Origin of the sequence: Xanthomonas sp. WHRI 8393 (assembly GCF_040203315.1) — a bacterium.
GTDB classification, from domain to species: domain Bacteria; phylum Pseudomonadota; class Gammaproteobacteria; order Xanthomonadales; family Xanthomonadaceae; genus Xanthomonas; species Xanthomonas arboricola.
Map to the genome: position 1 here is coordinate 1 of NZ_JBEGGL010000004.1, position 57,671 is coordinate 57,671.

Here is a 57,671-nt window from a genome sequence, read left to right on the forward strand (position 1 = left end):
GAAGTGAAACGCAGCTGCGCCGATGGTAGTGTGGCTCAAGCCATGCGAGAGTAGGTCATCGCCAGGGGCTTTACCCGGAACCCTCAGTCCAACAGGACTGAGGGTTTCTTTTTGTCCGAAATTTAAGACAACTGGCCAAAGCCAAAGCCAAAGCCAAAGCCAAAGCCAGAGCCAAAGCCAGAGCCAAAGCCAAAGCCAAAGCCAAAGCCAAAGCCAAAGCCAAAGCCAAAGCCAAAGGCAGAGCCGAAGCCAAAGCCAAAGGCAGAGCCGAAGCCAAGTAACGCCACGGCACTCGGACGCTCTAGGCGCGCCGCCCGGCACCTCGCCACGTTGTGATCGGACACGTAACGCAGCACCTGACGCGTCGGTTTACGCATGTCACTGACACGGTCCAAGGTTGAGCTTTTCTTTCTCACCTCTGCCCCCGACTTTCACGTCGATGCCGAGAGGTGGGTGCTGGCAGTGATGCCGTTGTGCGCGGCAATGACCTACCGCTTGCTTCTACGCAATGCAGATGTACGGGCACAGCACCTTACGCGGACATCTGGGCACAACAAAAAACCCCGCGATGCGGGGTTCTTGTTTTCCTCAGCAAGCCAAGAGATGGCCTGAAATGGTTTGGACTGGCTCTCAGTCGCCCAGTGTCAGAAGCGAGGCATTGCCGCCTGCGGCCGTCGTGTTGACGGTGACGACCTTCTCGGTGGCGAAGCGCAGCAGGTAATGCGGCCCGCCGGCTTTCGGGCCAGTGCCTGACAGACCCTGGCCGCCGAAGGGTTGTACGCCGACGACCGCGCCGATCTGATTGCGGTTGACATAGACATTACCGACCGCGACACGTGTGGTGATGCGATCGATGGTCTCGTCGATGCGCGAGTGCACGCCCAGGGTCAGTCCGTAACCGGTGGCATTGATCTGATCGATGACGACGTCGAGTTGGTCGGCTTTCCAGCGGATGACATGCAGGACCGGTCCGAAAATTTCGCGCTGCAGCTGCGCGAGCGAGGCCAGCTCGTACGCACGCGGGGCGAAAAAGCTGCCGTCGGCAGTGGCGGGATCCAGGATGGTGGTGCCGATCAGGCGGGCTTCGCGATCCATGCGCGCCGCATGATCGTCGAGGATCTTGAGTGCATCTGCGTCGATGACGGGGCCAACATCGGTGGACAGCAGCGCAGGATCGCCGATCTTCAGCTCTCCCATTGCGCCGGCCAGCATGGTCATGACCTTGTCGGCGATGTCGTCCTGCACGAACAGCACGCGGGCCGCCGAGCAGCGTTGGCCGGCGGACATGAAGGCGCTGGAGATCGCGTCCTTGACGACTGCTTCCGGCAACGAGGACGAGTCGGCGATGAAGGCGTTCTGGCCACCGGTTTCGGCAATCAGCACACCGATCGCGGCATCGCGAGACGCCAGGGTCCGGTTGATGACGCGTGCGGTCTCCGTGGAGCCGGTGAAGGCGACGCCCGCCACGCGCGGATCATTGGTCAGCGCGGCGCCGACGGTGGCGCCGTCGCCCGGCAGGAACTGCACGACCGCTTCGGGGATACCCGCTTCGTGCAGCAGCTTCACTGCGGCGTAGCCGATCAAGTTGGTTTGCTCTGCAGGCTTGGCGATCACGCTGTTGCCGGCAGCCAATGCGGCGGCGACCTGGCCGAGGAAGATGGCGAGCGGGAAGTTCCAGGGGCTGATGCAGACGAAGACACCGCGGCCATGCAGCTGCAGTTCGTTGGATTCGCCGGTTGGCCCGGGCAGACGCTCGGGTGCGCCGAACTGCGCGCGTGCCTGGGCTGCGTAATAACGCAGGAAGTCGACCGCCTCACGCACTTCGGCCACGGCGTCGGGCAGGGTCTTGCCGGCCTCCTTGACGCAGATCGCCATGAACTCGGGCATGCGTGCTTCGAGCAGGTCGGCGGCATGCTCCAGGATGGTGGCGCGGCTGGCCGCCGGCGTGCGGTTCCAGGCCGGCTGCGCGGCAGCGGCGGTTGCCAGCGAGGTCTGCACGGTGGCCGGATCGGCCGGCTGCCAGTGCCCGACCGTTTCGCGTCGGTCAGCCGGGTTGCGCACCGCCTCGCTCGGCGTGCTGATCACCGCGCCGGGCACCAGCGGACCGGCCTTCCATGGCTTGATGGCGGCATTGAGTTGCTCGGCCAGCTGCCGCAGATCGTTGTCGTTGGCGAGATTGGCGCCCATGGAGTTTTTCCTGTGTTGGTTCTGGCTGCGCAACAGATCGGTGGGCAGCGGAATCTTGGGATGCGGAATGGAGCCGAACGAGGACACCGCTTCGACCGGATCGCGGATCAGGTCTTCGATGGCGACGTCCTCGTCGGTGATGCGATTGACGAAGCTGGAATTGGCGCCGTTCTCGAGCAGGCGACGCACCAGGTACGGCAGCAGATCCTCGTGCGAGCCGACCGGGGCGTACACGCGGCATGGCAGTCCCAGGCGATCGGCCGGAATCACTTCGGCATACAGGTCATCGCCCATGCCGTGCAGTTTCTGGTGTTCGTAATGCTTGGTCGTTGCGATTGCGCGTACCGCCGCGATGGTCTGCGCGTTGTGCGTGGCGAACATCGGATACAGCGCATCGCTGTGCGCGAACATGCGGCGCGCGCAGGCCAGATACGACACGTCGGTATTCTGCTTGCGGGTAAAGACCGGGTAGCCGGGGTGGCCTTCGATCTGTGCGCGCTTGATCTCCGCGTCCCAGTACGCGCCCTTGACCAGACGCACCGGAATGCGACGGCCGACGCGGCGCGCCAGATCGGCGAGAAAATCGATCGTGTACGGCGTGCGCTTCTGATACGCCTGCACCGCCAGGCCATAGCCCTCCCATCCATCCAGCGACGGGTCGGAGAAGGTGGCCTCGATGATGTCCAGCGACAGTTCCAGACGGTCGGCTTCTTCGGCATCGACGGTGTAGCCGATGCCGTAGGACTTGGCCAGTTGCGCCAGCTCGAGCACGCCCGGCACCAGTTCGGCCATCACGCGTGCGCGCTTGGCATGCTCGTAGCGCGGATACAGCGCGGACAATTTGATCGAGATGCTGGGCGCCGCAAAGACATCGGTACCGACGAAGCTGCCGCTGCGGCCGATCGCGTGGATGGCATCGCGGTACGCCTGCAGATAGCGCTGCGCATCCTTCATGGTCAATGCGCCTTCGCCGAGCATGTCGAAGGAATAGCGGTAATCGGCGTTGTCGCCCTTGCGCGAACGCGACAGGGCCTCACCGATGGTGCGGCCCATGACGAACTGGTGGCCCATGATCTTCATCGCCTGGCGCACTGCCAGGCGAATCACCGGCTCGCCGACGCGGCCGATCAGGCGCTTGAACGCACCCGGCACGTCGGCGCGGGTGAGGTCGTTGAGCTGCACCAGCTTGCCGGTGAGCATCAGGCCCCAGGTCGATGCGTTGACCAGCACCGAGTCGCTGCCGCCGACGTGTTTTTTCCAGTCCGCATCGCCGAGCTTGTCGCGGATCAGCTTGTCTGCGGTGTCCTGGTCGGGAATGCGCAACAGCGCTTCGGCCACGCACATCAGCAGCACGCCTTCTTCGCTGCCCAGGTCGTACTGGCGCATGAAGGCTTCGATCGCGCCCTGGTCCTGCGCACGTGCGCGGACGCGGGTGACCAGATCGGCGGCCACCGCCTGCACCTTGGCCTGTTCGGCGGCGGGCAGACGCGCCTGGTCGAGCAATTCGCGGACGTGCTCGGTTTCGTCCTTGAGCCAGGCGGCGGTGATCGCCGCACGCAATGCGCCGGGTGCGGCAGGCAGCTCGGGCGCCAGCAGCGGGCGCGCAACTGAGGGAGAGGCAAGCGGGTCGAGCTGAGCGTTCATGCGAAGGGTGCCTGGGAATCCGTGCTCATTCTAGAGAGCCGCAGCCCCTGCGCACTTGTGTGGAAGCGGCAACTTTTCCGCCGTTTTGTGCACGTGGCCGGTGCAGGCCCAAAACGGATTCGATCCTTGCCGGCCGCAGCCGCGGACATCGGCATATGCACCGGGAAGTGATTGATTTACGCGTGTTTTTAGCTGCACTGCAGCAATCGAATGATTGCCGGAAACGCTTGCCGCATGCGTTCGTGCGGGTCTACCATCGGGCCATTCCCGCAGTGCGCTGCGTGTTGCCAATGATCGAAGTACTGCCGTTGATGTCCGAAGGGGTCGGGACGCAGTTGCGGTTGCGGCCTCCGCGGGCATTGTCGGCCAGGCAATTCGTGCAGCTGTTCGCAGTGTTGGCGGGAACGATGTGGGTATTTGCGGGCCTGGGGTGGTGGACCGGCAATGCATTCGCGCCGGTGTTCGCCCTGTTGCACAGTGGTGTGGTGGCGCTGGCGCTACGGCAGTTGTGGCGAAGTGGCGAGCGCGAAGAAGCGATCCGGGTAGGGGAGACCGTTGTCGAGGTGTTTCCATCCAGACATGCGCCACCAGCGTTTCAGGCACATCCGCATTGGGTGCGGTTATGCATGGAACGCGACGACAGGGTGGTGCTGGTCAGCAGCGGCAAGCAGATCGAGATTGGAAGTTTTCTCGGGCCGGCCGAACGTGTGGAACTGGCAACTACGCTGAAACGCTTGCTCGCGGCCGCCAATGGCCGTCACCGATGACGTAAGGGTCTAGGCAATGACGCAACGCAGCAGCTGGAAGGCGACGTATCCGAAATTGGCTTTGGCGATGCTGGCGCTGTCGAGCGCCTCGGTTGCCTGGGCGCAGTCGGCCGACCCGAAGGAATGGCAGCTCAACATGGGCCGCGGGGTCACCCAGACCGCGCGCATGGCCTACGAGGCGCACATGGTGGCGCTGTGGGTCTGCGTGGTGATCGGCGCGCTGGTGTTCGGTGCGATGGGCTATGCGATCTTCAAGTTCCGCAAGTCCAAGGGGGCGGTGGCCGCGCAATTCAGCCACAACACCACGGCAGAGGTGCTGTGGACGGTGATCCCGGTGCTGGTGCTGATTGCGATGGCCTGGCCGGCAACGGCCAAGCTGATTGCGATGTACGACACCCGCGAGTCGGAAATGACCGTCAAGGTCACCGGCTACCAGTGGATGTGGAAATACGAGTATCTGGGCCAGGGCGTGGAGTTCACCAGCCGGCTGGCGCGCGAATCCGATCGCATCCGCCAGAGTGGCGAGCGTCCGACCGCTGCATCGCAACCGCATTATCTGCTGGACGTGGACAATCGCCTGGTGCTGCCGGTGAACACCAAGATCCGTTTCGTGATCACCGCCGACGACGTAATCCATGCGTGGTGGGTGCCGGCCCTTGGCTGGAAGCAGGACGCAATCCCCGGCATCGTCAACGAGGCATGGACCAATATCGAGCAGCCGGGCGTGTATCGCGGGCAGTGCGCCGAGTTGTGCGGCAAGGATCATGGCTTCATGCCGATCGTGGTGGAAGCGCTGCCCAAGGCCGAATTCCAGCGCTGGCTGGCGGCCCGTCGCAGTGCCAGCGCAGCGCCTGCCGCACCGGCCGGCACCCCGGCGCCGGCGTCCACACCTGCAGCACCGCCTGCCGGTGAGGCCGCTCCAGCCGCAGCGCCTGCTCCGACCGCCGCACCGACCGCCGCTCTTTAATCGCCCGCAACCGCACCGCTTCGTAGAGGTCGTTCCGTCATGGCGCATACCGCAGTCGATCACCACGGACACCACCAGCCCGGTTTCGTCGAGCGCTGGTTTTTCTCGACCAATCACAAGGACATCGGCACGCTGTATCTGCTGTTTTCCTTCGTAATGTTCATCATCGGCGCGGCGATGAGCGTGGTGATCCGCGCTGAACTGATGCAGCCCGGGCTGCAGTTCGTCAAGCCGGAATTCTTCAACCAGATGACCACCGTGCATGCCCTGGTGATGATCTTCGGCGGGGTGATGCCGGCCTTCGTCGGCCTGGCCAACTGGATGATTCCGCTGCAGATCGGCGCGCCGGACATGGCGTTGCCGCGCATGAACAACTGGTCGTTCTGGTTGCTGCCGGTGGCATTTACCTTACTGCTGCTGACGCTGTTCCTGCCCGGCGGTGCGCCGGCCGGCGGCTGGACGCTGTACCCGCCGCTGTCGCTGCAGGGCGGCTACAACGTGGCCTTCAGCGTGTTCGCGATCCATGTGGCCGGCGTCAGTTCGATCATGGGTGCGATCAACATCATCGCCACCGTGCTGAACATGCGCGCGCCGGGCATCGACCTGCTGAAGATGCCGATCTTCTGCTGGGCGTGGCTGATCACCGCCTTCCTGCTGATCGCGGTGATGCCGGTGCTGGCCGGCGCGGTGACCATGCTGCTGACCGACAAGTTCTTCGGTACCAGCTTCTTCAATGCGGCCGGCGGCGGCGACCCGGTGATGTACCAGCACATCTTCTGGTTCTTCGGGCATCCGGAGGTCTACATCATGATCCTGCCGGCGTTCGGCGTAGTCAGTGAGATCATCCCGACCTTCAGCCGCAAGCCGCTGTTCGGCTATCAGGCGATGGTCTATGCGATCGCGGCGATCGCGTTCCTGAGCTTCATCGTGTGGGCGCACCACATGTTCACCGTGGGCATGCCGCTGGGCGGCGAAATCTACTTCATGTTTGCCACGATGCTGATCTCCATCCCGACCGGGGTGAAGGTGTTCAACTGGGTCAGCACGATGTGGAAGGGCTCGCTGACGTTCGAATCGCCGATGCTGTGGGCGGTGGCGTTCGTGATTCTCTTCAGCATCGGTGGATTTTCGGGCCTGATGCTGGCAATCGTGCCGGCGGATTTCCAGTATCACGACACCTATTTTGTGGTTGCGCATTTCCATTATGTGCTGGTCACCGGTGCGGTCTTCGCGCTGATTGCGGCGGTGTACTACTGGTGGCCGAAGTGGACCGGGCGGATGTACAACGAGACCTGGGCCAAGTTCCATTTCTGGTGGACGATGGTGTTCGTCAATCTGCTGTTCTTCCCGCAGCATTTCCTTGGCCTGGCCGGCATGCCGCGGCGGATCCCCGATTACAACGTGGTGTTTGCCGACTGGAACCTGATCAGCTCGATCGGCGCGTTCGGCATGTTCGCCACGCCGTTCCTGATGGCCGGCATCCTGCTCGCCTCGCTGCGCAGCGGCGCCAAGGCCGACGCACGTGCCTGGGAAGGCGCCAAGGGACTGGAGTGGACGGTGCCGTCGCCGGCACCGGCGCATACCTTCACCGTGCCGCCGGTGATCAAGCCTGGAGATCTTGCGCATGAAGACATCGGTCACTGAGTCCGCGCCGCCGGCTGTGGCACGTCTGCTCTCCGCTGCCGAACGGCAGGCGCAACAGCGTCGTGCGGTGCGCCGCACGGCGATCACCGTCGGCGTCATCGCCCTGCTGATCTATGCGGGTTTCATTGCGTCGGGAGTCATCGGGCGGTGAACGCGCGGGCGCCCGCACCTGCACCGACGGCCGGCCTGTTCAAGCTGCTGGGCGTGGTGTTGGGCGTGTTCGTGCTGACCTTTTCGCTGGTGCCGCTGTATCGCATTGCGTGCGAAAAAGTCTTCGGCATCCGCATGGAGCGCGCGCCGGGCAGTACGCGTGGCAATGCCGCCGCGAGTGCAGGGGCTGGCAAACGCACGGTGCGGGTGGAGTTCGATGCCGGGGTCAATTCCAAACTGCCATGGACCTTTCATCCCGAGCAGATGACGATGGATGTGGTGCCGGGCGAACTCAATGAGGCGCTGTACTTCGCACGCAACGACAGTGCGCGGGCAGTGGTCGGCAGTGCGGTGCCATCGGTCGCACCGGCGCGGGCATCCGGATACTTCAACAAGACCGAATGCTTCTGTTTTACCGCGCAGACCTTGCAGGCCGGCGAAACGCGCGACATGCCGCTGCGTTTCATCGTCGACCCGGCGCTGCCGCCAGAAGTCACCACGATCACCCTGTCCTACACGTTCTATCGCAACGACACCCTGACCTCGGAGTTGCAGGGCGGTGGCGCATCCAGCGCGCCGCGCGCGGCGCCTTGATCCTTCATCCACACGCAGCACCGACACGGAAGCAACGCCATGGCCGACCATAGTCCCAACGCCGATGCGTATTTCGTCCCGAGCCAGAGCAAATGGCCCTTTGTCGGGTCGATTGCGATGTTCGTGATGATGATCGGCGTGGCCAGCTGGCTCAACGATGCGGCATGGGGGCGCTGGACGTTCTTCATCGGCATGGCGATGTTGCTGGCGACCTTGTTCATGTGGTTTGGCGATGTCATCCGCGAATCCAACGCCGGGCACTACAACCGCCAGGTGGACGGCTCCTTCCGCATGGGGATGGTGTGGTTCATCTTTTCCGAGGTGATGTTCTTCTGCGCCTTCTTCGGCGCGTTGTTCTACACGCGTGTGCTGACGCTGCCCTGGCTGGGCGGCGAAGGCGATGGCGTGATGACCAACGAGCTGCTGTGGAACGGCTATTCCGCTGCATGGCCGACCAATGGCCCCGGCACGATCGGTGGGCAGTTCCAGACCATTCCCGCCTGGGGCCTGCCGCTGATCAATACGCTGATCCTGCTCAGCTCCGGCGTGACCTTGACCATTGCGCACCACTCGCTCAAGGGCGGCCGTCGCGGCGCGCTATTGCTGTGGCTGGGCCTGACCGTGCTGCTGGGTTGCGTGTTCCTGTTCCTGCAGGCCGAGGAATATATCCACGCCTACACCGAGCTCAATCTGACGCTGGGATCGGGCATCTACGGCTCGACCTTCTTCATGCTCACCGGCTTCCACGGCATGCACGTACTGCTGGGCACGATCATGCTGGCGGTGATGTGGCTGCGGGTGGCGCGCGGGCACTTCACCCGCGACAACCACTTCGCCTTCGAAGCGGCGGCCTGGTACTGGCACTTCGTCGACGTGGTGTGGCTGGCGTTGTTCCTGTTCGTGTATGTACTTTGAGGGCGGGGATTGGGGAGTCGGGATTGGGGATTCGCAAGAGCGATCTGCGTTTGCTGTTACCAATCCCCAATCCCCAATCCCCAATCCATCGGCCGCGTCAGCGGCCGAGCCCATGCGGCTTGATCCAGCCGGTGTAGATGCCGAGGATCACGACGGCGATCAGTGCGACCGATAGACCGATGCGCCAGGTCAGTGCGTTGACTGTGCGCTTGGTTTCGCCACGGTCGGTGAGCAAGTAGTACAGGCCCGCACCCAGGTTCCACAGGATCACGATCAGGAAGGCGACAATCAGCAACGTCTTGAGCGAATCGTTCACAACAGCCCCGGTGGTCGTCGGCGTGGTAGCGGCATTGCACGCCTTTTTGCGTCGCTTGTCATGACGCGCAAGCACACGGCGGTGTTGGGATGGTGTCTGGCCGTGCTGGTCAGTGCGGGGTTTGCGGCGCTTGGTCAGTGGCAGCTGCAGCGCATGCACGACAAACAGGCCTTGCTGGAACGCGCAGCGCATGTGCGGCAGACGCCGTTGACCCTGGTGCAGGCGCTGGCCACGCCGCATGCGCTGGCCTGGGTGAGCGGAGAGGTGCGGTTCCTGCCGCAGCAGGTGCTGCTGGACAACCAGCTGCATGCCGGGCGCGCCGGTGTGCGGATCTATCAACTTGCCGCGCCGCAAGGCAGCCCGGTCACGCTGCTGGTCGATCTGGGCTGGCTGCCATTGCCGGCCAATCGGCAGTTGCCGACGATCACCCCGCTGCAAGGCACCCGGACACTGCAGGGCTTGCTGAGTGCGCCGCCGTCGGCCGGACTTGCGATCGGGCCGGCGTTGGCCGCCGGCAATGCGCCGCAGACCTGGCTGGCCACGCGCCTGGATACCAGCGCCCTGCGCAGCGCGTTGGGCAGGCGCGACATTTCGTCGCAGGTCCTGCGCCTGGATCCCGCCCTGCCGGTCGGGTATGCACGCGACCTGGAGATGCTGCCGAACACGCTGCCACCCGCGCGGCACTTGGGTTATGCGGTGCAATGGTTCGGTCTGGCCGCGGCCGTGCTGGCCACTGCGACGCTGCTGAGCTGGCGTGCGCGTCGCCGCCGTCAACGCGGGCACTGACGCCTGCGGCATGAGAAAATCGCCGGCATGACCTCCTCCACATCGGCCACGCCGCATTCGGTCAAACGCGGCCGCAGGATGCTGATTGCACTGGCGGTGCTGTTCTTCGGCTCGATGTTGCTGGCCGGCGTGCTGCGCTTCTCCGGATGGCAGCCGGCATCGATGCGCAATCACGGCGAACTGCTCAAGCCGCCCGCCGACCTGCGCGGGTTGGTGCCGGTGCGCGCGGACGGGCAGCCGTATGCCTGGACGCCTGCAGAACGTGTGTGGCGGATTGCGCTCGCACCGCCTGCCGGCTGCACGCAGCAGTGCGTGATGTTGGCGGCCGAACTGGACAAGGTATGGCAGCTGCTCGGCCATCGCGCCGACAAGGTGGAGGTGTTGTGGATCGGCGCCCCGCCGGCCGGTCTGCCGCCGATGCCGGCCCTGCGTGTACTGCGCGACGACGCGCGGCTGCGGCAGGGCCTGCCGCGTGCCAACGATGCCGCCGGCGTGCCGGTGTATGTAATCGACCCGAATGGCTTCGTGATCCTGCGGTACGCCCCGGGGTTCGACCCGGCCGGCCTGCGTGCCGATCTGGTCAAGCTGCTGAAACTGATGTGAGCCCGTTTCGATGAATCTGTTTGCGCCACCGGCATTGTTCCGCCACTTCCATCGCATGGCCTGGCTGGCTGCGTTGTTCACTGCGAGCACGATCCTGTTCGGGTCGTTCGTGCGCCTGTCCGATGCCGGCATGAGCTGCCCGGACTGGCCGACCTGCTACGGCCGCGTCACCTGGCCGCAGACCAGCGACGAAGCCAATACGCATGTGGCCAGCAAGATCCGGCCGCTGGAATCGCACAAGGCCTGGCGCGAGCAGGTGCACCGCTTCCTGGCCGGCGCGCTCGGGGTGGAGGTGCTGGTGCTGTCGTTGCTGGCGGTGCGCCGCCGCCGCATGGGCATCGCCCAGGTGGTTTCTGCCGCGGTGCTGGTGGCTTTGTCGATTCCGCTGTACATGTCCGGCTGGCACAGGCTGGCGTTCGGCGTGGCGATCGCGGGCGAGGCCATCCTGCTGCTGGCGGCGCTGCGCTGGAGCAACATCGACCTGGCGCGTGCGGCGGTGTTGACGCTGGCGGTGGTGATCTTCCAGGCGCTGCTGGGCATGTGGACGGTGACGCTGCTGCTCAAACCCATCGTGGTGATGGGCCATCTGCTCGGCGGCATGCTGATGTTCTCGCTGCTGGTGTGGATGGCCTGGCGCGCGACGCATCTGCCGATCACGCTGGCCGATGCCTCGCGGCTCAAGTGGCTGCTGCGTGCGGGTGTGGCGGTGCTGGGCCTGCAGATCGCCCTCGGCGGCTGGGTCAGTGCCAATTACGCGGCGCTGGCCTGTGGCGGCGGTAGCTGGTCGGCCGACAATTTCCCGCGCTGCGTCAGTCAGTGGTGGCCGCCGCATGACTTCCGCGAAGGCTTCACGCTGTGGCGCGGGATCGGGGTGGATTACGAAGGCGGTGTGCTCGATGGCGCAGCGCGTATCGCCATCCAGATGGCGCACCGGTTGTGGGCAATTGCGACGGCGCTGTATCTGTGGTGGCTGGCCTGGCGCCTGTCGCGTTCGCCGGGCATGCGGGTGTGGGCCGGTGCGCTGGCGGTACTGGTGGCGGTGCAGGTGACGCTGGGCATGCTCAACGTCAAGTTGGCGTTACCGCTGGAAGTGTCGGTGCTGCATAACGGCGGCGCGGTCGCATTGTTGTTCGTGCTGGTCTCGCTGCTGGCGCGGCTGCGCGCGCCGGAGTGAGCATGGCTGTCAGCGCACGCGATTACTGGGATCTGACCAAACCCAAGGTGGTGGCACTGATCGTGTTCACCGCCTTGGTGGGCATGTTCCTGGCCATCCCCGATGTGCCGACGTGGGTGCAGGTGCGCACCGGTGCGTTGGGCTTTCTAGGCATCTGGCTGGCGGCGTCGGCGGCGGCGGCGATCAACCAGTTGCTGGACGCCAAGATCGACGCGCAGATGGCGCGGACCTCGTGGCGGCCGCTGGTGGTGGGCAAGGTGCGGCCGTGGCAGGTGCTGCTGTTTGCCGGCGTGTTGATCGTGATCTCCATGACCATCCTGGTGGTCTGGGTGAATGTGATCACCGCGGTGCTGACGTTTGCGTCGCTGATCGGTTACGCGGTGATCTACACCGTGTACCTGAAGCGTGCGACCTCGCAGAACATCGTGATCGGCGGCCTGGCCGGCGCCACGCCGCCGATGCTGGGCTGGGCCGCAGTGACCGGCTTGCCGACCAGCGCCGACTGGATCAACGCCTCGCTGCTGGTGCTGATCATCTTCATCTGGACGCCGCCGCATTTCTGGGCGCTGGCGATCTTCCGCCGTGCCGATTACGCCAAGGCGGCGATCCCGATGCTGCCGGTCACCCATGGCGTGCCGCATACGCGCAAGCAGATCCTGGTGTACACGGTGCTGCTGGCGATCGTGACCCTGCTGCCGGTGGCGGTGGGCATGAGTGGGCTGTTCTACCTGGGCGGCGCGGTGGTGCTCAACGTGGTGTTCCTCTGGTACGCCTGGCGCATGCTCGACCCGCCGGACGAGCTGTTCTCGATGAAGATGTTCGGTTACTCCATCGTCTACCTGATGGCGCTGTTCGCGTTTCTGATGGTGGACCACCTGCTGTTGCCGTGGGTGCGCTAGCGGCAGCGAATGCCAGCTGCTGCCATCAAGGCGATCGATAGGGCTGCGACCGAGGCAGCCGTCAGGCGGATGCGGTCGGTGGCTGGGACCGGCCCATCTCGCTCTTACACACCCGTTGTGCGTGCCGTTGGGCATCCGGCGCGCAATCGCTACTTAATGCACTCAAATTCGCCGCGTAGCGGGCTGCTCGCTCACGCCGGCTCAGCTCAACCAGCTGGCGCAGTCGCTGGTGTTCTTGCTGTCGCAGCTGCTCTGCATCTTCTGCTGCAGGCGCGTCAGCACCGCATTGCCTTCCTGGCGATGCTGCTTGCTCCAGGTCTTCAACGTGGCGCCCAGCGTGGCGAAGCGCTGCCGGGTGCGTTGGCGGTAGCCATCGGGCTGCCCGGCCAGCTCGCCGATCACCTGCGTGGCAGCGGCCTCGATGCCGGCGGTGTCGTCCGGGCTGAGCCGGATCAGGCCATCCACGTACATCACGCCCCATTGCACGCGAGTGGCGGGGCCTTGCGCGCTTTCGTACGCCTTCCTGAGCCAGGACAACGCGGTCTTCTTATCGCCGCGTTGTTCGGCCAGATCGGCCAGCTCGGGCATGTAGTAGTAAGGCGTCTTGCTGCGCGTCAACTCGGCCAGCAGCAACTGTTCGGCGCCGCTGCGGTCGCCCACCTCGCCGAGCAATGCCGCGGCGGTGCTGATGGTGGATTGGCGCTCCTCATCGGTCCTGGCGGTGTCGGTCGCCCATTGCACGCGTTGCTGCACGGTGTCGACCACGGCCTTGGGCAACGGCGGTTGCGGGCCCTTGGCCTCGGTTTCGGTGGGCTGGCCTTGTGCCAGGCGTGCCAGCTGGATGCGCGCATACGCGGTGCCGAGCCGGTCGGCGATCGGCAGTGCGGTGTCGGCGTAGACCTTGTCCAATGCCAGATTCAGCGCATTGGACAAGGCAGTGCGCTCACCGGCATCGCTGCTGGCAGCGGCGACCAGCCGTGCAGGCATGTAGCTCAGCGTGCCGAGATTGGCGCGCACCTCTGCCGGATCGGCCAGCACTGCTTCCAGCAACGTGCGTGACGCCGCGCTGGGTGCAGGCGGTTCCTTGGCTGCGGTAATCGCTGTCAGGGCGAAGCTGCGTTGCAGGGCCGGCTGTGGCGCCGACCTGGACAGGCGCGTGAGCACATCCACGGCCTGCTCCGGCTTGACCAGCCGATCGTCGGTGCCCCAGGCATAGTTGCCGAGCACGGCCCAGTCGTCCGCGCTGAGCTGCTGCGGGGTCTGCAATGCGGTGTCGAGCAGTTGCCTGGCGGTACTGGTGCTCTTGGCCGCGACCCGCAGCACATCGGCCAGACGTGCGTTGTCGGCATCGCCGGCCAGGCGGGTGATCTCGCTGCGATCCGGGCGCAGCACGATGATGGTGGGGTAGCCCTTGATGCCGAAGCGCTCGCCCCAGGCCTGCGCGCCCTCCGAATCGCCGTCCAGATGCACCGCCACGAATTGCTGGGTGCGGGCGATGAAGGTCGGGTCCTTGAACAAGGTGGCCTTCAGGCGATTGCAGGGCGGGCACCAGGCCGCACCCCAGTACAGCAGGATCGGCTTGCCGCTTTCCCTGGCCTCGGCGAAGGCATCTTCGACATCGCCCTCGCGCCAGGCGATGCTGGACGCAGGCGCCGGCGTGGCGGCCGCCTTGGTCTGTGTCGGGGCTGGCGGCGTGGCGGGCTTGTTGCAGGCAGTGAGCGTGGCCAGCACCGCCAGCAGCGCGATCAGGGACGGGGCAGGGCGTCGGAACGATAGCGTCATGGCAATCACCGATGGGGGCGGCAGCAAGGTGGATCGAACACTCTAGCGAGCGGCACTGTGCCAGCGTCGGAGTGCGTCATAACCGTTGTATATCTGCTTACAACCGGCACCGGCACGCAACGCGAACCGGTGTCGCGTCGGGCGTAGCGGGCCGGCGATGGCGCGCAGGCAACGCGCCGGCGGCAAGCAAGCCTTTGCAGGGCACGCCGCGTGGGATGCGCCATGTGTCGTCGATCAGACCACCGCCGTGCAGTGGCCGTTACCTTCAATGACCACCGGGAGTGATCTGCGGCTCGCCCGGCGCGTTGCGCGCATAACGCGCGGCCACGAATGCGCAGACAATGAGCTGTAGCTGGTGATACAGCATGATCGGCAACACGATCGCGCCCAGGCCACCGCCGGCGAACATCACCTTGGCCATCGGTACGCCGGTGGCCAGGCTCTTCTTCGAACCGCAGAACACGATCGCGATCTCGTCGGCGCGGTTGAAGCGCAGGCGCCGCGCGATGAAGGTGATCGAGAGCATCGCCACCGTCAGCAACAACGCGGCGGCACCGAGCACCGCGAGCAAGGCCGGCAACGGCGTCTTCTGCCACAGACCTTCGTTCACCGATGCGCTGAAGGCGGTGTAGACCACCAGCAGGATGGTGCCCTGGTCGGTGTAACGCAGCACGGCGCGATGCCGTTCGACCCAGCCGCCGATCCACGGGCGCATGAAATGGCCAGCCAGGAACGGCACCAGCAACTGCAGCAGGATCTTGCCGATCGCCTCGGCCGGGTGCGCCATCGCGCCCTGGCTGCCGACCAGGGCGCCCATCAGCAACGGTGTGAAAAACACCCCCAGCAGGCTGGAAAGCGAGGCGGCACACACGGCCGCCGGCACGTTGCCGCGCGCCATCGAGGTGAAGGCGATCGACGATTGCACCGTGGATGGCAGCGCGCACAGGAACAGCACGCCGATATACAGCTCCGGTGTCAGCGCAAGATGCGCGAGCGGTTTGAACAACAGCCCGAGCAGCGGGAACAGCACGAAGGTGCAGGCCAGGATCACCAGATGCAGGCGCCAATGCAGCGCGCCGGCCTTGACCGCCTCGCGCGACAGGCGCGCGCCGTGCAGGAAGAACAGCGCGGCGATCGCCACGTCGGTGACATCGTCCATGACCGCCGCGGCGGTGCCGGAGACCGGCAGGAACGAGGCGAGCGTGACCGTGCACAGCAGCGCGAGGGTGAATGGATCAATGCGCAACCGCGCCAGCCAGTGTTTGATCATCGTGCGTATTCAGGGGGAGGGCTGCCTGCAGAGTGCCATTGTAGAGGCCAGCGTGCACCGTGCGAGTCGGCCGCGCAGCGCAGGCCGGGGACGCATGCGTGCTCGCACCGGCTCCGGCAGCAGCGTGCGCTTGCGCCTGCCTGCAGCGCTGCAGACGGCGCCGCGTGGGGTGGTGAGCGATTCGTGCGATGCGTCGAGATTCCGCTGCGCGGGCGCTTCTGGCACGCACATCCTTTGTTAGATTCCGGTTGCACACGCCGCGCGTATCCGTGCCCGAACGGTGTCCGCGCGCTGCGTCCATGTTCGCTCGTGTTTCCACGCAAGGCCTAAGGAAAGGAGCCAGTCCATGCACTACGACCAATATCAACAGACCTTTGCGCTTTCCGCCCTGGCCAACTGGGTGGGCGATCGCAGGGGCAGCCAGCCGGCGTTGCAGGCGGACTACCAGGCCACGTTGCTGCAGACGCTGGCATCGGCCGACACCCAGGACCGGATCGGCGACTGGCAACTGGTGTGGGGGCCGCAGGTCTGGCAGGCGGCCGATTCGTCGCTGTCGGGCAATGCCATGTACGTGGCGCATACCGACGCCATGCCGGGCATCGGCGAGGCGTATGTGGTCGCGTTGAGCGCCACCAACCCGGAGTCGCTCTACGACTGGTTCACCGAAGACTTCGATGTGTCCTCGGTGGTGGATTTTGCGACCTACACGCCGTTGCTCGGCACCGCGCCGGTTGCGGCGAAGAAACCCGTCAAGCCAGGTTCGGCGGTCATCTCGATGGGGGCCGCCACCGGTGTGTGGCATCTGCTCAACATGGTCAGCCCCTCCACCGCACTGGCGCCGAACACGACGCTGCTGGATTTCCTGCAAGCGCTGGATGGCAGCAAGGCGACGGTGATCTTTGCCGGGCACAGCCTGGGCGGTGCGCTGTCGCCGACCTTGGCGACCTGGTTGAAGACCAACGGCAAGCTGGACAATTTCAGCGCCGTGCACTGCTATCCCACCGCCGGCGCCACGCCGGGCAACGGCGGGTTCGCCGCGCTGTATGCGCAGGCATTACCCTCTCCAGCGCCGGGCGCGGCGCCGTATCAGATCTGGAATGCCGACTTGTGGAACACGCTCGATTGCGTGCCGCATGCCTGGACCGTGCCGATGCTCAGCCAGATCAAGACGCTGTACGGGAACGCGCCGATCAAGGAGATCGATGTGCTGGTCGATGTGGCCATCGCCAATGCGGTGGCGTCCACGGTGAACTACCGGCAGATCGCCAACCAGCCGCTGACCGGCACGCTCACCGGCACCCCCACCACGGTCCTGCAATTTCTCGAGCAGATGGCTTCCCAGCACACCACCGCCTATCAGGCCTTGATTGCCCCGTGGCTCACGCCGGTGTCCGGAACGCCGCAGAGCCAGAGTGCCGACGGCGCGCCCGCGCGCGATGCCCTGATCGAGCGGCTGACCGCGCATGCCGGCCAGGCCGCACTGGCCGATGCCGACAAGATCGAAGCGGTCAGCGCGGCGCTCGGCTCGATGGCCAAGACCTTGTTCAAGCAGCTATGAGCGCGCACCTGCATGCGGCGGCCAGGGCTGGCCGGCTGCGTCGGCAACAGCTGGTCTGACAGCATGCGCCGGGTGCTCAGTGCGCGCCCGAACGCAGGCGCGGCAATGCGCAGTGCGTGCTGGTCGACCTCGTCGAGTCCGTGTGCGCGTTGCCTTGTCTGCAGCGCTTCAATGCGCTGCTGCAGCAGTTGCCGGTGCAACTGGGCCATGGCGTCGTGCAGCGTGCGCGCCTGGCCCGCACACGACAGCGTAAGTCGATCCCCTCGCGTTACCCGCACTACAACGCAGCGAGCGCCTTGAACAGCTCGCGCAATTCGTACTTGTCGGTGTCGTCCAGGCCCTGCGCGCGCTGCTTGTCCTGCAGTTCGTCCAGGCGCTGACGCAGCAATTGCTTGTCCAGTTGCGCGACGACGTCATGCAGCTCCATCGCCCAGCTGTGTTCGTCGCCGGGCAATGCCTGTGCGGCCAATTTCTGCAGCGCGGCCTGTTCGTCGCGTTCGGCGAAGTGTTCCAGCAGCGCACCGGTGCTGATTTCCGGGCGTTGCCGCACCAGTGCCAGCAGTTCCATCAACAGGTCGATGCCGGGCAGGCGCAGGCCGGAAAAATCGTGGTCGCCCTCCAGGCTCATCGCCAGCGACGGCCGCTGCAGCAGGATCGCGATCGACGCGCGCACCAGGCTGCGTTTCTGCGCAGGCGCACCCATGCGGGCAGGTGGCCGTACCTGCGATGTGGACGCCTGTGCCGCCTGATTGACGCCCACGCCGGTGAGGCGCGACAGCTCCTGCTTCATCAGGTCGCCGAACGCGCCTTCGGGGATTTGTGCCAGCATCGGCTTTGCGCGTTCGGCCAGCCGCGCCTTGCCATCGAGCGTGTGCAGGTTGATCTCGCGCGACATCTCGTCGAAGAAGAACTGCGACAGCGGCGTGGCCTGCTTCAGGCGCTGATCGAAGGCCTGCGCGCCTTCCTTGCGCACGATGGTGTCCGGGTCCTCGCCATCGGGCAGGAACAGGAAGAACGCCTGGCGGCCGTCCTTCATGCGTGGCAGCACCGATTCCAGTGCACGCCAGCCCGCCTTGCGGCCAGCGTTGTCGCCGTCGAAGCAGAAGTACACATCCGGCGCGTTGCGGAACAACAACTCGGCATGTTCGGGCGTGGTCGCCGTGCCCAGCGTGGCCACCGCCTGGGTGACGCCAAACTGGAACAGCGAGACCACGTCCATATAGCCTTCCACCACGATCAGCCGCTCGATCTTCTGATTGGCCTGGCGTACCTGCCACAGGCCGTACAACTCGCGGCCCTTGTGGAACAGCGCGGTTTCCGGCGAGTTGAGGTATTTCGGCCCCGGGTCACGGCCGTCGGCCGGCGCGCCCATGATGCGTCCGCCGAAGGCGATCACGCGGCCGCGGCGGTCGAAGATCGGGAACATCACCCGGTCGCGGAACTTGTCGTAGACATGGCCGCGATCGTTCTTGGAAAACAGCCCGGCGCGTTCGAGCACGCTCATGCGGCGCGCATCGGTGCCCAGCGTGTCCTTCAGTGCGCTGTAGCCATCGGGCGCGTAACCGATCTGGAAACGCGCGCGGTTGTCGGCATCCACGCCGCGGCCGTCCAGATAGTCGCGGGCGCGTTCGCTGCCCTCGAGCTGACGCTGGAAGAACTTGGTCGCCGCTTCCAGTGCCGAATACAGCTCGCGGCTGTCGTCCTGCTGCTGCGGGGTGCGTTGCTGGGTCTCGCGCGGGATTTCCATGCCGGCACGCTTGGCCAGCTCGTCGACCGCATCGAGAAATTCGAGGCGGTCGTAATTCATCAGGAAGCTGATCGCGGTGCCGTGCGCGCCGCAGCCGAAGCAGTGATAGAACTGCTTGGTCGGCGAGACCGTGAACGAGGCCGAGCGCTCGTCATGGAACGGGCAGCGCGCCGAGTATTCCTTGCCCTGACGCTTGAGCGGCACGCGACCGCCCACCACCTCGACGATGTCGGTGCGTGCAAGCAGTTCGTCGATGAATGCGTCGGGGATGCGGGCCATCCCGCTAGGATATCCCAGCCGCCGGCGTGCGCCGATTTCAGTGAGCGATGGCCCTCAGCAAAGCGGTGGATGCCGCCCGGGCACGCGCCGCGCCAGGCGCAACATGCGCAATCAACTGCGCGTCGGTGCTTCCGGCGGCTGCAGCGTGGCGTCTGGTTCGGCGGCGACCGGCGGCAGGTTGTCCGTATCCACTCCGGCCTCGCGCAGCTTGCGATGCGAGCGTACGCGCTCGTCGATCACCGCAGTGAGCAGGGCGCCGACGAAGAACACCACCGAGGCGTAGTACATCCATACCAGCAGGATGACCAAGGTGCCCATCGAACCGTATGCGCTGCCAGGCGCGGCCTTGGCGATGTACAGGCCAATGCAGTAGCGGCCCAGTGCGAACAACAATGCAGTGATCACGCCGCCGACAAACGCCTGCCGCCAGTTGACGGTACGATCGGGCAGATAGCGATACAGAAAAGCGAAGGCGAGCGAATACAGCGCCAGGGTGGTGACGTAGCCGATCGCCGGCAGCACTGATGGCAGCCGTGCAAACACCACCTGCAACGCGGTGGTGGCAATCATCGACACGATCAACAAGAAGCCCAGGGCCAGGATCACGCCGAACGAGAACACGCGCTTCTTCAGCCACGCCATCAGGCCTTCCAGGCGCTGCTTGTCGGTGCGGAAGATCAGGTTCAGGGCGTTCTGCAACTGCGCAAACACCGCCGTGGCGCCGATGAACAGCAGCAACGTGCTCCACAGTCCGGCCAACGATCCTACGCCAGGTTGATCGGTGGCGTTGCGGATCACCGTGTCGGCCACCTCCGCCGCGCTGCCACCGGCCAGTTGCGCGATCTGCTGCACCAGCGCTTCCTGCGCAGGCGGATACAGCGATGCGGTCAGCCACAGCAGCAGCACCAGCAACGGTGCCAGCGACAGCAAGGCGTAGAACGACAGCGACGCGGCCTGCGTCATCACGTCGATCTCGAGAAAACGATTGAGCAGTGCCATCGGCAGGCTGCGCTGCAGGCGGCTCAGATGTTTCTGCAGGTGTTCGGTTGAGAGCTTCGTCACCGGCGGGGGAATCCTTGGGCATACCGTTGTGTGCGCAGGCGTCGTAAGGCGAAGCCGGCATGCGGAATGCTTCGCCCGGACCTGTGCTGGCGAAGGTGTTCTAACAGGGCGTGTTCAAAGAGCGGGTGAAAGCGGGCGCTGGATGTTGCGCGTGTGCTGCCGTTGAAACGGCGCTGCAGCCAGCCGCACGCAGGCGGCTCGCTACAGTGCCCTGGCCATCGGGCACAGGGCACTGTGCAGGCGAAGACTCAGCCTGCCAGATGCTGCTTGACCAGCGTCGAGACCAGGCCCATGTCGGCCTGCCCGGCCAGCTTGGGCTTGAGTGCGCCCATCAGCTTGCCGATGTCGGCCGGGCTGCTGGCACCGGTCTGCGCGATGGCTGCCTGGATGGCGGCGACGATCTCTGCTTCGCCCATCTTGGCCGGCAGGTAGCGCTCGATCACCACGATCTCCTCGCGCTCGATCTGCGCCAGGTCGTCGCGTGCGGCAGCTTCGTACTGGGTGACCGAGTCCTTGCGCTGCTTGACCATCTTGTCGAGCACGGCGATCACGGCGGCATCGTCCATCTCGACGCGCTCGTCCACTTCCTTCTGCTTGATCGCGGCATTGATCAGCCGGATCACGCCCAGGCTGTGCTTGTCGCCGGACTTCATGGCGGCTTTCATGTCATCGGTGAGCTGTTGCTTGAGGGGCATGGTGTAACTCCTGGGAGTGCGTGTTGCAGATGTGCCGATGCGCCACGACGGGCGCAGTGCATCGGCAGGAAGTCGGCCTGACAGGCGCGGGTCATGGCAGCGACGCCGGCCGGCTCTGCAGCGCAGAACGCAGCGGTCGCCTGGCATCGAACCAATACAAAAAGCCGGCGACGCTTGCGCGTGCCGGCTCTTGGGTTCCACTCCGATGGGCCGCGCCTTCAGCGCATGCCCGTCGGCAAGGAACCGCGTTCGATCAGTACAAGCGCTGGCGCTTGGTGACGTCGCGCGAGGAACGACGCAACTGACGCTTCACAGCAGCGGCAGCCTTACGCTTGCGCTCCTGGGTCGGCTTTTCATAGAACTCGCGCTTGCGGGTTTCGGCCAGCACGCCGGCCTTTTCGCAGGTGCGCTTGAAACGACGGAGCGCAAATTCGAAGGGCTCGTTCTCGCGGACTTTAACGCTGGGCATGGGTTCTCCAGATAATGGGATTTCCGTCCGGGAGCCCCGGGCGGGTGCGAGCGGACTCGCGTGACGGAATTTCCGGGTTGCCCCGGCGAGCCGCGCATTATAACGACTTGCCAACGACCTGCAAGCCCCCTGCAGCATCTGCGCGAGCAAGCCTGATAAAGCCTGCGCTTGCGAGTGATCCGGTGGCGATGACATGGCCGCGCAGCAGATCGCCCCTGGCCGATCTGCGCAGGGTAAAAGCTGCGAAAATAGCCCGCATGTCCCTGCCTGCCGAGTTGCCGTGAAAGTTCTTGGGATCGAATCATCGTGCGATGAGACCGGCGTGGCGGTCTACGACACCGCGCTGTCGGGCGTGCCGGCGCTGCGGGCCCACGCGGTCTACAGCCAGATCGCGCTGCATGCCGAATACGGCGGCGTGGTGCCCGAGCTGGCCAGTCGCGACCATGTGCGCAAGCTGCTGCCGCTGATCCGCCAGACCCTGGACGAGGCCGGATTGCGGATCGACGAACTCGATGGCGTGGCCTATACCGCCGGCCCGGGCCTGGTCGGCGCACTCCTTGTTGGTGCCGGTGTGGCGCGGTCGCTGGCCTGGGCGCTGGACGTGCCGGCGATCGGCGTGCATCACATGGAAGGCCATCTGCTGGCGCCGCTGATGGAAGACGACCCGCCGCAGCCGCCGTTCGTGGCGCTGCTGGTCTCCGGCGGCCACACCCAACTGGTATCGGTGAAGGCGCTGGGCCAGTACGAGGTGCTTGGCGAGACGCTGGACGATGCGGCCGGCGAGGCCTTCGACAAGACCGCCAAGATGATGGGCCTGCCGTATCCGGGCGGCCCGCAACTGGCGGCGCTGGCCGAAACCGGCACCCCGGGGCGCTACAAGTTCGCGCGGCCGATGACCGACCGGCCCGGGCTGGATTTCAGTTTCAGCGGGCTCAAGACCCAGGTGCTGCTGGCCTGGCGCGGCAGCGACCAGTCCGACGCCACGCGGGCGGACATCGCGCGCGGGTTCGAGGATGCGGTGGTGGAGACGCTGGCGATCAAATGCCTGCGCGCGCTGGATGCGGCTGACTGCAACACCCTGGTGGTGGCCGGCGGCGTGGGCGCCAACAAGCGCCTGCGCGCACGCCTGCAGGACGCGGCGCAGCGGCGCGGCGGCCGGGTGTGCTTCCCGCGGCCGGCCCTGTGCACCGATAACGGCGCGATGATCGCTTTCGCCGGCGCGCTGCGGCTGGAGGCCGGCGAGCGCGCCGACGCGGCAGTGCATGTGACGCCGCGTTGGGATATGGCGGGCTTGCCGCCGCTGGCGGCGGCGCGGGATTCGGGAGTGGGGATTGGAGATTCGTAGAAGCTAGTCCCTCTACCTGCTGTCTGTCGCGCTCTTGCCAATCCCCCAATCCCGAATCCCCAATCACGGCTCCCAATGGACAAAGTTTTTATCGAAGGCCTGGAAATCGATGCGCTGATCGGCATCTACGACTGGGAGCGGCGCATCCGCCAGACGCTGCGGTTCGATCTGGAGATGGGCTTTGACAACCGCATTCCGGCCGCCAGCGACGACATCGCCGATACCCTGAACTACAAGGCGGTGAGCAAGCGGCTGATCGAATTCGTGCAGGCCTCGGACTTCGGGTTGGTGGAGACCCTGGCCGAGCGCTGCGCGGCGATCGTGCTGGACGAGTTCGGCGTGCACTGGCTGCGGTTGAAGCTGAGCAAGCCCGGTGCGGTGCGCGGCGCGCATGCTGTGGGAGTGATCATCGAGCGCGAGCGGGCCCGCTGACGGCCACTGGCCGCGGTATCGGTCGCGAGTTCCGATTCATGGCCGCGCCCCGGAAGACCTGGGTGGCGCGGGACCAGCGATCCACGACCACGCCAACGATCCCCAGCCCCAAGGCGCGGTTCAACCGGACCCGACAAATCCCCAATCCCCAATTCCAAATCCCGACACTTGCCCCCTCGCGGTCGCCTCAGGCTAGAATTGACGGCCATGTAAACGTTTTCTCAAGGATCTCATGGCTGCTGATCGTATCGAAACCCTGATTGCCCAGATGACCGTCGAAGAGAAGGTCGGACAGTTGGGTGTGTTCGCCGACATGGTGCGGCCGTTCGCGCCGGACGTGAATCCCGAAGCCAATGTGCTCAACGCCGACGAGGTGCTGCAGCAGGTGCGCGCAGGCCGGGTCGGCTCGTTGTTCAATGGCGTCGGCGCCGCGCTGGGCGTGCAGATCCAGAAGGTGGCGGTGGAAGAAAGCCGCCTGGGCATCCCGGTGATCCTGGCGGCGGACGTGATCCACGGCATGCGCACGGTGTTCCCGATCCCGCTGGGCGAGGCGGCCAGCTTCGAGCCCGAGCTGGCCGAGCGCACCGCGCGCGCCACCGCGATCGAGGCGACCGCCGCCGGCCTGCACTGGACCTACGCACCGGCCGTGGATATCGCGCGTGACCAGCGCTGGGGCCGTGGCGCGGAAGGCGCCGGCGAAGACGTGGTGCTGGGCGCGGCGTTTGCCGCCGCCCGCGTACGCGGCTTCCAGGGCAGCGATCTGAAGGCCGACGATTGCCTGCTGGCCACCCCCAAGCACTTCGCCGCCTACGGCGCCGTGGCTGCGGGCATGGAATACAACACCGTGGACATCGCGCCGCAGACACTGCGCGATGTGCACCTGCCGCCGTTCAAGGCCGCCTTCGATGCCGGCGCACTGACCGTGATGTCCTCGTTCAACGACATCAACGGCGTGCCGGCCAGTGCCAATCACGAATTGCTGACCGAGATCCTGCGCGGCGAATGGCAGTTCCCCGGCGTGGTGATTTCCGATTACACCGCCGACATGGAATTGATTGCGCACGGCTATGCGGCCGATGAGCGCGATGCGACCAAGAAGGCGTTCCTGGCCGGCCTGGATCTGAGCATGCAGAGCGGCTTCTATGCCGCGCATCTGCCATCGCTGGTGGAAAGCGGCGAGGTGCCGATGGCCACGCTGGATGCCAGCGTGCGCCGCATGCTGCAGCTCAAGGAGGCGATCGGGCTGTTCGACAACCCGTACCGTTCGCTGGATCCGGCACGCGAAGCCGACACCGCGCATCTGCCCGCGCACGATGCGTTGTCGCGCGATGCGGCGCGGCGTTCGATCGTGTTGCTGAAGAACCAGGGCGAGGTGTTGCCGCTGAAGAAAAGCGGGCAGCACATCGCGTTGATCGGGCCGTTCGTGCAGGACCGCGAGAACATCGAGGGGTGCTGGACACTGTTCGGCGACAAGCAGCGCTACGTGACCCTGGAGCAGGGTGTGCGCGCGGTGGTCGACAGCGAGCATCTGACGGTGGTGCCGGGCTGTGGCCTGGAAGACGCGCTGCCGGGCGGTATTTCCGCCGCCATCGATGCGGCGCAGGCCGCCGACGTGGTGGTGCTGGCGCTGGGCGAGCCGCAGCGCTTCAGTGGCGAAGCGCAGTCGCGCACCGAGATCGTGTTGCCGCCGGCGCAGCAGGCATTGGCCGAAGCCATCGCCGCCACCGGCACGCCGATGGTGGTGCTGCTGCGCAATGGCCGCGCGCTGGCCCTGAGCGGTGCGGTGCGCGATGCCGATGCGATTGCAGTGACCTGGTACCTGGGCACGCAGACCGGTACCGGCGTGGCCGACGTGTTGTTCGGCGACTACAACCCCTCCGCGCGTCTGCCGATCAGCTTTCCGCAGGTGACCGGGCAACAGCCGTATTTCTACAACCATCTGCGCACCGGCCGCCCGGAACTGCCGACGCTGTCCGAGTACAAGGCGCGCTGGCGCGAGATGCCCAACGAGCCGTTGTATCCGTTTGGCCACGGCTTGAGCTACACCACCTTTGCGTATGCGCAGCCGCAGCTGAGCAGTGCGCAGCTGGGCTGGGACCAGACCCTGACCATCACCACGCGCGTCACCAATACCGGCCGCGTGGCCGGCGAAGAAGTGGTGCAGCTATATGTGCACGATCGCGTGGCCAGCCGGGTGCGCCCGGTGCGCGAACTCAAGGGTTTCCGCAAGGTGTTGTTGCAGCCTGGCGAAAGTACGGACGTGGTGTTCACCCTGACGCGTGACGCACTGGCCTTTACCAACCATAAGAATGTGTTTGGCGCCGAGCCGGGCGTGTTCGATGTGTGGGTGTGCGCCTCGGCCAAGAGTGGCGAGGCGGTGACGTTCGAGTTGCTGGAGGCCTAAACACCCGCGGGCGTGGTAGGACGCACTCACGCGATACGCAGCGGAGTGCGGCTGCTACGCGGGATTTGAGATGACGGTGACGGACGTGGCCCAAGGGCGCGCCGTCATTGGGTCAGGGAAGATGTAAGCGCATGCCTGGTCGATGTGACCACGGCTCTGCTCGCATCAGTATGTATCGCGCCATGCACCGCACCGGATCGAACGCGGCTTTGCCGCGAAAATCGTGGCCACCGCCAGCACGCATTCGACGCGTGGCGGTGGCACGACTCCCCTGGGCGCGATCTTGCGGAGTTATGCCTCGTTCTCGACTGCTGCCTTGCTCTTGGGCGTCAGCTTGAGCAGGCGCCCGGTGCTGCCGCTGGCTTCGTCTTCCAGCAACCACAGCGCGCCGTCCGGACCCTGTTCCACTTCGCGAATGCGCGCGCCCATGTCGTAGCGGGCCACCTCGCGCGGCTGATCGCCGAGCGAGACCTGCACCAGCGACATCGACGACAAGCCGCCGATAAAGCCGTTGCCGAGCCACGCCGGGAACTGCTTGCCGCTGTAGATCACAAAGCCGGCTGGCGAGATCACCGGTGTCCAGCTGATCTTGGGCGCGGCAAATTCCGGGCGGGTGTTGTGATCCGGGATCGGGGTGCCGTCGTAGTTGTCGCCGTTTGAGACGATCGGGTAACCGTAGTTGGCGCCGCGCTGGATCAGGTTCAACTCATCGCCGCCAAGCGGACCCATCTCGTGTTCCCACAGGCGCCCCTTGCCATCGAAGGCCAGGCCGAGAATATTGCGGTGACCCAGCGACCACACCTGCGCGGCAACGCCGCCCTGCGCAGCGAACGGGTTGTCGGCCGGCACGCTGCCGTCATCGTTGAGACGGATCAGCTTGCCGAGATTGGCTTGCATGTCCTGGGCGGGGGTGAACTTCTGGCGTTCGCTGGAGCTGATCCACAGCTTGCCGTCCGGGCCGAAGGCGAGCCGGTGGCCGAAGTGGCCGTTGCCGGTGACCTTGGGATCCTGGCGCCAGATCACCTTCAGGTCCGACAACGTGCCGCCGCCGCTGGCATCCAGCGTGAGCTTGGCGCGTGCCACTGCTGCGCCGCGGGTATCGCCCTGTCCCGGTTCGGCGTAGCTGACATAGACCAGGCCGTTCTTGGCAAAGCGCGGATGCGCCAGGACATCGCCAAAACCGCCCTGGCCGCCGTACGCCACCGCCGGAATGCCGGTAATGGCGCTCTTGCGGTTGGTCTTCAGGTCCAGCCGCATCAATGCGCCACGTTTTTCGCTGACCAACAGGCTGCCGTCGGGCAGGAAGGTCATTGCCCAGGGTTCGTCGAAATCGGCAACGGTGGTGGCCTGGAACGGCCACTGGGCCTTGGGAATGGCGGCCGCGGGCGCGACGGCAGGCGCAGCACATGCGGCGGCGGCGGTGAACAAGCTGGCCGAGCAGGCCAGGGCAAGCAGACGTCGGACAGACATGAGGTCCTCCAGGGAATGGGCGCAGTGACGTTGCAGCCCTCCCGCAACGTGTCCTGCGTCGGGTTTTAAAGTACCTTACACGACGCCTTCAAGGCCGCCTTGTCGTAGATCACTTTCTTTGTGAGACGTGTGCGTCCCACATTACTGCTTCACCATGAAAAGGAGTTTCCATGGCTGCCACGCAAAAAACGTCACCTGCTTTTATCGCCGCATCCTGGGCTGCATTGCTGCTGGGTGGCATTGCCTACCTGGTCGGGCTATGGAATGCGCAGATGATGCTCAACGAAAAAGGCTATTACTTCACGCTGCTGTTGTTTGGCCTGTTCGCATCGGTGTCGTTGCAGAAGAGTGTGCGTGACCGCGCAGATGGAATTCCGGTGACGGGCCTGTACTACGCGATCTGTTGGTTCTCGCTGGTCATCGCGCTGCTGCTACTGGCAATCGGCCTGATCAACGCGACCCTATTGCTGAGCGAGAAAGGCTTCTACGCGATGGCCTACGCATTGAGCCTGTTCGGCGCGGTTGCGGTGCAGAAAAACACCCGCGATGCGATGGATGTCGCCAACGCATCGCATTACTCACGCGCAGTACCGCCGCCGCTGGACTGATGCACTACAGACAGATTGATACAACAACGCCACCTCCACGGTGGCGTTGCTGTCTTCAGGGCTTGGACTTGTTGTCGCCAGTCACGAGGTCTGTCGCATTTTCCCAGGCACGCTTGACGGCGTGACGGGCCTTGCTCCAGCTCAAGCCATCGGTGCCACGGTTGGCTTCCCATTCGCGGTGCAATTCTGCTTCCACCTGATCGTAGGCGCGTGCATTTTCGCGGATGCGCGCTTCGTGTCCTGCGAGGTAAGCACCTTCGTAATCTTCGTAGCGGTCGCCTTCGGTGTAATACGATTCTTCGGTGAAGCGCTCGCGCCAATAATTGGATACGTTCTGGCTGCGGTCTTCGTCCGGTGCGCGGCCCGGAATCTGATACGGCACGTTCATGCTCGTCTCCGTGTTGAATGTGCGCCCTAACCTAGGCGGGCAGGTGTTAAATCCGTTGCCAGGACAGGTGAGGAGGGCATCAAGGCATGCTGCACTTGGTGACGCTCTCCGGTGCGCCCCTGCGGAACACGGTGCGCCGCGCCCAACGATTCAGCCGGTGGTCGGCGCGCGTCACGTCGCTGCCGATGCAGCCTCGTATGGCAGCGGCGTGGCGCCGGCGGCACACAGGCTGGCTTCGGCATGCTGCAGCGAGGGCTCGTCGGCGTCGATGATGACCAGGACGCGCCCTGCCTGGATTTCGTCCTCGAATTGGCGGCGGACCGGATCGGGGACGGTGGCGCCGATCAGTGCAGACGACCAGGTGCCGACCAGGGCGCCTGCCAGCGCCATGACGCCGGCACCGGCGATGGTGAGGCCGATCGGAGGCACGGCGATGGCAACCAGTCCGGCGACCAAGCCCGCAGCGCCACCCGTGGCGGCGCCACGCGCTGCAGCAGGGAGAAAATCCGTCTTGGCATCCTTGCGTTCATCGGGAATGCCTTGCAGCTCGATATCCGAACGGGCAATCAAGGACAGCGCATCGTTGTCGATGCCGGCGCTGCGTGCGGCCTGCATGACGCGTTGCGCACTTTCGATATCGGGCGTGCTGTAGACACGGCGCAGTTTCATCGCAAGCTCCCATGCAGGTAGGGCTGCAGCGTTGGACGGGCACGGTTAGTCGTGCGTGATCGCTGTGCGAGCGCCCTGCGAAAATCGCTATGCGGGCTTGCGCGGAAACAGGTAAATCAGCCAGCCCACCAGCAATGCCACCCCGGCAGCCGTCAGGTTCTGCCAGCTGGCGCTGGCCAGCAGGCCCAGCGACAGCAGCAGCGCTGCGATGGGAATGGCCGGCCCGCCAGGCAGGCGCAAGGTGTCGGTGCGTTGCCGGTAGCGACGCGCCAGCACGATCACTGCCGCAGCGGTGCCGATGTAGGCAAACAGCCGCGTGACCATCGACAGCAATGCCAGCTGCGTAAACGAGCCGGACACCGCCAGCGCCAGCGACAGCACGCCCTGGGTCAGCACTGCCGCAGCCGGGGTGTGGAAGCGCGGATGCACACGTGCCAGGAATGCGGGGCCGTAGCCATCCTGTGCCAACGCGAACAGAAACCGCGGCCCGAGCATGACCGTATTGCTGGTGGTGCCGAGGATGGAAATGGTGGCACCCACGGTGAGGATCAGCGCCAGCGCCTCGCCGCCGAAACGGCTTGCGGCATCGGCCAATGGCGTGGGCGAGGCGGCAAGATTGGGCAGCGTGCCCTGTGCGACGACCTGGACCGCGGCGTAGATCAAGGTGACGGCGACGATCATGGTGATCAGCGCAAACGGCACGTCGCGGCGTGGGTTGCGGTATTCGCCAGCGGCCGCAGGAATGTTTTCAAAGCCTGCATAGGCAAACAGCAGCAGCAAGGCCGCTTCGCCCAGATTGCCCAGGTCGCGCAGATCCGGCGTGGTGCCGGCAAAGGCCCACGACCAGTCCACGTAGAACAGACCGATGGCCACGAACAGCAGCAACGGCACCAGCTTGCCGATCACCAGCGCGATGCCGGTACGCGCAGCCGATTTCACGCCGATCACGTTGATGGCGGTGAGCAGACCCAGGGAACCGACGACCACCAGCAAGCGTGCCCAGTGATCGGTCGCCACGGTCGGCCAGAACCGCGCCACCGCATCGGCCAGGCCGTTGCTCAATGCCGCTGCCGAACTGATGCGCGTGAGCCAGATCATCCAGCCGATCTGAAAGCCGACAAACGGGCCGAACGCCTCACGCGTGTACAGGTAACTGCCGCCCGGCGTGTCGAAATAGCTGGCCGCCTGCGCGTAGCACAACACCAGCAACGCCACCGCCAGACCAGCCAGCATCACCGCCCACAGGCTCATCGGCCCCAGCAGTGCCGCGGTGGCCGCGGGCAGCAGATAGATGCCGCTGCCGATGACATCGTTGATCGACAAGCCGACGATCTGCCAGCGGCTGACCACGCGGACCAGGCCAGTGGAATCGGGTGCAGGAGCCGGGGTGGTCATCGTGCCGCCTCCTTCAATTCGGGCAACTGCCACTGGGCTTGCAGGCGTGCATATTCGGCACGTGGCAACAGCACGAACAGCGGTTTGTCGTCTGGCTTCAACCAGGCCAGCAGGCCTTGCATATCGGCCGGCGCCATCGCGGTGCAGCCGGCGGTGAACTGGCCCGGCGTGCGCCACAGGTGCGCGAAGATGCAGCTGCCGCGCCCGGGAACCGCGTCAGGATTGTGGGCGATCACGAAGCCCTCGCTGTAACGCGCATCGCCGGGATGTTGCAGGTCCAGGCGCATCGGTTCGGTCGACCCGGCCACTGCGGCCTCACCGACCTGCGCGGCATCGACGATGCGGTTGTACAGCGGCGAATTCGGTACATCCATGCAGTAGTGGGTGGCGCGCATCGCCTGGTACGGCATGGCGCTGTCGATCTGCTGGGCGTAACCGAAGGCCGGGCCGATCGCGAATACACCGGCCGGGCTGCGGCCGTCGCCTTCGCGCTTCTGCGGGCCCTGTGCCTGCGCCGGATGCAAGCCATCGCCCCAGGCACTGCCATGCCGCCCGAGCGCGACTGCGAAGCCCGGTGCGGCCGGTTGCCAGTGGCCGTCCACACGGGTGAATGTCTGCAGGCGCGCCTGGGTGCTGTCCCAGTCCGGCGTGGTCACCACGATCAATGCGCGCGCTTGATTCAGGGCATCGATCGGCCCGGCAGCGACGGCAACGCTGCCGCAGCTCGCCAGCGCCAACAGCACAGCGGATCGAAACAAGGTGGCAAGGCGCATGCAGGCTCCGGGGGGAATGGGTCGAGCGGGGGACGAGTCTGGGGGCGATACATGGTTGACGGAGACAGTACGCTGCTTTGGTGCCGCGTTGGGCACACCATCATGTCGCTACTGTACTCAGCAATGTGGCCGTGTGCCGCATGCGCGCGCCTGGTTTGTGCGACTGCTTGGCCGGGCTTCGAGTGTGTTTTGTTGTTCTGGGAGAGTTGGCCTCTGTGGCTGGCTGGCTGCAGAGCGGCTGATCTGGGGCATGGTTGCAGGGCCCTTGCCCGCCTACCATCGCAGGACACGCCGCAAGTACATCCTTGTAGGCGCTTACGCGGCATCCATGCCGCGTAAGGTCCCCGCGACGGTGAGCGGGCAAGGACCTGTCGAGATGATCGGTGGGCATGGTGCAAGCAATGCACGACGTTCGCTGTCCGGGTGACTGCGTGTGCAAAGAAGCGCTGACGGCGCCATGCCTGGGCCAATGCGGCCTGGAGATCCTACTGACGTTTTAAGCCGGCAAGAGCTCCAGCCCGTGGATGCGGCGGATGCCCAGGCCGGGCGAGTCGTCGATATGGATCTGCGCATCGTCGAAGTGCACGCCGCCCTCGGTGGGATCGAACTGCCCGAGCGCGGGCGCATCCAGATCCGCCAGGGTGATGCTGCCGGCCTTGGCCACCGCCAGATGCACTGCCGCAGCCACGCTGATGCTGGATTCGATCATGCAGCCGATCATGCAGGGCACGCCGTACAGGCCAGCGATATCGGCAATGCGGATTGCGTTGGATAGCCCGCCGGTCTTCATCAGTTTGATGTTGACGATATCGGCGGCACGGCGCTGGATGAGGTCGATCACCTGGACCGGCGAGAACACGCTTTCGTCTGCCATCACTGGCGTGTCGATCCGCGCGGTGACAAACGCCAGCCCGTCGATGTCCGCGGCCTTGACCGGCTGCTCCACAAGTTCCATCACGATGCCGGCGTGTTCCAGTGTGCGCATGGTGCGCACCGCCTGTTTGGGCGTCCAGCCTTGGTTGGCATCCAGGCGCAGCGATGTGCGGCCAGCGACAGCGGCATGTATCGCGGTGATCCGCTCGAGGTCCGAGCCGCTGTCCTTGCCGACCTTGATCTTCAGCGACTGATAGCCGCGCGTGAGCGCGGATTGCGCCTGCGCCACCATCACGTCGATGCTATCGACGCTGATGGTGATGTCGGTGGTGATGCGTGGCATGCCACCGCCGAGCGCCCGGTAGAGTGGGGCGCCCAGGGCCTGCGCCCACAGGTCGTAGAGCGCGATCTCCACCGCCGCCTTGGCGCTGGTGTTGCGCTCCAGCGCGTGTTGCACCAGCGCGCATAGCCGGTTGAGATCGGCCACGTCCTGGCCGATCAACGTCGGCCCGATGCAATGCTGGATCGCAGCGATGATGGAGCCGTGCGTATCGCCGGTGATTGGGGCGGTGGCCGGCGCTGCGCCATAGCCGATGTGGCCGCTGTCGGTCTGCAGCAGCACCACCACATCCTCGATCGCCTGCACGGTACGCACTGCTGTCTTGAACGGGGTCTTCAATGGCACGCGCAGCATGCCGAGGCGAAAGCCGGTGATCTTCATGGAGAGCCAATCGGTGCGATGCGTTGGATGCGGGTGATGTGGTCGACGAATGGTGTGCCGTCGCTTGCGAGCAAGGGCAGCAGCGGCGTCACCGACACACCGTTCAAGCGCGCGCGCTGCACGCTGCCGGCTGCGTCGCGGTAATTGGCGCCGGCCACGTCATGGATCACCCATGGCGCACCGCGCTCGTGTCCGACCACCAGCATCACATGACCAGGGATGTAGATCAGGTCGCCGACCTGCAGCCGGGCAAGTTGTTGCAGGCGCTGCGGTAGTGCGGCCTGCGCCTGGAACGGAACGCCCAGCAGCGCAGGGCTGCGTGCCTGATCGCCGGTATTGCGCGGCAATGCGATGCCCAGGCTGCGATACACATCCAGCACGAAACCGCTGCAGTCGCGCGCATCGTAATCGTTGCCCCAGCCATAGCGTTCGCCGAGAAATTTGAATGCCTGCTGCAGCAACGCTGCAGGCGTGGCCGGCAACGGGCCCACGCGCAGGTCGGCACCGCGTGCGATCAGTGCCGGCACCAGCTGCAAGCGACCCTCGCTGTTGCGCAGCGGCAGCTGCACGACATGGGCAGCCTGCGGTAACTGCCCGTTGACCGGTTGCTGCGGTGGCCAGTCGCGAAGCAGCGGGACGCTGGTGCCCATGTCCAGCGCCATTGCGGAGATGGCGGGTACCTCCGGGGTGTAGGCGCTTTGCACGCGTGCGCCGGTGACCACCAGCCGTGGGCTGCGTTGTGCATAGTCCAGCACTTCCTCACGCGTGCCCACGGCAATCCGGTCGGCAGCGATCCAGGCCGCATAGTTGGCTGCCAGCACAAAGTGCCATGCACCATCGGCGCTGGTATGCAGCACCGCCACCGGTGTACCGGGGTAGAGCGCCGATTCCTGGAAGCGGTCGATATCATGGTCGTCGGTGGTGCTGAACACGCGTTGCGCGGTGGGGAAGGTGCGCAGTGCCACGCGCTGCACCACCAGTGCAAACCGTGGCGTGACCTGCGCAGGCAGTGCATCCAGTGCCAGGGCGTGGCGCAGCGTCGCAAGGCGCGAGGCATCGATGCTGCGACCCTCGCTGTCGTACAGCGCACGCGTCGGCATGGCCGACAGTGTTTCGATGCGCGCGCGCACCTCGGCCGCTGGCAGCACTTCGGCCAGCTGCGACAGGTCGTGCATGGAGCCATCGTCACGCAGCAAACGCGCATTGAAGCCGGCGATCTGTGCGGCAGTCATACGCAGCGTCTGCGCGTTGTCAGCGCGCTGGATCCAGTAGTCGGCGGTCAGCTGCGCATCGCTGGCCGCCAACGGTGCCGTGTGCGGTATCGGGCTGGCAGGCGTTGCCGCAGCGGCAACACAGGACAGTCCGATGATCAGCAGCAACAACGTCAGCAGGCGGCGCGACAGTGGCATGAAGAGGGCTCTTGATGGGATACAGCAACTGGCGAGGCTCTGTGCGGGAAATCACTACGGCAAGCGCAGGGTGGGCCTGCGCCAACCGCGCCGGCCTTTAGTGTACGCATGCGCATTATCACGGGTGCGTGTTGCATGGAGCAGCGGCGCTGTAAGGTCTGTCGGTCTCTGCACACGTGCAGTCTGTCTGCCACCGGCCGCAGCCGCATGCTGCATGCCGTCGCCCGCACGGCAGATAATGGGCGCATCGCCTGCGCGGCCCATCAGGGTGCTGGTACAGCGCAAGCCCTTGCCGTTTTGCCAGGAGAATCCGATGTCATCTGCTCCCACGCTGTCGCCATCGCCCTGGCTACGCGCCGCGCTGTGCCTGGTGGTGCTATCACTGGGTGCGTGCGCGCATGCGCCGCAGCGCAACCCGCTGGCCCAGTGGGTGCCCTCGCCCAATTACGACACGCGGCGGCCAATCCTGATCGTGCTGCACTTCACCGACCAGCAATCGGTGACGCAGAGCCTGGGCACGCTGCGCGGGCGCAATAGCGGCGGCCGGGTCAGTGCGCACTATCTGATCGGCGAGGATGGCGCGCGCTATCAACTGGTCAGCGACGACCAGCGCGCCTGGCATGGCGGCGCCGGGCGCTGGGGCACCATCACCGACATCAATTCCGCCTCGATCGGCATCGAACTGGACAACGACGGCAGCGAGCCGTTCGCGCCCGCCCAGATCGACAGCCTGCTGGTGCTGCTGGACGACCTGTGCACCCGCCTGCGCATTCCGCGCACGCAGATCGTCGGGCATGAAGACGTGGCCCCAACCCGCAAGAACGATCCCGGCCCGCTGTTTCCGTGGAAGCGCCTGGCCGACGCCGGCTTCGGCCGCTGGCCTGCCGCCGATGCCCCCGCCGCGCCGGCAGGCTTCGATCCCTGGCAGGCGCTGGCCCTGCTCGGCTACAGCCTCGACGATCCCGCTGCCACGCTGCAGGCATTTCATCATCACTACCGCGGCAGCGACGCCCGCACGCTGGATGCCGAGGATTTGCGCATTCTGCATGCGTTGACCCGACCAGCACTGCGGCAATTGCAGCTTCCGTCGGTGCCCATCGAACCGGATGCGCCGTAGCGATCCAGCCTGCTCGTTTTCCGTCGCCCTGACGAACGCTGCGTGGACTGGATCCCGACCACATTCTTGGTAGCATCCGCTCGCCCAAACTCTTGAAGGACGTCGTGTGATGAGGCTAGGAAAGACTGCCCTGTGGGCCGCCACGATGCTGATGGTCGGCGGCTGCACCAAGACACCCGACGCAACGCCCGGAGACGTGCAGACACCGCCCTCGCAGAGCGCTCCTGCTGCTGCGCCAGCGGCGACGAGTCCTGCAACGGTCGACGCCGAGGTACCGGCGCCCGGGCATGTGCTTGCCGATATCTATGGGATGAAGGGCGACGGATCGGAGTCGTACACCATCGACAACGGCGCCTTGGCCAGCTTCTGGTACGGCTACCGCTTCGACCTTGGCGGTAAGCAGTACTACACCGGCTTCTCCAACGCGGGCCCCGGCAAGTACGGCAAATCCGAGGAAGAGGACTCTCCGGACCCTGCCGTCGGTGTCAGCATCAGCCAGGCGACCTATGTGCTCGACGATGCCGGTGGCAAACCGGCATGGGTGCTGTTCCATGCGCAGCAATGGGCTGGCGATTTCGGCGGCAACGAGAAGGCCGACACGCTGGACCAGACGCGCAAGCCGCAGCGCACCGAGACCAAGGATGGCCACCTGGTGCTGGCGCTGCCGACCACGCGCTTCGCCAACGGCATCAGTAGCTTGGGTTTTGCGTTGTTTTCCTTCGATCCGAACAACAACGACATGGGCGACTACAAGGGCTGGGTTTACCTGGGCACCGTGGCCACCGGCGAAGACAACAGCGCGGCCTGCGACGATGAGGGCACCATGAAGTGCGCGTCCAGCACCGGCACGCTGAGCTTCGAACCCGGCAGTGGATCGATGCCGACCCTGCGTGTGGCCATGAGTGGCACCGCCATTGCAGGCCCCGGCAAGGTCCGCAGCCTCGGCCCCGCCGACGTGGTCACCTATACCTACGACGCCGCCAAGCACCAGTACACGCCGCCGCTGGATCGCTGAGCCTGCCCGCGTGCCGGTCTGTTGTGGGCCGGCACGCGACGCGGACTGGCCGGCAGAGCCGGCTGGTTTCGGGCGCGGGAACTGGATAAGATTCGCCCACGGGGCCTGATGATCAGGCGAGTCATTCGCGAGCGGCAATGGATGCTGCACTCGCCCGAAATGCCGGAGTGGATCGCCGGCTTGCGGTTTGCCATGCGCGAATCGCCATCACCGCCCCTGCCTTGGGGTCGGATCGCACTCACCGTTTTCTGTCCGAAGCCGCGTCTGCGACAGCTGCGTCTCTGCGGGTCGGGCCATGTCCGTGATGCGTAGCAGGGCGGCTTGCCGGATAACGCGGCATGGCGTGTCGGGATTGCGGTTGTGTTTCCGGCTTCTTCAATACATACAGGATGTTCTGCACATGTCCAACGACACTCAAGTTGCCGTCACGGTGGCACCGCCCTACCCGGGCAGCGTGCTGTACCTGATTTACGGCATGGATGGGGACGGCGCGCTCTCGTACGAGATCGATAACGGTGCTGTTGCCAGTTTCTGGCACGGCCAGCACTTCGATCTGGACGGCAAGCACTACTACACCGGTTTTGCCTACGCCACGCCCAACAAGTACGGCAATGACGAAGCCGAGACCTTTGCGGATCCGGGCGAAGGCGTGTCGATCAGCCAGGCCACGTTTCTGCTGACCGCGCCGGACAGCGAGCGGCCGTGGAGGCTATTCCACGCGCAACAGTACGTCGGCCGCTTCGGCGGCGACGAGCGCGCCGACGCGGTCGACGAAGCGCGCAAGGCGCAGCGGCATATCCTGGACAACGGTCACTTGCTGTTGGCAGTGCCGACCTCCAGTTTCGGCAATGGCGTCACCAGCTTCGGCTTTGCGCTATTTACCTTCGATCCGGACAAGAACGACCTGGGCGGCTACCAGGGCTGGGTCTACCGGGGAACGCTTGCAGCCGGCGAGGACAACGAGCTCAGCAGCGACGCAGAGGGCAGCGTTCCTCACGTCTCCAGCCGCGGCACGCTGAGCTTCCAGCCGGTGCCCGGCGAGCGGATGCCGGCCATGCACGTGACGTTGCAGGGCACGGTTATTTCCGGCCCTGGCCAGGTGCGCATGCTCGATGCATCCGATGCGGTGATTTACGTATACGACCAGGCGAGCGGGCAGTACCTGCCGAAAGAAGTCCAGTGAATCGGTCGGTGCGCCGCTCCACGGAGCGACGCCTCGGCAGCAGCAAAAACCCGCGACTTGCAACACCGAACAGTCTTGTTGACCGTACACCAATTAGCTCATGGACGAGCTCGGTTGACCTTGTCGGCGCCCAGCGCCGTATATCAACCTCAAGGAGTAATACGAGATGGCACGCGACTATACGAAGGCCGAGAACCTCGACATCATCGAGCGTGAGGCCAGGGAACGCCACATTCCAGTCGACGATTTCATGCGTTTCGCCTATGTCGAAACCGGCGGCAGGTTCGACGAGCAGGCCAGCCGTGGCCCGAACAGCGCCAAGGGCTTGTTCCAGTTCACTCCTGGTACCGCCGCGGCCTACGGCATCAGCGGCCGTGAACTGGATGCGGTGGCCAATACCGATGCCGCGGCGCGGTTATATCAGGACAATGCGAGGTCACTGACCCGCCAGCACGATAAAGACAATCGTCCGTACCTGTCCGGCAAGCCGCAGCCCGATGGGCTGGATATGTACATGGCGCACCAGCAGGGCGCTGCCGGCTATCGGTCGATCCAGAAGGCGGTTGCCGACGGCAGCTTCGCGCGCGGAGACACGCGCGCGAACATCATCAACAATGTGCCGCGCGAAAAGGATGCGGCCGGTGCCAAACAGTTCGAGGCTTACACCGGCAGCTCGCTGGCCGAGTTCAAGAAGATGTCCGATCAGGACATGGCCAAGACCTTTCTGAAGTACTGGGACACCAAGTTCGACCATATCGCCATCCCTGAAAAGGGCATCAAGCCGGTTGCCGAGGGCCAGTCCCAACAGCCGGCGGCGCCGGCCCGCGTGCAGTCGCATCCGGCTGCAGCGGCCGGGCAGGACGGTCGAGACGCAATCAAGCTCACCGCCGCGTATGAGATGGGCGTCAAGTACGACGATGTGAAGTACGCGATCAATATCAAGGGCCACAGGCTCTACCATCCCGGCGTGGACGGCAAGCACCTGGAACAGGGCTACATCGACTGCTCCGGCTGGGTCTCTGAGTTGCAGAACGCCACCATGCGGGAGATCAATCAGAAGGCCGGCCGCGACGTGTTCGGCCGCCAGGACATGCTGGTGCAAGGAATGACTGGCTCCGGTGGCATCGTCAAGAAGGCATTCGACAATTCCGGCGTGTTGCTACAAGGCCAGGACGTGTTCAAGCCCGGTGCGCTGAAGGAAGGCATGGTCATTGGCGTGGATGCCAGCCGGAATTCGGGGCATGACCACTGGAAGGGCATCGATCACATCCTGATGGTGGTGCGCGACCCCAAGAGCGGCGAGCTGCAGGTCAGCCAGTCCAGCGGCACAAAGGGCGTCAATACGATGCCTTTGGACAAGTATCTGGCCGACAACCAGAACGCCAGGTTGTTTGCGTCCGATCCATTCGCCAAGGCGCGCGAGCTACTGCAGGACAGGCAACAGACACAGTCGCAGCATCAGGACCATCCAACGCGCACATCGTTGCGACCGGGCGAGCAAGGTGCGGATGTAAAGGCGATGCAGCAGGCCCTGATCGAACTCGGGATAAAAGACAACAGCGGCAAGTTGCTGTCCGGTACCGGTTATTACGGCGACAAGACCAAGGAAGTGGTGGCAAACCTGCAGCGCGAGAAGGGCATGGATCCGACGGGTATTGCCGATAAGGCCACGCTCGAAGCACTCGGCAAGCAACAGGGCCAGCTCAAGACTAGTGGCGAGGCCAAGCTCCCCGCTTCCGCCGCTGTCGAAGCGCAACGTCCAGTAGATCCTTTGCTCAAGCAGGCAATGGACCATCTTCAGAAGCATGGGCCGAACGGCGGCTTCGATAGTCGCGACGAAATGCAGCGTGCCGCTGGCCAAATCGCATTCGAGGCCAAGGTCAGCGGGATGTCGCGTATCGACGAATTGGTGCCGAGCACCAATGGTAAGGGGTTGATTGCGGTAGAGCGCAATCCCAACAACCCGCTCGATGTGAATCGTGCCTACGTGGACAAGCAGCAGGCCGCATCGGTGCCGCTGGAGCAGAGTCAGCAACAGCTCACAGCCGAGACGCAGCGGCAGAACCAGGAGGATCAGCAGCGCACGCAGACCGCGCAGACGCAATCGGGTCCTGCACGCTAGGCACCTCTCGTCAGGTTACGAATCTGTGCGACAGCAATCGCCAGTCCGGCATTCGACCGGACTGGCGATTGCGCAGGAGCGGGGATAGTGCGTCGATGTGCGGATGGCGAGCGCCGCGATCCGGTCTGTCGGTCCCGAGCCGTTGTTCGTCAAGCGAGCTACGTGCTTTGCCTGTTCGAGCGCTTCTGTGCAGGCAGCCTGCTTGTGGTGGCTTATGCTTGGCGCATGACGCAAGCACGATCCCCGGTAAATCTCGTATGGCACCACGTCGCATGCACCCTGCAGAGCATCGGGTGGCAGGTGTCTGCGCTGGTTCTTCTGTGCGCAGGCCTCAACGTGCAAGCGGCTCCCATCCTCTCGCCGGCAACAACCGCCGCACAAGCCGGTCTGGTCAATGTGCACGGCCTTGCGCCCGAGATCGCGGTGGACATGCGTTATGCGGGCAGCAACAACTTCACCGGGCACGTGGTGCCGGGGTATGAGGCGCCCACGTGCTATTTGCTGCGTCCGGCGGCGGAGGCGCTGGCACGGGTGGCGCGGTCCCTCAAGTCCCAGGGATATCGACTGCAGGTGTTCGACTGCTACCGGCCGGTGCGGGCGGTGCAGGCGTTCGTTGCCTGGGCTGCGGATCTGCAGGACCAGGCGACCAAGGCGCAGTACTACCCCCGTGTGGACAAGCGCGCGCTGTTGGGCGACTACATTGCCGAGACTTCGGGGCATAGCCGTGGCGCAACGCTGGACCTGGGCCTGCTCGATTGCCGGCAGGGCCCATGCCAGCCGGTGGCGATGGGCACCGACTTCGATTTCTTCGATGCGCGTGCGCATACCGATGCGCGCGACATCAGCCCCGCCCAGCGTGCCCACCGCCAGCAGCTGTTGCGTGCCATGGCGGCGGAGGGATTTGCCAACTATCCGATGGAGTGGTGGCATTTCACCTTCCGCCCCGAGCCGATGCCGGATACCGCGTTCGATGTGCCGGTCAACTGAGCAACCGCGCCGCAGGCGGTGACTCGGCCACCGGCCTGTCCATGTTGTGCATCACCCCAAATTGCTGCAAGGAATTGCCATGTCCGACCCGGAACGTTTTATCGATATCGCCTGCCCGTATTGCGGGGAGTGGATCACCCTGACGCTGGATCTGACCGGCGGCGACCAGCACTACATCGAAGATTGCCAGGTGTGCTGTAAGCCGATCTCGGTCAGCGTGCAGTGGGATGAGGAAGGCGAGGCGCAGGTGAGTGCGCGCGGGCAGGACGATGCGTGAGCGCGGCGTGCCGCAGCATCGGGCACTCGTAGCGCCCGGCCGGTCCGCGTTCGCGTAAGCGCTCGCGCTTGCTGCTTGGGCCGGGATCCATCACCCGCAACCGCTAGACTGATGCGCCTGCTGCCTGGATCGTCACGATGAATCTGCCTCTGCACTTCGGTCTGCTCGGTTCGCTGGAGGCTGGCCTGATCGCGTTGGTGCTGGGCGTACTGGTCTTCGCTGGGGTCGAGCACATCGGCCGGCGTCTGCACTTCACCCATGGGCACACGCTGGGTATTGCCTGTCTGCTCGCGGTCGCCATTGGCGGCGGCTACGACATCTGGAATCTCGTCTACACCAGCATCGTGCGGCTGGAGTCGCCGCTGTACGCGCGCCTGGCATTGGCCAAGATCCACGATCCCAACGAATTGGGATCGCGAGTGATCCTGGAAGTGGCCGGGGCGATCGCCGGTGTGGTGCTGGGTTGGAAACTGTTCAGCTCCGGAAGCTGGGATGACGAGGCACCGAATGCATAAATTTGCGTTATGAAATGCGGCACGGTTCGCATATTTCGATGGATTGAATAAGCTGCTTCTGTTTGGCTCACCGATGTCTAACAGATGGCTAGGCGCAAATGTCCGACGCGTGGTTAAGAGGATGTTTTGCGGGAAATTGCGGCGGGTTTTGCGTTCATTCGGGCTGGGTAAGGTGGGGCCATGTGCGGCGACACCGCGCATTCCCAAGCCAAGGAGACCACCTAATGAAGAATCGCAACCGCACCTCGCTGCTCGCCGCCACCGCCGCTCTTGCCGCCGCCCTGGCGCTGCCGGCGATGGCGCAGAGTACGCAGCAGGATGCCGCCGCGACGTCGGCCCAGTCGGGAAGCTCTGCCACGAGCGCGGCACAGCCTGCGCAGTCCGGCGGCGGGCAGACCTGGGCGAGCGTCGACACCGATAGCGACGGCGCCATCAGCACACAGGAGGCCCAGGTCAATGCCGGGCTCGCGCAGATCTTCAATGACGCCGATTCCGACAAGAACGGCAAGCTGACCCCGGACGAATACAAGGCGTTTGTCGCCAAGCAGCAGGGCGGCGCAGCGGGTAGTGGGTCGCAAGGCAACTGAGGTAGTAGGTCGCAAGGTAGTGAGTTCGTTTGCTGACGTGTTTTTTCGACATCAGGAGGCAGCTTTCGCAATTGCAGTCATTTGAGCAGTTGTTGTCGTTTGATCCGCGGCATCGCTTCGTGGATGCCCGTGATCGGCAAGTAGCAGCATGACCACGTAACAGGATGGACACGCGGGAGCGATCTGCCAGGGTCGCTCCCGTTTTCTTTACGTGCACCGCGCTAGATTGCCCGCTCGTCCCTTCGACCCACTCTCATGCTGCTGCGTATCGCCATGCTGGTCGGCCTGTCGAGTCCACTGTGGGCGCTCGCGGCGCCGCCGGAGTTGCCGCCAGCCAACCCGTCACGTGCGACCTCCACCACAGGGCCGGCAACACCGGCAATGGCGCCGTTGCCGATCGACCCACCACCGCCTGCCACCACGCCCTTGCTGCCGGCCGACGCTGCTGCGCCATCGGCTGCCAAAGGCGGTGCGGAGGCCGCACTGGCGCCGCAAGCCGGCACGTTGGCGCCACGGACCTTCCGCAGCCTGGACAGCGACGCCGACGGCTCATTGACGGTGGACGAAGCCGGCGCCGACCCCGTCCTGCGCGAGAATTTTGCCGGCTTCGACAGCAATGGTGATGGGCGCCTGTCGCGCGACGAATTCGCCAGCTACCAGCCCGGTCCAGGCGACGCCGCGGGGGATTGACCGCGGCAGCGCTCCAGTGCGCTGCTAAACTGGCGCGATGACCTCTTCTGCACAGCGCGACGGCCAGGCGATCCAACTGGTCGGCTTCGACGGCGACGATACCCTCTGGAAAAGCGAGGACTATTACCGCACTGCCGAAGCGGATTTCGAAGCGATCCTGGCCGATTACCTGGATCTGGGCGACAGCCGCATGCAGCAGCACCTGCTGGCGGTGGAGCGGCGCAATCTCAAGGTATTTGGCTACGGCGCCAAGGGCATGACGCTGTCGATGATCGAGACGGCGATCGAACTGACGCAGGCGCGCATTGCCGCACGCGACATCCAGCGCATCGTCGAGATCGGCCGCGCCACGCTGCAGCACCCGGTGGAGGTGATTGCCGGCGTGCGCGAGGCGGTCAGCGCAATTGCCGCCGACTATGCGGTGGTGCTGATCACCAAGGGCGACCTGTTCCATCAGGAGCAGAAGATCGAGCAATCCGGCCTGGCCGATCTGTTTCCGCGCGTGGAGGTGGTGTCCGAGAAGGATCCCCAGACCTATGCGCGCGTGCTGGGCGAGTTCGACCTGCCGGCGCAGCGCTTTGTGATGATCGGCAATTCCTTGCGCTCGGACGTGGAGCCGGTGCTGGCCATCGGCGGCTGGGGGATCTACACCCCGTACGCGGTGACCTGGGCGCACGAGCAGGAGCATGGCGTGGCCGCCGACGAGCCACGCATGCGCGAAGTGCCCGACGCTGCCGGCTGGCCGGCGGCAGTGCATGCGCTGGATGCAGTGGCCCGGCAGCACGCGCTAAGCTGAGCTCCGTCGCGGCCAGCGCCGCGACCTGGATCTGCCGGCGCAACCGGCGGCGCCCAGCAACAGGACGTTTCCGGTCAGGCGTGCATGCCTGGCCGACTAGGAGGGATCACCGATGCGCATGTTGTCGTTTACCTGCCGTGTCAGCCTGACCGTATTGCTGGCTCTGTCAGGCGGCGTGCCGTCGCTAGCGGCTGCCGAGCTCGAAGAAGAAGTCATCAACCCAAGCGAAGTGATCTTTCGCGACGGTCAGCCTTACTACGACGATGGCGGCAACTATGTCCGCCTGCGTACGCGTCGGGACGCGGGAGAGCTGGTGTATTTCCGCATGGTGCGCTTCGATCGCGAGCAGGGCTATGTGGATGCCCAGGGCCAGAGCATTGCGACCTTGCAGACCCGGCCGGACCGGCGTGAGCGCAGCAGCGTATTTGCTGCCGACGGATATTCGGGCGAGCGCTACGGCCTATACGGCGGCGACGCCCGTGGATACCTCGGGTATGGCGCCGGGCTACGGCTAGGCGCGTCGCGCAACCGCCCCTATGGCCAGATCTATTACGGCAATGGTCTGTACGGCCCGGACCCTTACAGCAGCCCGCACAATCGCGATGCGCGGCAGCGTTACATCGGCCCGGGCTATGTGGGTGCCTGCGATCTCAGCGGCTGCCGCGAAGTGCACTACGGCGGCTTTTACGATCTGCGCTGAGCGCGGCCGGCGCCGCTGTGCGCGCGCCAGACATGCGAATGCTCGTGGCGAGCCGGCGCTACGCATCCGTTCCGACTCGGGGCATCCCATACGGCTGGCGCGCTGACGGCGCGCCGCCTGTGTCGGTGGCGCAAGCGCTCGGCCTGACAGCGACGCGGGCATGCGGCATCATCGGCGCATGCCTTCACTGCTTACCTCGCCGTTGCGATCCCTGCCGCTGCTGAGTGCGCTGCTGCTGCCGATGCTGGCAGTTGCGCAGACGTCGCCTGCACCCGCATCCGCGCCTACCGCTGCGGCACCGGCTGCTGCGCCGGCAGTGACGCCGGGCACCGGCGATGCCTGGGTGGACCAGCATCTGGCCGACATGGGCAGCTACGCGCAGCGCTACCCGGACAGTTTCATCGGCGAAGTTGCGCGCTACACCGGCACCCCGCGCGGTTATGTGCAGGCGCTGTTGCAGGTGCATGGCTGGCACGCCGGCGACATCTATTTCGCATGTTTCTGGGCGCAGACGCTGCAGTTGTCCTGCCGCGACACAGTACGCGCCTACAGCCGCGACCATCATGACGGCTGGGAGGGCGTGATCACGCGGCTGTCGGTCACGCCGGAGACCGTGCATATGCGCGCGCTGCGGCACGCCATCGTCGCCAGTTACGACCGCTGGGAACGTCCGATCACCCTGGACGCGCTGCTGCGCCGCCAGCTCGGCGATCACGCGCAACGGCTGGAAGCCGCGCGCCAGGCCAGCGAGGCGGCCGAGGCAGCGGCGCAGGCCGGGCTTTAAAGCGGCTGGCAAACCGACGGCGTAGCCGCCAGGCGGGTGCGGCCGTGCTCGGAACCGGCGTGTACCACTCGTACGCTGCGTTTCCTGCGCGCCGTCCACGTACATCCGGCGGCTGCCGGCTCAAGGTGGTGTCGGCTACCGGTGCGGCAGCGTGCTATTCGGCGTCAACTCGCTGCAGTAGTGGCACCGGAGCCGTGCCAGCCGTTCGATGCGTGCCGGGTCGGCCTGAGCCTGGACGAGGCTGGCGGCCCCTCTCGCTTGTTAGCCATCCTCGGAGCGACCCACAAGATGACTGCGCTTCCGGCCACACGGGCGCAGGCGGCATTAAAACCGACATGGACCACGCCGTGCGCTGCGGTTCCGAGCTTGCCCACCATCCGCATCCAGCGGACGACCGCTCGCCAAGGATCGCCAGCCGCCACTCGATGCGTTTCACGCCTGGTGGGAACCTGCGCAGCGGCAAGCCTAGAGGTGACCGATCGGCTGCGTGCCTGTCTGCGCGGCAACACAGGCGCCGGCATGCTGCCGTGCAGCTGGCCGCCGCAGGGCGCGGTCGGCGAGAATGCTGCAACGCCGGCGTTGGCCGGCCCTGCCAAGACCAGCCCATGCGCGATACCGTGTTTGTCTCCCCCGATCACATCCGCAGCCTGTTCGCGCAGGCGATGTCGGACATGTATCGCGCCGAGGTGCCGTTGTACGGCGACCTGATGACGCTGGTGGCGCAGGTCAACGCCGACACCCTGAGTGCCGATCCCGCCCTGGCCGCGCGCCTGCAACGCAACGACGAACGCGCGCGGCTGGATCTGGAACGGCATGGTGCCATCCGCGTCGGCACGGCGCAGGAACTGGCCACGTTGCGGCGGCTGTTTGCGGTGATGGGCATGCATCCGGTGGGCTATTACGATTTGTCGGTGGCCGGTGTGCCGGTGCATTCCACCGCGTTCCGCCCGATCGACGAGGCGGCGCTATCGGTCAATCCGTTCCGCGTGTTCACCTCGTTGCTGCGGCTGGAGCTGATCGAAGACGCCGCGCTGCGGACGCAGGCGGCGCAGATCCTGGAGCAGCGGCAGATCTTCACCGCCGCCGCGCTGGAGCTGATCGAGCAGCACGAGCGCCACGGCGGGCTGGAGGCGGCGCAGGCGCAGCAGTTCGTGGACGAAGCGCTGGAAACCTTCCGCTGGCATGGCGATGCCACCGTGTCGCTGCCGACCTACCGCGCGCTGAGCGAAGCGCACAAGCTGATCGCCGACGTGGTGAGCTTCCACGGGCCGCATATCAACCACCTGACGCCACGCACGCTGGATATCGATGCGGCGCAGGCGCAGATGCAGCGCGCCGGCATCGACGCCAAGGCGGTGATCGAAGGGCCGCCGCGTCGGCGGGTGCCGATCCTGCTGCGCCAGACCAGTTTCAAGGCACTGGAGGAGCCGGTGCGCTTTGTCGGCGACAGCGGGCAGGCCGAGCACGGCACGCACACCGCGCGCTTCGGCGAGATCGAACAACGCGGGCTCGCGCTGACGCCCAAGGGCCGCGCGCTGTACGACGCGCTGCTGGCACAGGCACGCGACAGCGATGGCGCGGGCAGCACCGGTACCGATTACGCCACGCGGCTGCAGACCGCGTTCGTGGCGTTTCCCGACGACGAAGCCGTGCTGCGTCAGGAAGGCCTGGGCTATTTCCGCTATGCGCTGACCGAGGCCGGACGTGCCGACCCCGCGCAGGTGGCGGCAATGCCGGCAGAAACCGCGATTGCGCTCGGTCTGCTCAGTGCCGATCCGATCATCTATGAAGATTTCCTGCCGGTGAGTGCGGCCGGCATCTTCCAGTCCAATCTCGGTGGCGCCGAACAACGCGCCTATGCCGCCCATTCGAGCAAGCGCAGTTTCGAACAGGCGCTGGGTGCGCAGGTGCAGGATGAGTGCGCGTTGTACGCGCAGCTGGAGCGTGCGTCGCTGCAGGCGTTGCTGGTGTAGCGGTCAGGGCGCGCCGTCGCCCGAACAACGCATGTAACGCACGGTTTGCATCTTGCACACCGACCATCTCGACAGGTCCTTGCCCGCCTACCGTCGCGGGACCTTACGCGGCATGGATGCCGCGTAAGCGCCTACACGGACGTACTTGCGGCGTGTCCTGCGATGGTAGGCGGGCAAGGGCCCTGCAACCAGGCCGCAGACCTGCCGCGCAACAACTGATCCATCCCTGCCGTCCGACACGTCAAGGCAGCCGAACTTCCGGTCGCAGTGTCGTCTGGATGCGGTCAAACACGTGGGCTCTGGCCAAAAGCAAGTAAGTCGAGCGTGCATTGGCAGCTCGCATCACTGTGCCGCATTTGAATACGCTGCCAGCAGCGATGCCCCGACGTCATGCCAACAAGCGGCAAGCGATGGTGAGAGATGCCGGCCAACCGCCATGCCAGCCGGCACACACCGGTCCGTGCAGACCGGCGCGTGTGCTGCTTCGCCTCAGTGCGCCGACGCCGCCGGGCGGCGTGCCGCCGCGCGCTCTGCCCGGCGTGCACGCGCACGTGCGCGACGCGCCTTCCAGCGTTCGCTCAGGCAGGAGAAGATCACGTACAGCGCCGGCGTGCTGAGCAGGGTCAGGCTCTGCGAGAAGATCAGCCCGCCGATCATCGCGATGCCCAGCGGGCGGCGCAGTTCGGAGCCTTCGCCCAGGCCCACCGCCAGCGGCACCGCGGCCAGGATCGCCACCATCGTGGTCATCATGATCGGGCGGAAGCGCACGATCGAGGCCTCGCGTGCGGCCGCGAGCGCATCCATGCCGTGCACGCGCTGCGCCACCAGCGCGAAGTCGATCATCATGATCGCGTTCTTCTTGACGATGCCGATCAGCAGCACCAGCGCGATCATCGAAATCACCGACAACTCGGTGTTGGTGAGGAACAACGCCAGCAGCGCGCCGACGCCGGCGGCCGGCAGCGTCGACAGGATGGTCACCGGATGGATCAGGCTCTCGTAGAGCATGCCCAGCACGATGTAGACGGTGAGCACCGCGGCCAGCAGCAACACGCCCATCGAGTTGGGGCTGAGTTGCACGTTGAAGCTGTCGTCGCCGCTGAGGCGGATGCCGTCGGGCATGCGCAAGCCTTCCACGGTGGACTTGATGATCAGGTCCGCCTCGCCGGTGCTCACGCCCGGTGCGAGGTTGTAGCTCAGATCCATCGTGGTGTACTGGTTTTCGTGGACGATCTGCGGCGGCGCCAGCCCGGGCACCTGGGTGGCGACGGAGGTGATCGGCACCATCAGGCCGGCGCGGTTGGGCACGAAGACCTGGTCCAGCGCCTTGGGCGTTGCCGTTTGCGAGGGCAGTGCATTGACCACCACGCTGTACTGGTTGAGATCCGAATAGATGGTGGAAATGGAGCGCTGGCCGAAGGCGCCATACAGCGCGCCATCGATCGCACCGACCGAAATGCCCAGGCGCGCGGCCTTGGCGCGGTCGATCACGATGTTCTGGCGCAGACCCGATGTATCCACGTCGGTGCCGACATCGCGCAGGCGCGGATTCTTCTTCAACGCCGCCTGCAGTTTGGGCAGCCATTCCTGCAGCTGCGCCAGGTCGTTGCCCTGCAGCGAAACGCGGTACTGCGCACCCTGGCTGGTGCCGCCACCGCCGTCGCTGGGTAGGTCCTGGATCGCGCGCAGGCGCAGATCCAGATCCGGGTAACGGTCGGCCTTGGCGCTCAGGCGTGCGACCACCTGCGCGGTGGTGTCGCGGCGGCCTTCGTCGCGCTTCTTCAATTCGATATTGAACGAGGCGCTGGAACCCTGCCGGCCGGAGCCCAGCCGCGCGCCGACGGTCTTCACCGCCGGGTCGGCCATCAGCATGTCGGTGATGCGGCGCTGGCGGCTGACCATGTCGGCAAACGACACCGTGGCGCTGGAATTGGCACGGCCCCAGATCAGGCCGGTGTCCTGCGCCGGGAACGAGCCCTTCTTGACTGCGCCGCCGAGAAAGACGGTGGCGGCGATCAACAGCAGCGGCGTCAGCGACAGCAGCAAGGCGTGCCGCAGCGAGAAATCCAGCGCCACCGTGTACACCGCGAGCATGCGCTCGTGCATGCGATCCAGCCAGGCGCCGAAACGGCTGGGTTTTTCCGGTTCGGTGTGTGCGGACAGAAAGCGGCTGCACAGCGCCGGCGTCAAGGTCAGCGACACCAGCATCGACACCACGATCGCCGCCACCAGGGTCACGGTGAACTCGCGGAAGAACGCGCCGATCATGCCGCTGGCAAACAGCATCGGAATGAACACCGCCACCAGCGAGGCAGTGATCGACACGATGGTGAAGCCGATCTCGCGCGCACCGGCCAGTGCGGCATCCAGACGCGGCATGCCTTCGTCCAGATGACGCATGATGTTTTCGATCACCACGATCGCATCGTCGACCACAAAGCCAATGGCGATCACCAGCGCCAGCAGGCTGAGATTGTTCAAGGTGAAGCCCAGCATGTACATCACCAGCGCCGAGCCGGCCAGCGACAGCGGCACGGTGACCGCCGCGATCAGCGTCGGCGCCAGGCGGCGCAGGAACAGCGCCATGGTCAGGACCACCATCGCCAGGCTGATCAGCAGCGTGGCCTGCACCTCGTGCAGCGAGGCGCGGATGGTCGGGGTGCGGTCGAAGTAGGGCGTCAGCTTGGTGCCGGGCTGCAGGTAGGCGCGTAGCTCGGGAATCTGCGCCTTCACCTGGTCCACGGTTTCGACGATGTTGGCGCCGGCGCGGGTGAAGGCGTACATCACCACCGCCGGTTTGCCGTCGAACCAGGCCGCTTGATAGGCATCCTGCTGGCCGTCGTAGACGGTGGCCACGTCGCCCAGCCGCACGATGCGCCCGTTGGACTGGGTGGAGATCGCCAGCTGGGCGAAATCGGCGGCCTTGGATACCGAATCGTTGGCCACGATCGCCATGGTGGTGTTGCCGTCGGACAGGAATCCGGTCGGCGAGGTGACGTTGGCCGCGCGCACGGCGTTGCGCAGATCGTCCGGGGTCAGGCCCAGTGCGTTGAGCGCGCGCAGATCCACGTCCACGCGGACCGCCGGCGTGGAGGCGCCGGCGATATCGACCGAACTGATGCCGGTGATCTGGCGCAGCCGTTGCGCCAGCAGCGAGTCGGCAACGTTGTAGAGCTCATCGGCCGATTGCGTGTCCGAGGTCAGCGCGATGGCGATGACTGGGTCGTCGTTCGGATTGGCTTTCGAATAGATCGGCGTGCCGAGCCCGGACGGCAGGTCCGATTGCGAGGAGTTGATCGCCGTCTGCACATCCTGCGCGGCCGAATCGATGTTGCGATTGCTCTGGAACACCAGCACCACCAGGCTGCTGCTCTCCGAACTGGAGGAGCGCATGCGGTCGATGCCGGGCAGCTGGCCCAGGTGGCGTTCCAGCGGTGCGGTGACGGTGGAGGCCATGGTGCTGGCATCGGCGCCGGACTGCGTGGCGTGCACGAAGATCACCGGAATCTGGATGTTCGGCAACGCCGCCACGCCCAGCCGCAGGTAGCACATCAATCCGATCACGAACAAACCGATCGCCAGCAGCGCGGTGCCGATCGGGCGCTTGATGAAGGGCGCGGAGATGTTCATGGGGTGACTGCCGGGAATCGGGAATCGGGATTCGGGAATCGGGAAAGGCAACAGCCAGCGCGGTTGCCATACGCGCGTGCGGCAAGGCGGTGCCGTGGGCAGGCAGACCGATCAGCGATGACGCCATCGGTCATCATGCCGGGCGCTCCGAGGTGGAGGCCGGGGGCACGCCGTCGCGGCGGGCGGCACGCCGCGCGCGCCAGTCACGCAGCCGCTCGCCGGCACGTTCCATGTACAGGTAGATCACCGGCGTGGTGTAGAGCGTCACCAGCTGCGACAGCAGCAGGCCGCCGACGATGGCGATGCCGAGCGGACGCCGCAGTTCCGAGCCGATGCCGGTGCCCAGCGCCAGCGGCAGCGCGCCCAGCATCGCGGCGGCGGTGGTCATCATGATCGGGCGGAAACGCAGCAGGCAGGCGCGCCGGATCGCCTCGTGCGCGTTGGCGCCTTCGCGGCGGGCGTCGATGGCGAAGTCGATCATCATGATCGCGTTCTTCTTGACGATGCCGATCAGCAGCACGATGCCGACGATGCCGTCCACCGACAGGCTCAACCCGCACATCATCAGCGCCAGCAGCGCGCCGACGCCGGCCGGCGGCAGCGTGGAGATGATCGTCAGCGGGTGGATGTAGCTCTCGTAGAGCACGCCCAGCACGATGTAGATCACCACGATCGAGGCCAGCAGCAGCCATACGATATCGGTCTGGCTGCCGGTGAATTCGGCCGCCTTGCCGACGAACGCCGCATGCACCTGGGTGGGGATCTTCAAATCCTGGCGCGCCTGCTCGATCGCCTCCACCGCCTGCGACAGCGAATGGCCCGGGGCCAGATTGAACGAGATCGTGACCGCCGGCAGCTGTTGCTGGTGGCTGACCACCAACGGCGTGTTGGTGACCTTGGCCTCGGCCAGTGCGGCCAGCGGAATGATGCTGCCGGCGCCGACCACGATGCCGGTGTTCTGCGCGCCCACGCCGGTGGCGGTGGAGGAGTTGGACGAGGTCAGCTGGCCGAAGCTGGTGGCATTGGTGCCGGTCAGCGCGCCGCTGCCGTTGCTGGCCACCGCCAGCTGGTTCATCAAGGCGGTGCTGCTGCGGAATTCCGGCGCCACTTCCAGCACCACCCGGTACTGATTGAGCTCGGTGAAGATGGTGGAGATCTGGCGTTGGCCAAAGGCGTCGTACAGCGTGTCGTCGATGGTCTGCATCGGCACGCCGAGCATGCTGGCCTTGTCGCGATCGATGCTCAGCTCCAGCGCCCGGCCCTGGTTGGCCAGGTTGTTGTCCACGTCGGCCAGCTCGGGCAGCTTGCGCATCGCCTCGGTCATGCGCCCGGCCCAGGTGGCCAGCTCGCTGCTGTCCACATCCGACATCGAATACTGGTATTCGGTGGCTGCCACGCGGGTGTCCAGGGTGACGTCCTGCACCGGCTTGAGGAACAGCGCCACGCCGGGAATACCGGCCACCGCCTTTTGCAGGCGCGGCAGCACCTCGTCCAGGCCCTCGCGGTCGCCGCGCGTCTTCAGCACGATCGACAACTGGCCCTGGTTGATGGTCGGGTTCATGGTGCCGGCGCCGATGAAGGCGGCCACGCCGGTCACGGCGGGGTCCTTTTGCAGCGCCGCGGCCACCGCCTGGGTGCGCTGCTCCATCTGCGGGAACGCCACGTTCTGGTCGGCCTGCACCACGCCGGTGATCAGGCCGGTGTCCTGCTCGGGCAGCAGGCCCTTGGGGATCGCCATGTACAGCACCACGGTCAGCGCCACCGCGCCGATCGCCACCGCCAGGGTCAGCGGCTGGTGCGCCAGCACCCAGTCCAGGCTGCGCTCGTAAGCGCCCACGGTGCGCGTCCACAGGTTGGTCTTGCCGGCGGCGGCGGCGCGTTCGTGCGCGTCCTCGCCTTCGGGCAGGGCGTCGGGCTTGAGCAGGTAGGCGCACATCATCGGCGTCAGCGTCAGCGACACCAGCATCGAGATCACCACCGCAATCGACAGCACCCACGCAAACTCATGGAACAGGCGCCCGGTCACGCCCGGCATCAGCAGCAGCGGCAGGAACACCGCCACCAGCGACACGGTCAGCGACAGCACGGTGAAGCCGATCTGCTTGGCGCCGATCTCGGCCGCTTCCGGCCCGCTCTTGCCCTGTTCGATGTAGCGCACGATGTTTTCGATCATCACGATCGCATCGTCGACCACGAACCCGGTCGCCACCACCAGCGCCATCAGCGACAGGTTGTCCAGCGACATGCCGGCAAATGCCATCACCCCAAAGGTGCCGGCCAGCGACAGCGGCACCGCCACCGAGGGAATGATGGTGGCCCACAACCGGCGCAGGAACACGAAGATCACCGCCACCACCAGCGCGATGGTCAGCACCAGGGTGAACTTCACCTCGTGCACCGAGGCGCGGATGGTTTCGGTGCGGTCGGAGAACACCTCCAGGTGCACGTCGGCCGGCAGCACCGCCTGCAGCTGCGGCAGGATGCTGCGGATCTGCTCCACCGTCTGCACGATGTTGGCGCCGGGCTGGCGGCGGATTTCCAGCAGCACCGCCGGCTTGCCGTCGGCCCAGGCGGCGAGCTGGTCGTTCTCCACCCCGTCGACCACGTTGGCCACATCGGCCAGCCGCACCGGGCGGCCGTTGCTGTAGCTGATGATGGTCTCGCGGTACTGCGCCGCGTCGGTGAGCTGGTCGTTGGTGCCGATGCTGTAGGACTGGGTCTTGCCGTTGAGCGAGCCCTTGGGCGCGCTGACGTTGGTCTGGGTCAGCGCGCTGCGCAGCGATTCCATGGTCAGGCCCATGTTCGACAGCTGCGCCGGGTTGACCTGGATGCGCACCGCAGGCCGCACATTGCCGGCGATCGACACCAGCCCCACGCCCGGCACCTGCGACAGGCGCTGGGCCAGGATCGCATCGGCATAGCGGTTGACCTCGCGCAGCGGCAGCGAGTCGGAGGTGAGCTTGAGGGTCAGGATCGCCGCGTCGGCCGGATTGACCCGGTTGTAGACCGGTTGATACGGCAGCGACGAGGGCAGGGTGGCCTGACGGATCGCCGCCTGCACATCCTGCGCGGCGATGTCGATGTCGCGGTCCATCGAGAACTGCAGGATGATCGTGGACAGGCCTGCCGACGAATCGGAGGTCATCATCTGCAGCCCGGAGATCTGCCCGAACTGGCGCTCCAGCGGCGTGGTCACCAGCGAGGCCATGGTGGTCGCGTTGGCGCCGGGATACTGGGTGGTGACCACCAGGCTGGGCGCGTCGATTTCCGGCAGCGCCGAGACCGGCAATTGCCGGTAGCCCAGGATGCCCAGCAGCAGGATGCCCGCCATCAACAACGAGGTGGCGATGGGACGGCGGATGAAGATGGTCGAAAAGCCCACGGGGGGTGTCCTTGCTGAAGACGTCAATCGATGCCGGCGCGCGCAGCGCCGATGCACACCGGCAACGGAAGGCCCGTCGCCGGTGCTCGCGAGTTAGCGCGGGCCGCCGCCGCTGCGTCGGCCGCCAGCGCCGCCACGGCTCTTGTCCTGCGCGGCCTTGAGTTCGGCCTCGGTCGGCTCCGGCGGGGTCTCGCCCGGCTTGAGCGCGCTGACCTTGCTGCCCGGCTTGAGCCGGAACTGGCCTTCGGTCACCACGCGCTCGCCTGGCTTGAGCCCCTTGGTGACCTGCACATGGCTGTCGTCCACTTCCACGCCCTGCACCACGGTGCGCATCTGCGCGGTGTTGTCGTTGCCGACCACGTAGACGTAATCGCCGTCCGGGCCGCGCTGCACGGCCTGGGTCGGTACCACGGTGCCGCCGGAGATGGTGCGCAGCTGCAGGCGCACGTTGACGAACTGGCCCGGCCACAAGGCATTGTCGGTGTTGGCGAAGATCGCACGCGCACCGAAGGTGCCGCTGTCGGCGGCGATGCGGTTGTCGATCACCTCCAGCTTGCCGTCGCCGCTGATCACGTGCGCATCGCCGCGATCCAGCGCCGCCACGTCCAGCGGGGCGGCCGCCTGGCCGCTGCGCACCGCCTGCAACTCGCGCTCGGGCAGGTTGAAGGACACGTAGATCGGGCGGATCTGGGTCAGGGTGACGATGGTGGAACTGGCGCTGACGATATTGCCCACGTCCACGCCGCGGATGCCGGCGATGCCGTCGATCGGCGCGGTCACGCGGGTGAACTGCAACTGCACCTGCGCCGAGCGCATCTGTGCATCGTTGGCCGATACCGCCGCCTCGTACTGCGCCACCTGGTTACGCTGAGTATCCAGGTCTGTGCGCGAGACGTACTGCTTGTAGGCTGGGTCGTTGGAGCGCTGGTAGTTCACCCGCGAGGTCGCCAGCAGCGCCTGGTTCTGGCGCTTGGCCGCCAGTGCCTGGTCGTAGCTGGCCTGCAGGGTGCGCGGGTCGATCTGCGCCAGCAGCTCGCCCTTCTTCACTTCCTGGCCCTCCTTGAAATTCAGGCTCATCAGCTGGCCGCCGACCTGCGGGCTGACCGTGACGGTATTGAGCGCGGTCACCGTGCCCAGCGCGCTGGCGTAGACCGGCACATCCTGAGTGGTGGCGGCCACGACCGTGACCGGTACCGGGCCGCTGTTCTCGGTGCCATTGCCGTCAGGCGCGTCCGCCCGCTTGCCGTGGTTGCCCCCACCGAACATCCGCATTGCGACGAACACCACGACGAGCACCGCTACGACCAGCAGTGTGATCTTCCAAAAACGCGACATGCGACAACTCCTGAGGGCGGGCCGGGCGCTGGTGCGACCGTAGGGCGGCTGTGCGAAGCATATCGTTGCGATCAGGCAATTGAGCGTTACTGAAGTAACGGCCCGCCGGACGAAACGACTGCAGCGTTCACAGATGCAATGCAGCGGCAACGCGTCAGGGCCGATGTGGTTGACCGCAGGACTGAATCGAGCCCCACTGCAGCCCACCGAGCGTGCACCTGCACTACATTAAGCGACCATCTTTAGAGGATTGCTGATGCGCCACTCCCGCCTGCTGACCAGCGCGTTGCTGCTTGCCCTGCCCACCCTGGCCGCCGCCCAGGCCGCGCCCCGGCCCGACGTCCAGGCCGCCGCCGCGCCGTTGCAGAGCAAGCTGGTGCAGTGGCGCCGCGACTTCCACCAGCACCCGGAGCTGTCCAACCGCGAGGAGCGCACCGCCGCCACCGTGGCCGCGCAGCTGCGCAAGCTCGGCCTCAAGCCGCGTACCGGCATCGCCCATCACGGCGTGGTGGCCATCATCAAGGGCGGCAAGCCGGGTCCGAAGATCGCCTTGCGCGCGGACATGGATGCCTTGCCGGTCAAGGAGCAGACTGGCCTGCCGTACGCCTCCAAGGTCACCGCCGAGTACCGCGGCGAGCAGGTCGGGGTGATGCATGCCTGCGGCCACGACGCCCACACCGCGATCCTGCTGGGGGTGGCCGAAGCGCTGGTCGGCATGCGCGAGCAGCTGCCCGGCGAAGTGATGCTGATCTTCCAGCCCTCCGAAGAGGGCGCGCCCGGCAACGAGGAGGGCGGCGCCTCGCTGATGCTCAAGGAAGGCCTGTTCGCCGACTTCAAGCCACAGGCGGTGTTCGGCCTGCATGTGTTCTCCAGCGTGCAGGCCGGCAAGATCGCGGTGCGCAGCGGCCCGCTGATGGCCGCCTCGGACCGGTTTGCGATCAAGATGATCGGCCGCCAGACGCATGGCTCGGCGCCGTGGAACGGCATCGACCCGATCGTGGCCAGCGCCGACATGATCGGTGCCGCGCAGACCGTGATCAGCCGCCGCGCCAACCTGTCCAAACAACCGGCGGTGTTGAGCTTCGGCGCGATCAAAGGCGGCATCCGCTACAACATCATCCCCGACGACGTGGAAATGGTCGGCACCATCCGCACCTTCGACGAAGCCATGCGCCAGCAGATCTTCGCCGACCTCAAGACGGTGGCCGAGCACACCGCCGCCGCCCACGGGGCCAAGGTTGAGGCGCAGGTACCGGACCAGCCCGGCAACCCGGCCACGGTCAACGACCCGGCGCTGACCGCCAGGATGCTGCCCAGCCTGCAGGCCGTGGTCGGCGCCGACAATGTCTACGAGCCGCCGCTGCAGATGGGCGCGGAAGATTTCTCCTTCTACGCCCAGCAGGTGCCTTCGATGTTCTTCTTCGTCGGCTCCACCGCCAAGGGCATCGACCCGGCCACCGCGCCCAGCAACCATTCGCCGCAGTTCCTGCTCGACGAATCGTCGCTGGATGTGGGCCTGCGCGCGCTGTTGCAGGTGTCGCTGGATTACCTGCATCAGGGGGAGGCTGGCTGATTCGGGAATGGGGAATGGGGAATGGGGAATCGGGAATGGGGAATGGGGAATGGGGAATCGGGAATCGGGAATCGGGAATCGGGAATCGGGAATCGGGAATCGGGAATCGGGAATCGGGAATCGTGTGCAGTTGCGCGGTTCCCGCTGAGCGTTGGTGATCGTATGGGGCGGCGGGCCGTTTGACGGCCCGCTGCTTCTGTCGCCAGTCGCTCCAGCGTCTGCTATACACCTCACGGCCAGCCCGCTCGGCCTAAAATGGCGCGATGAATACCCCAGAAGATTCCACCCTCGGTCGTGAGGTCGCCTATCCCAATGGCTACGATCCGTCGCTGTTGTTCCCGATTCCGCGCGCGGCCGGGCGCGAGGCCATCGGCCTGACGGGGGCCTTGCCCTTCATCGGCCGCGACCGCTGGCATGCTTACGAACTCAGTTGGCTCGATGCGCAGGGCAAGCCGTGCGTGGCCACCGCCACCTTGCACGTGCCCAGCGAGTCGCCGTCGTTGATCGAATCCAAGTCGCTCAAGCTGTATCTCAATTCGCTCAATGCCACCCGCTTCAATAGCGCCGAAGCGGTGCGTACGCGCGTCGCCTCCGACCTGTCCACGCGCGCCGGTGCCGATGTGGTGGTGGAATTCGGTCTGCCGCCGATCGATGCAGTGGGCGAGGGCGAGTCGATCGACGCACTGGATGTCAGCATCGACGATTACGGCCCGCCCAATGCCTCATATCTGGCGGCGCACGCGCAACCAGTGGTGGAAGAAGTGCTGACCTCGGCCCTGCTCAAGTCCAATTGCCCGGTCACCGGTCAACCGGATTGGGCCAGCGTCACGTTGCGCTACCGCGGCGCCCCGATCGACCGCGAAGGCCTGCTGCGCTATCTGGTGAGTTTCCGCGACCACGCCGAGTTTCACGAGCAATGCGTGGAGCGTATCTTCCATGACGTGCTGCTCCGTTGCGCGCCCGAGTGGTTGGTGGTGGAAGCGCGCTATACCCGCCGTGGCGGGCTGGAC

General features: G+C 65.6%; 49 protein-coding genes, 1 other RNA gene and 1 pseudogene (1 of these 51 running past the window's edge). 32 read left to right on the plus strand and 19 right to left on the minus strand.

From position 1 onward, the window contains the following. Positions 1–122: 122 nt before the first annotated feature. Together ABQ137_RS14280 and putA are read right to left on the minus strand one after the other, a co-directional pair. Complete coding sequence (locus ABQ137_RS14280) at positions 123–416, minus strand: hypothetical protein (RefSeq protein ID WP_349782993.1); 294 nt, start codon at positions 414–416, stop codon at positions 123–125. Positions 417–630: 214 nt separating this feature from the next. Next, positions 631–3,831: a bifunctional proline dehydrogenase/L-glutamate gamma-semialdehyde dehydrogenase PutA gene (gene putA / locus ABQ137_RS14285; protein WP_349782995.1), complete on the minus strand. Its 3,201-nt coding sequence runs from the start codon at positions 3,829–3,831 to the stop codon at positions 631–633. A 290-nt stretch (positions 3,832–4,121) separates the two neighbouring features. Between putA and ABQ137_RS14290 the strand changes: the two genes are divergently transcribed. From ABQ137_RS14290 to ABQ137_RS14315, 6 genes are read left to right on the plus strand one after another with little or no spacing between them, the layout of a single operon-like run. Next, a complete protein-coding gene (locus ABQ137_RS14290) occupies positions 4,122–4,598 on the plus strand; it encodes a DUF2244 domain-containing protein (protein WP_102251032.1) in 477 nt (158 codons plus the stop codon). A gap of 16 nt (positions 4,599–4,614) precedes the next feature. Continuing rightward, positions 4,615–5,565 carry a cytochrome c oxidase subunit II gene (gene coxB / locus ABQ137_RS14295; protein WP_024938844.1) on the plus strand — a complete coding sequence of 317 codons (951 nt, stop codon included), beginning with the start codon at positions 4,615–4,617 and terminating at the stop codon, positions 5,563–5,565. 39 nt (positions 5,566–5,604) lie between these two features. Then, complete coding sequence (ctaD, locus tag ABQ137_RS14300) at positions 5,605–7,209, plus strand: cytochrome c oxidase subunit I (protein ID WP_016902803.1); 1,605 nt, start codon at positions 5,605–5,607, stop codon at positions 7,207–7,209. Then, complete coding sequence (locus tag ABQ137_RS14305; protein WP_104552805.1) at positions 7,190–7,360, plus strand: hypothetical protein; 171 nt, start codon at positions 7,190–7,192, stop codon at positions 7,358–7,360. Before ctaD ends, ABQ137_RS14305 begins: the two co-directional genes overlap by 20 nt. Then, the gene (locus ABQ137_RS14310) at positions 7,357–7,953 is read left to right on the plus strand and encodes a cytochrome c oxidase assembly protein (RefSeq protein ID WP_039518470.1); all 597 of its coding nucleotides are present in this window, start codon (positions 7,357–7,359) and stop codon (positions 7,951–7,953) included. Before ABQ137_RS14305 ends, ABQ137_RS14310 begins: the two co-directional genes overlap by 4 nt. Before the next feature lie 39 nt (positions 7,954–7,992). Beyond that, a complete protein-coding gene (locus ABQ137_RS14315) occupies positions 7,993–8,868 on the plus strand; it encodes a cytochrome c oxidase subunit 3 (protein ID WP_349782997.1) in 876 nt (291 codons plus the stop codon). Positions 8,869–8,965: 97 nt separating this feature from the next. On the opposite strand, the gene ABQ137_RS14320 is transcribed toward ABQ137_RS14315, so the two are convergent. Beyond that, positions 8,966–9,184, minus strand: a complete 219-nt coding sequence (locus ABQ137_RS14320; RefSeq protein ID WP_006449736.1) for a twin transmembrane helix small protein — start codon at positions 9,182–9,184, stop codon at positions 8,966–8,968. A 60-nt stretch (positions 9,185–9,244) separates the two neighbouring features. Between ABQ137_RS14320 and ABQ137_RS14325 the strand changes: the two genes are divergently transcribed. From ABQ137_RS14325 to cyoE, 4 genes are read left to right on the plus strand one after another with little or no spacing between them, the layout of a single operon-like run. After that, positions 9,245–9,970: an SURF1 family protein gene (locus ABQ137_RS14325; RefSeq protein WP_126966496.1), complete on the plus strand. Its 726-nt coding sequence runs from the start codon at positions 9,245–9,247 to the stop codon at positions 9,968–9,970. 27 nt (positions 9,971–9,997) lie between these two features. After that, on the plus strand, positions 9,998–10,573 hold the full coding sequence (locus tag ABQ137_RS14330; RefSeq protein WP_039816002.1) for a redox-active disulfide-containing membrane protein: 576 nt from the start codon (positions 9,998–10,000) through the stop codon (positions 10,571–10,573). Between the two features lie 10 nt (positions 10,574–10,583). Further along, complete coding sequence (locus ABQ137_RS14335) at positions 10,584–11,747, plus strand: COX15/CtaA family protein (protein ID WP_215825012.1); 1,164 nt, start codon at positions 10,584–10,586, stop codon at positions 11,745–11,747. Positions 11,748–11,749: 2 nt separating this feature from the next. After that, on the plus strand, positions 11,750–12,646 hold the full coding sequence (gene cyoE / locus ABQ137_RS14340) for a heme o synthase (RefSeq protein ID WP_016902810.1): 897 nt from the start codon (positions 11,750–11,752) through the stop codon (positions 12,644–12,646). 201 nt (positions 12,647–12,847) lie between these two features. On the opposite strand, the gene ABQ137_RS14345 is transcribed toward cyoE, so the two are convergent. Then, a complete protein-coding gene (locus tag ABQ137_RS14345; RefSeq protein WP_215825011.1) occupies positions 12,848–14,428 on the minus strand; it encodes a thioredoxin family protein in 1,581 nt (526 codons plus the stop codon). Positions 14,429–14,693: 265 nt separating this feature from the next. Continuing rightward, entirely contained in the window at positions 14,694–15,698 is a 1,005-nt protein-coding gene (locus ABQ137_RS14350) for a bile acid:sodium symporter family protein (protein ID WP_039524893.1), read from the minus strand. A gap of 346 nt (positions 15,699–16,044) precedes the next feature. Between ABQ137_RS14350 and ABQ137_RS14355 the strand changes: the two genes are divergently transcribed. Next, the gene (locus tag ABQ137_RS14355) at positions 16,045–17,256 is read left to right on the plus strand and encodes a lipase family protein (RefSeq protein WP_349783000.1); all 1,212 of its coding nucleotides are present in this window, start codon (positions 16,045–16,047) and stop codon (positions 17,254–17,256) included. A 277-nt stretch (positions 17,257–17,533) separates the two neighbouring features. On the opposite strand, the gene dnaG is transcribed toward ABQ137_RS14355, so the two are convergent. The 4 genes from dnaG to rpsU form a co-directional block, all read right to left on the minus strand. After that, positions 17,534–19,282, minus strand: a complete 1,749-nt coding sequence (gene dnaG, locus ABQ137_RS14360; protein ID WP_166769214.1) for a DNA primase — start codon at positions 19,280–19,282, stop codon at positions 17,534–17,536. A gap of 111 nt (positions 19,283–19,393) precedes the next feature. Next, a complete protein-coding gene (locus ABQ137_RS14365; RefSeq protein WP_065032993.1) occupies positions 19,394–20,344 on the minus strand; it encodes a YihY/virulence factor BrkB family protein in 951 nt (316 codons plus the stop codon). Positions 20,345–20,592: 248 nt separating this feature from the next. Next, a complete protein-coding gene (locus ABQ137_RS14370) occupies positions 20,593–21,039 on the minus strand; it encodes a GatB/YqeY domain-containing protein (protein WP_349783002.1) in 447 nt (148 codons plus the stop codon). Between the two features lie 253 nt (positions 21,040–21,292). Further along, the gene (rpsU, locus tag ABQ137_RS14375) at positions 21,293–21,508 is read right to left on the minus strand and encodes a 30S ribosomal protein S21 (protein WP_002808376.1); all 216 of its coding nucleotides are present in this window, start codon (positions 21,506–21,508) and stop codon (positions 21,293–21,295) included. Positions 21,509–21,788: 280 nt separating this feature from the next. On the opposite strand from rpsU, the gene tsaD reads away from it, so the two are divergent. The 3 genes from tsaD to ABQ137_RS14390 all read left to right on the plus strand — a co-directional run bounded on the left by tsaD (position 21,789) and on the right by ABQ137_RS14390 (position 25,689). After that, positions 21,789–22,853, plus strand: a complete 1,065-nt coding sequence (gene tsaD / locus ABQ137_RS14380) for a tRNA (adenosine(37)-N6)-threonylcarbamoyltransferase complex transferase subunit TsaD (protein ID WP_167709827.1) — start codon at positions 21,789–21,791, stop codon at positions 22,851–22,853. Between the two features lie 75 nt (positions 22,854–22,928). Next, a complete protein-coding gene (gene folB / locus ABQ137_RS14385; RefSeq protein WP_184519249.1) occupies positions 22,929–23,285 on the plus strand; it encodes a dihydroneopterin aldolase in 357 nt (118 codons plus the stop codon). 232 nt (positions 23,286–23,517) lie between these two features. Beyond that, positions 23,518–25,689, plus strand: a complete 2,172-nt coding sequence (locus ABQ137_RS14390; protein WP_024938858.1) for a glycoside hydrolase family 3 N-terminal domain-containing protein — start codon at positions 23,518–23,520, stop codon at positions 25,687–25,689. Positions 25,690–25,980: 291 nt separating this feature from the next. Here the strand turns inward: ABQ137_RS14390 and ABQ137_RS14395 are convergent, their stop codons facing one another. Then, on the minus strand, positions 25,981–27,159 hold the full coding sequence (locus ABQ137_RS14395) for a PQQ-dependent sugar dehydrogenase (RefSeq protein WP_349783005.1): 1,179 nt from the start codon (positions 27,157–27,159) through the stop codon (positions 25,981–25,983). A 170-nt stretch (positions 27,160–27,329) separates the two neighbouring features. On the opposite strand from ABQ137_RS14395, the gene yiaA reads away from it, so the two are divergent. Beyond that, positions 27,330–27,767, plus strand: a complete 438-nt coding sequence (gene yiaA, locus ABQ137_RS14400; RefSeq protein WP_046344757.1) for an inner membrane protein YiaA — start codon at positions 27,330–27,332, stop codon at positions 27,765–27,767. A 55-nt stretch (positions 27,768–27,822) separates the two neighbouring features. Here yiaA and ABQ137_RS14405 read toward each other — a convergent pair whose 3' ends face one another. The 6 genes from ABQ137_RS14405 to ABQ137_RS14430 all read right to left on the minus strand — a co-directional run bounded on the left by ABQ137_RS14405 (position 27,823) and on the right by ABQ137_RS14430 (position 33,995). Then, the gene (locus ABQ137_RS14405; protein WP_349783007.1) at positions 27,823–28,155 is read right to left on the minus strand and encodes a hypothetical protein; all 333 of its coding nucleotides are present in this window, start codon (positions 28,153–28,155) and stop codon (positions 27,823–27,825) included. 171 nt (positions 28,156–28,326) lie between these two features. Further along, a complete protein-coding gene (locus ABQ137_RS14410) occupies positions 28,327–28,824 on the minus strand; it encodes a hypothetical protein (RefSeq protein WP_349783009.1) in 498 nt (165 codons plus the stop codon). A gap of 87 nt (positions 28,825–28,911) precedes the next feature. Continuing rightward, positions 28,912–30,219, minus strand: coding sequence for an APC family permease (locus ABQ137_RS14415; protein ID WP_349783011.1), 1,308 nt, complete (start codon positions 30,217–30,219; stop codon positions 28,912–28,914). After that, positions 30,216–30,992: a L,D-transpeptidase family protein gene (locus tag ABQ137_RS14420; RefSeq protein WP_349783013.1), complete on the minus strand. Its 777-nt coding sequence runs from the start codon at positions 30,990–30,992 to the stop codon at positions 30,216–30,218. Before ABQ137_RS14420 ends, ABQ137_RS14415 begins: the two co-directional genes overlap by 4 nt. A gap of 496 nt (positions 30,993–31,488) precedes the next feature. Next, positions 31,489–32,586: a dipeptide epimerase gene (locus ABQ137_RS14425; protein ID WP_349783015.1), complete on the minus strand. Its 1,098-nt coding sequence runs from the start codon at positions 32,584–32,586 to the stop codon at positions 31,489–31,491. Then, entirely contained in the window at positions 32,583–33,995 is a 1,413-nt protein-coding gene (locus ABQ137_RS14430; protein WP_349783017.1) for an SH3 domain-containing protein, read from the minus strand. Before ABQ137_RS14430 ends, ABQ137_RS14425 begins: the two co-directional genes overlap by 4 nt. 313 nt (positions 33,996–34,308) lie before the next feature. Here ABQ137_RS14430 and ABQ137_RS14435 point away from each other — a divergent pair, with 313 nt between their 5' ends. The 15 genes and pseudogenes from ABQ137_RS14435 (at position 34,309) to hglS (ending at position 46,741) form a co-directional block, all read left to right on the plus strand. Beyond that, positions 34,309–35,112, plus strand: a complete 804-nt coding sequence (locus tag ABQ137_RS14435) for an N-acetylmuramoyl-L-alanine amidase (RefSeq protein ID WP_228959649.1) — start codon at positions 34,309–34,311, stop codon at positions 35,110–35,112. Between the two features lie 109 nt (positions 35,113–35,221). After that, the gene (locus tag ABQ137_RS14440; protein WP_349783020.1) at positions 35,222–36,127 is read left to right on the plus strand and encodes a hypothetical protein; all 906 of its coding nucleotides are present in this window, start codon (positions 35,222–35,224) and stop codon (positions 36,125–36,127) included. A gap of 400 nt (positions 36,128–36,527) precedes the next feature. Beyond that, positions 36,528–37,310, plus strand: coding sequence for a hypothetical protein (locus ABQ137_RS14445; RefSeq protein WP_349783022.1), 783 nt, complete (start codon positions 36,528–36,530; stop codon positions 37,308–37,310). A 166-nt stretch (positions 37,311–37,476) separates the two neighbouring features. Next, positions 37,477–39,432, plus strand: coding sequence for an XVIPCD domain-containing protein (locus ABQ137_RS14450; protein ID WP_349783024.1), 1,956 nt, complete (start codon positions 37,477–37,479; stop codon positions 39,430–39,432). A 336-nt stretch (positions 39,433–39,768) separates the two neighbouring features. Continuing rightward, positions 39,769–40,419, plus strand: coding sequence for a M15 family metallopeptidase (locus ABQ137_RS14455; protein WP_425519514.1), 651 nt, complete (start codon positions 39,769–39,771; stop codon positions 40,417–40,419). 79 nt (positions 40,420–40,498) lie between these two features. Beyond that, positions 40,499–40,696, plus strand: a complete 198-nt coding sequence (locus ABQ137_RS14460; RefSeq protein WP_016903162.1) for a CPXCG motif-containing cysteine-rich protein — start codon at positions 40,499–40,501, stop codon at positions 40,694–40,696. A 137-nt stretch (positions 40,697–40,833) separates the two neighbouring features. Continuing rightward, on the plus strand, positions 40,834–41,211 hold the full coding sequence (locus ABQ137_RS14465) for a hypothetical protein (protein WP_039522427.1): 378 nt from the start codon (positions 40,834–40,836) through the stop codon (positions 41,209–41,211). A 224-nt stretch (positions 41,212–41,435) separates the two neighbouring features. Next, positions 41,436–41,798, plus strand: a complete 363-nt coding sequence (locus ABQ137_RS14470) for an EF-hand domain-containing protein (protein ID WP_024938867.1) — start codon at positions 41,436–41,438, stop codon at positions 41,796–41,798. Between the two features lie 255 nt (positions 41,799–42,053). Next, positions 42,054–42,488: an EF-hand domain-containing protein gene (locus ABQ137_RS14475; RefSeq protein WP_102251013.1), complete on the plus strand. Its 435-nt coding sequence runs from the start codon at positions 42,054–42,056 to the stop codon at positions 42,486–42,488. 37 nt (positions 42,489–42,525) lie between these two features. Further along, the gene (locus tag ABQ137_RS14480) at positions 42,526–43,284 is read left to right on the plus strand and encodes an HAD family hydrolase (protein ID WP_046344739.1); all 759 of its coding nucleotides are present in this window, start codon (positions 42,526–42,528) and stop codon (positions 43,282–43,284) included. 112 nt (positions 43,285–43,396) lie between these two features. Beyond that, on the plus strand, positions 43,397–43,984 hold the full coding sequence (locus ABQ137_RS14485; protein ID WP_167763586.1) for a hypothetical protein: 588 nt from the start codon (positions 43,397–43,399) through the stop codon (positions 43,982–43,984). Between the two features lie 160 nt (positions 43,985–44,144). After that, on the plus strand, positions 44,145–44,768 hold the full coding sequence (locus ABQ137_RS14490) for a hypothetical protein (protein ID WP_167763587.1): 624 nt from the start codon (positions 44,145–44,147) through the stop codon (positions 44,766–44,768). Positions 44,769–44,827: 59 nt separating this feature from the next. After that, positions 44,828–44,905, plus strand: a non-coding RNA gene (locus tag ABQ137_RS14495) — sX9 sRNA. After that, positions 44,893–45,017 (plus strand): annotated as a pseudogene (locus ABQ137_RS14500) (beta-ketoacyl-[acyl-carrier-protein] synthase II); the annotation flags it as partial. The gene ABQ137_RS14495 and the pseudogene ABQ137_RS14500, both read left to right, overlap by 13 nt. A gap of 356 nt (positions 45,018–45,373) precedes the next feature. Continuing rightward, a complete protein-coding gene (gene hglS, locus ABQ137_RS14505) occupies positions 45,374–46,741 on the plus strand; it encodes a 2-oxoadipate dioxygenase/decarboxylase HglS (protein WP_065032981.1) in 1,368 nt (455 codons plus the stop codon). A gap of 489 nt (positions 46,742–47,230) precedes the next feature. On the opposite strand, the gene ABQ137_RS14510 is transcribed toward hglS, so the two are convergent. From ABQ137_RS14510 to ABQ137_RS14520, 3 genes are all read right to left on the minus strand, one after another. After that, the gene (locus ABQ137_RS14510; protein ID WP_349783027.1) at positions 47,231–50,371 is read right to left on the minus strand and encodes an efflux RND transporter permease subunit; all 3,141 of its coding nucleotides are present in this window, start codon (positions 50,369–50,371) and stop codon (positions 47,231–47,233) included. 133 nt (positions 50,372–50,504) lie between these two features. Continuing rightward, positions 50,505–53,753 (minus strand): efflux RND transporter permease subunit, encoded by a 3,249-nt coding sequence (locus ABQ137_RS14515; protein ID WP_047124855.1) that lies wholly within the window; start codon positions 53,751–53,753, stop codon positions 50,505–50,507. Positions 53,754–53,846: 93 nt separating this feature from the next. Beyond that, positions 53,847–55,088: an efflux RND transporter periplasmic adaptor subunit gene (locus tag ABQ137_RS14520; RefSeq protein ID WP_024938874.1), complete on the minus strand. Its 1,242-nt coding sequence runs from the start codon at positions 55,086–55,088 to the stop codon at positions 53,847–53,849. Positions 55,089–55,344: 256 nt separating this feature from the next. On the opposite strand from ABQ137_RS14520, the gene ABQ137_RS14525 reads away from it, so the two are divergent. Together ABQ137_RS14525 and queF are read left to right on the plus strand one after the other, a co-directional pair. Continuing rightward, positions 55,345–56,661, plus strand: coding sequence for a M20 family metallopeptidase (locus ABQ137_RS14525; protein ID WP_046344728.1), 1,317 nt, complete (start codon positions 55,345–55,347; stop codon positions 56,659–56,661). Positions 56,662–56,924: 263 nt separating this feature from the next. Next, on the plus strand, positions 56,925–57,671 hold the 5' portion of the coding sequence (gene queF, locus ABQ137_RS14530) for an NADPH-dependent 7-cyano-7-deazaguanine reductase QueF (protein WP_184519274.1). The gene runs 69 nt beyond the window's last position; 747 of the gene's 816 nt are visible here — the first part of the coding sequence; its start codon is at positions 56,925–56,927; its stop codon lies beyond the right edge, outside the window.

Coding starts and splice junctions, on each gene's coding strand:
- ABQ137_RS14485 (WP_167763586.1), top strand. CDS start 43,397: ATGCGCATGTTGTCGTTTACCTGCCGTGTCAGCCTGACCGTATTGCTG.
- ABQ137_RS14460 (WP_016903162.1), top strand. CDS start 40,499: ATGTCCGACCCGGAACGTTTTATCGATATCGCCTGCCCGTATTGCGGG.
- ABQ137_RS14330 (WP_039816002.1), top strand. CDS start 9,998: ATGACCTCCTCCACATCGGCCACGCCGCATTCGGTCAAACGCGGCCGC.
- ABQ137_RS14410 (WP_349783009.1), bottom strand. CDS start 28,824: ATGAAACTGCGCCGTGTCTACAGCACGCCCGATATCGAAAGTGCGCAA.
- ABQ137_RS14370 (WP_349783002.1), bottom strand. CDS start 21,039: ATGCCCCTCAAGCAACAGCTCACCGATGACATGAAAGCCGCCATGAAG.
- ABQ137_RS14405 (WP_349783007.1), bottom strand. CDS start 28,155: ATGAACGTGCCGTATCAGATTCCGGGCCGCGCACCGGACGAAGACCGC.
- ABQ137_RS14445 (WP_349783022.1), top strand. CDS start 36,528: ATGTCCAACGACACTCAAGTTGCCGTCACGGTGGCACCGCCCTACCCG.
- cyoE (WP_016902810.1), top strand. CDS start 11,750: ATGGCTGTCAGCGCACGCGATTACTGGGATCTGACCAAACCCAAGGTG.
- coxB (WP_024938844.1), top strand. CDS start 4,615: ATGACGCAACGCAGCAGCTGGAAGGCGACGTATCCGAAATTGGCTTTG.
- ABQ137_RS14395 (WP_349783005.1), bottom strand. CDS start 27,159: ATGTCTGTCCGACGTCTGCTTGCCCTGGCCTGCTCGGCCAGCTTGTTC.
- putA (WP_349782995.1), bottom strand. CDS start 3,831: ATGAACGCTCAGCTCGACCCGCTTGCCTCTCCCTCAGTTGCGCGCCCG.
- ABQ137_RS14520 (WP_024938874.1), bottom strand. CDS start 55,088: ATGTCGCGTTTTTGGAAGATCACACTGCTGGTCGTAGCGGTGCTCGTC.
- ABQ137_RS14415 (WP_349783011.1), bottom strand. CDS start 30,219: ATGACCACCCCGGCTCCTGCACCCGATTCCACTGGCCTGGTCCGCGTG.
- ABQ137_RS14450 (WP_349783024.1), top strand. CDS start 37,477: ATGGCACGCGACTATACGAAGGCCGAGAACCTCGACATCATCGAGCGT.
- ABQ137_RS14430 (WP_349783017.1), bottom strand. CDS start 33,995: ATGCCACTGTCGCGCCGCCTGCTGACGTTGTTGCTGCTGATCATCGGA.
- ABQ137_RS14315 (WP_349782997.1), top strand. CDS start 7,993: ATGGCCGACCATAGTCCCAACGCCGATGCGTATTTCGTCCCGAGCCAG.
- ABQ137_RS14525 (WP_046344728.1), top strand. CDS start 55,345: ATGCGCCACTCCCGCCTGCTGACCAGCGCGTTGCTGCTTGCCCTGCCC.
- ABQ137_RS14440 (WP_349783020.1), top strand. CDS start 35,222: ATGAGGCTAGGAAAGACTGCCCTGTGGGCCGCCACGATGCTGATGGTC.
- ABQ137_RS14305 (WP_104552805.1), top strand. CDS start 7,190: ATGAAGACATCGGTCACTGAGTCCGCGCCGCCGGCTGTGGCACGTCTG.
- ABQ137_RS14355 (WP_349783000.1), top strand. CDS start 16,045: ATGCACTACGACCAATATCAACAGACCTTTGCGCTTTCCGCCCTGGCC.
- ABQ137_RS14425 (WP_349783015.1), bottom strand. CDS start 32,586: ATGAAGATCACCGGCTTTCGCCTCGGCATGCTGCGCGTGCCATTGAAG.
- ABQ137_RS14465 (WP_039522427.1), top strand. CDS start 40,834: ATGAATCTGCCTCTGCACTTCGGTCTGCTCGGTTCGCTGGAGGCTGGC.
- ABQ137_RS14510 (WP_349783027.1), bottom strand. CDS start 50,371: ATGAACATCTCCGCGCCCTTCATCAAGCGCCCGATCGGCACCGCGCTG.
- ABQ137_RS14490 (WP_167763587.1), top strand. CDS start 44,145: ATGCGGCATCATCGGCGCATGCCTTCACTGCTTACCTCGCCGTTGCGA.
- ABQ137_RS14390 (WP_024938858.1), top strand. CDS start 23,518: ATGGCTGCTGATCGTATCGAAACCCTGATTGCCCAGATGACCGTCGAA.
- hglS (WP_065032981.1), top strand. CDS start 45,374: ATGCGCGATACCGTGTTTGTCTCCCCCGATCACATCCGCAGCCTGTTC.
- ABQ137_RS14350 (WP_039524893.1), bottom strand. CDS start 15,698: ATGATCAAACACTGGCTGGCGCGGTTGCGCATTGATCCATTCACCCTC.
- ABQ137_RS14480 (WP_046344739.1), top strand. CDS start 42,526: ATGACCTCTTCTGCACAGCGCGACGGCCAGGCGATCCAACTGGTCGGC.
- ABQ137_RS14420 (WP_349783013.1), bottom strand. CDS start 30,992: ATGCGCCTTGCCACCTTGTTTCGATCCGCTGTGCTGTTGGCGCTGGCG.
- ABQ137_RS14435 (WP_228959649.1), top strand. CDS start 34,309: ATGTCATCTGCTCCCACGCTGTCGCCATCGCCCTGGCTACGCGCCGCG.
- ABQ137_RS14290 (WP_102251032.1), top strand. CDS start 4,122: ATGATCGAAGTACTGCCGTTGATGTCCGAAGGGGTCGGGACGCAGTTG.
- rpsU (WP_002808376.1), bottom strand. CDS start 21,508: ATGCCCAGCGTTAAAGTCCGCGAGAACGAGCCCTTCGAATTTGCGCTC.
- dnaG (WP_166769214.1), bottom strand. CDS start 19,282: ATGGCCCGCATCCCCGACGCATTCATCGACGAACTGCTTGCACGCACC.
- folB (WP_184519249.1), top strand. CDS start 22,929: ATGGACAAAGTTTTTATCGAAGGCCTGGAAATCGATGCGCTGATCGGC.
- ABQ137_RS14470 (WP_024938867.1), top strand. CDS start 41,436: ATGAAGAATCGCAACCGCACCTCGCTGCTCGCCGCCACCGCCGCTCTT.
- ctaD (WP_016902803.1), top strand. CDS start 5,605: ATGGCGCATACCGCAGTCGATCACCACGGACACCACCAGCCCGGTTTC.
- ABQ137_RS14325 (WP_126966496.1), top strand. CDS start 9,245: ATGACGCGCAAGCACACGGCGGTGTTGGGATGGTGTCTGGCCGTGCTG.
- ABQ137_RS14335 (WP_215825012.1), top strand. CDS start 10,584: ATGAATCTGTTTGCGCCACCGGCATTGTTCCGCCACTTCCATCGCATG.
- yiaA (WP_046344757.1), top strand. CDS start 27,330: ATGGCTGCCACGCAAAAAACGTCACCTGCTTTTATCGCCGCATCCTGG.
- ABQ137_RS14345 (WP_215825011.1), bottom strand. CDS start 14,428: ATGACGCTATCGTTCCGACGCCCTGCCCCGTCCCTGATCGCGCTGCTG.
- ABQ137_RS14475 (WP_102251013.1), top strand. CDS start 42,054: ATGCTGCTGCGTATCGCCATGCTGGTCGGCCTGTCGAGTCCACTGTGG.